General features: G+C 68.5%; 61 protein-coding genes and 1 tRNA gene (2 of these 62 running past the window's edge). 43 read left to right on the top strand and 19 right to left on the bottom strand.

What is annotated here, in order from left to right; translation table 11 throughout:
- From SJY11_RS05125 to SJY11_RS05045, 17 genes are all read left to right on the top strand, one after another.
- On the top strand, window positions 1-728 hold the 3' portion of the coding sequence (locus tag SJY11_RS05125; protein WP_376985353.1) for a glycosyltransferase family 4 protein. Its footprint begins 412 nt before the window's first position; only the last 728 of its 1,140 coding nucleotides appear in the window; its start codon lies off the left edge, out of view; it ends in the stop codon at window positions 726-728.
- Entirely contained in the window at window positions 725-1,495 is a 771-nt protein-coding gene (locus tag SJY11_RS05120) for a polysaccharide deacetylase family protein (protein ID WP_376985352.1), read from the top strand. Before SJY11_RS05125 ends, SJY11_RS05120 begins: the two co-directional genes overlap by 4 nt.
- 67 nt (window positions 1,496-1,562) lie before the next feature.
- Window positions 1,563-1,847: a hypothetical protein gene (locus SJY11_RS05115; RefSeq protein WP_326909963.1), complete on the top strand. Its 285-nt coding sequence runs from the start codon at window positions 1,563-1,565 to the stop codon at window positions 1,845-1,847.
- A 135-nt stretch (window positions 1,848-1,982) separates the two neighbouring features.
- Complete coding sequence (locus tag SJY11_RS05110) at window positions 1,983-3,266, top strand: glycosyltransferase family protein (RefSeq protein WP_376985351.1); 1,284 nt, start codon at window positions 1,983-1,985, stop codon at window positions 3,264-3,266.
- A 122-nt stretch (window positions 3,267-3,388) separates the two neighbouring features.
- Window positions 3,389-4,624 carry a metal-dependent hydrolase family protein gene (locus SJY11_RS05105; protein WP_376985349.1) on the top strand — a complete coding sequence of 412 codons (1,236 nt, stop codon included), beginning with the start codon at window positions 3,389-3,391 and terminating at the stop codon, window positions 4,622-4,624.
- Between the two features lie 76 nt (window positions 4,625-4,700).
- Window positions 4,701-5,519 (top strand): ABC transporter permease, encoded by an 819-nt coding sequence (locus SJY11_RS05100; protein ID WP_376985347.1) that lies wholly within the window; start codon window positions 4,701-4,703, stop codon window positions 5,517-5,519.
- Between the two features lie 4 nt (window positions 5,520-5,523).
- Window positions 5,524-6,582 (top strand): ABC transporter ATP-binding protein, encoded by a 1,059-nt coding sequence (locus SJY11_RS05095; RefSeq protein ID WP_376985345.1) that lies wholly within the window; start codon window positions 5,524-5,526, stop codon window positions 6,580-6,582.
- Window positions 6,583-6,623: 41 nt separating this feature from the next.
- Window positions 6,624-7,670 (top strand): ABC transporter substrate-binding protein, encoded by a 1,047-nt coding sequence (locus tag SJY11_RS05090; protein WP_376985344.1) that lies wholly within the window; start codon window positions 6,624-6,626, stop codon window positions 7,668-7,670.
- 133 nt (window positions 7,671-7,803) lie between these two features.
- Window positions 7,804-8,676, top strand: coding sequence for an ABC transporter permease (locus SJY11_RS05085; protein ID WP_376985342.1), 873 nt, complete (start codon window positions 7,804-7,806; stop codon window positions 8,674-8,676).
- 80 nt (window positions 8,677-8,756) lie between these two features.
- Window positions 8,757-8,945, top strand: a complete 189-nt coding sequence (locus SJY11_RS05080) for a twin transmembrane helix small protein (RefSeq protein WP_326909979.1) — start codon at window positions 8,757-8,759, stop codon at window positions 8,943-8,945.
- 175 nt (window positions 8,946-9,120) lie between these two features.
- Complete coding sequence (locus SJY11_RS05075; RefSeq protein ID WP_376985340.1) at window positions 9,121-9,714, top strand: acyloxyacyl hydrolase; 594 nt, start codon at window positions 9,121-9,123, stop codon at window positions 9,712-9,714.
- 75 nt (window positions 9,715-9,789) lie between these two features.
- Complete coding sequence (locus SJY11_RS05070) at window positions 9,790-10,371, top strand: cob(I)yrinic acid a,c-diamide adenosyltransferase (RefSeq protein ID WP_291826832.1); 582 nt, start codon at window positions 9,790-9,792, stop codon at window positions 10,369-10,371.
- An 8-nt stretch (window positions 10,372-10,379) separates the two neighbouring features.
- Window positions 10,380-11,075 carry a rhomboid family intramembrane serine protease gene (locus SJY11_RS05065; protein ID WP_376985338.1) on the top strand — a complete coding sequence of 232 codons (696 nt, stop codon included), beginning with the start codon at window positions 10,380-10,382 and terminating at the stop codon, window positions 11,073-11,075.
- 177 nt (window positions 11,076-11,252) lie between these two features.
- Window positions 11,253-12,002, top strand: coding sequence for an electron transfer flavoprotein subunit beta/FixA family protein (locus SJY11_RS05060; RefSeq protein WP_376985336.1), 750 nt, complete (start codon window positions 11,253-11,255; stop codon window positions 12,000-12,002).
- A 4-nt stretch (window positions 12,003-12,006) separates the two neighbouring features.
- A complete protein-coding gene (locus tag SJY11_RS05055; protein WP_376985334.1) occupies window positions 12,007-12,954 on the top strand; it encodes an electron transfer flavoprotein subunit alpha/FixB family protein in 948 nt (315 codons plus the stop codon).
- A gap of 127 nt (window positions 12,955-13,081) precedes the next feature.
- A complete protein-coding gene (locus SJY11_RS05050; protein WP_326909990.1) occupies window positions 13,082-13,978 on the top strand; it encodes a 3-hydroxybutyryl-CoA dehydrogenase in 897 nt (298 codons plus the stop codon).
- A gap of 207 nt (window positions 13,979-14,185) precedes the next feature.
- Window positions 14,186-14,743, top strand: a complete 558-nt coding sequence (locus tag SJY11_RS05045) for an HNH endonuclease (protein ID WP_305693467.1) — start codon at window positions 14,186-14,188, stop codon at window positions 14,741-14,743.
- Between the two features lie 9 nt (window positions 14,744-14,752).
- On the opposite strand, the gene SJY11_RS05040 is transcribed toward SJY11_RS05045, so the two are convergent.
- Window positions 14,753-15,274 carry a disulfide bond formation protein B gene (locus SJY11_RS05040; RefSeq protein ID WP_376985332.1) on the bottom strand — a complete coding sequence of 174 codons (522 nt, stop codon included), beginning with the start codon at window positions 15,272-15,274 and terminating at the stop codon, window positions 14,753-14,755.
- Between the two features lie 202 nt (window positions 15,275-15,476).
- Here SJY11_RS05040 and SJY11_RS05035 point away from each other — a divergent pair.
- A tRNA-Leu gene (locus SJY11_RS05035) sits at window positions 15,477-15,561 on the top strand.
- Window positions 15,562-15,619: 58 nt separating this feature from the next.
- Here SJY11_RS05035 and SJY11_RS05030 read toward each other — a convergent pair.
- Window positions 15,620-16,594, bottom strand: a complete 975-nt coding sequence (locus tag SJY11_RS05030; RefSeq protein ID WP_376985330.1) for a Bug family tripartite tricarboxylate transporter substrate binding protein — start codon at window positions 16,592-16,594, stop codon at window positions 15,620-15,622.
- Between the two features lie 96 nt (window positions 16,595-16,690).
- On the opposite strand from SJY11_RS05030, the gene SJY11_RS05025 reads away from it, so the two are divergent.
- Window positions 16,691-17,149 (top strand): MarR family winged helix-turn-helix transcriptional regulator, encoded by a 459-nt coding sequence (locus SJY11_RS05025; RefSeq protein WP_376985328.1) that lies wholly within the window; start codon window positions 16,691-16,693, stop codon window positions 17,147-17,149.
- Window positions 17,150-17,236: 87 nt separating this feature from the next.
- On the opposite strand, the gene SJY11_RS05020 is transcribed toward SJY11_RS05025, so the two are convergent.
- The 3 genes from SJY11_RS05020 to SJY11_RS05010 all read right to left on the bottom strand — a co-directional run bounded on the left by SJY11_RS05020 (window position 17,237) and on the right by SJY11_RS05010 (window position 18,754).
- On the bottom strand, window positions 17,237-17,419 hold the full coding sequence (locus SJY11_RS05020) for a hypothetical protein (RefSeq protein WP_376985326.1): 183 nt from the start codon (window positions 17,417-17,419) through the stop codon (window positions 17,237-17,239).
- Window positions 17,416-17,586, bottom strand: a complete 171-nt coding sequence (locus tag SJY11_RS05015) for a hypothetical protein (RefSeq protein ID WP_376985324.1) — start codon at window positions 17,584-17,586, stop codon at window positions 17,416-17,418. Before SJY11_RS05015 ends, SJY11_RS05020 begins: the two co-directional genes overlap by 4 nt.
- 67 nt (window positions 17,587-17,653) lie before the next feature.
- Window positions 17,654-18,754 carry an extracellular catalytic domain type 1 short-chain-length polyhydroxyalkanoate depolymerase gene (locus tag SJY11_RS05010; RefSeq protein ID WP_376985323.1) on the bottom strand — a complete coding sequence of 367 codons (1,101 nt, stop codon included), beginning with the start codon at window positions 18,752-18,754 and terminating at the stop codon, window positions 17,654-17,656.
- A 173-nt stretch (window positions 18,755-18,927) separates the two neighbouring features.
- On the opposite strand from SJY11_RS05010, the gene SJY11_RS05005 reads away from it, so the two are divergent.
- Window positions 18,928-19,689, top strand: a complete 762-nt coding sequence (locus SJY11_RS05005; protein WP_376985321.1) for an aspartate/glutamate racemase family protein — start codon at window positions 18,928-18,930, stop codon at window positions 19,687-19,689.
- A gap of 13 nt (window positions 19,690-19,702) precedes the next feature.
- On the opposite strand, the gene SJY11_RS05000 is transcribed toward SJY11_RS05005, so the two are convergent.
- Window positions 19,703-20,614 (bottom strand): NAD(P)-dependent oxidoreductase, encoded by a 912-nt coding sequence (locus tag SJY11_RS05000; RefSeq protein ID WP_376985319.1) that lies wholly within the window; start codon window positions 20,612-20,614, stop codon window positions 19,703-19,705.
- 103 nt (window positions 20,615-20,717) lie between these two features.
- Here SJY11_RS05000 and SJY11_RS04995 point away from each other — a divergent pair, with 103 nt between their 5' ends.
- The gene (locus SJY11_RS04995; RefSeq protein WP_376985318.1) at window positions 20,718-21,794 is read left to right on the top strand and encodes a LacI family DNA-binding transcriptional regulator; all 1,077 of its coding nucleotides are present in this window, start codon (window positions 20,718-20,720) and stop codon (window positions 21,792-21,794) included.
- 16 nt (window positions 21,795-21,810) lie between these two features.
- Here the strand turns inward: SJY11_RS04995 and SJY11_RS04990 are convergent, their stop codons facing one another.
- The 5 genes from SJY11_RS04990 to SJY11_RS04970 form a co-directional block, all read right to left on the bottom strand.
- Window positions 21,811-22,704, bottom strand: coding sequence for an NAD(P)-dependent oxidoreductase (locus tag SJY11_RS04990; protein WP_376985316.1), 894 nt, complete (start codon window positions 22,702-22,704; stop codon window positions 21,811-21,813).
- 176 nt (window positions 22,705-22,880) lie between these two features.
- Window positions 22,881-23,789, bottom strand: a complete 909-nt coding sequence (locus tag SJY11_RS04985) for a carbohydrate ABC transporter permease (protein WP_376985314.1) — start codon at window positions 23,787-23,789, stop codon at window positions 22,881-22,883.
- Window positions 23,782-24,729 (bottom strand): carbohydrate ABC transporter permease, encoded by a 948-nt coding sequence (locus SJY11_RS04980; protein WP_326910016.1) that lies wholly within the window; start codon window positions 24,727-24,729, stop codon window positions 23,782-23,784. The genes SJY11_RS04985 and SJY11_RS04980 overlap by 8 nt, the downstream gene beginning before the upstream one ends.
- Window positions 24,730-24,877: 148 nt before the next feature.
- Window positions 24,878-26,203 carry an ABC transporter substrate-binding protein gene (locus tag SJY11_RS04975; protein ID WP_376985312.1) on the bottom strand — a complete coding sequence of 442 codons (1,326 nt, stop codon included), beginning with the start codon at window positions 26,201-26,203 and terminating at the stop codon, window positions 24,878-24,880.
- A gap of 110 nt (window positions 26,204-26,313) precedes the next feature.
- Complete coding sequence (locus SJY11_RS04970) at window positions 26,314-27,372, bottom strand: ABC transporter ATP-binding protein (RefSeq protein WP_326910020.1); 1,059 nt, start codon at window positions 27,370-27,372, stop codon at window positions 26,314-26,316.
- A 236-nt stretch (window positions 27,373-27,608) separates the two neighbouring features.
- On the opposite strand from SJY11_RS04970, the gene SJY11_RS04965 reads away from it, so the two are divergent.
- From SJY11_RS04965 to SJY11_RS04935, 7 genes are all read left to right on the top strand, one after another.
- Window positions 27,609-28,370 (top strand): FadR/GntR family transcriptional regulator, encoded by a 762-nt coding sequence (locus tag SJY11_RS04965; RefSeq protein WP_376985311.1) that lies wholly within the window; start codon window positions 27,609-27,611, stop codon window positions 28,368-28,370.
- A gap of 182 nt (window positions 28,371-28,552) precedes the next feature.
- Window positions 28,553-29,524: a 2-hydroxyacid dehydrogenase gene (locus SJY11_RS04960; protein ID WP_376985309.1), complete on the top strand. Its 972-nt coding sequence runs from the start codon at window positions 28,553-28,555 to the stop codon at window positions 29,522-29,524.
- 5 nt (window positions 29,525-29,529) lie between these two features.
- Window positions 29,530-30,330: an AprI/Inh family metalloprotease inhibitor gene (locus SJY11_RS04955; RefSeq protein WP_376985307.1), complete on the top strand. Its 801-nt coding sequence runs from the start codon at window positions 29,530-29,532 to the stop codon at window positions 30,328-30,330.
- 149 nt (window positions 30,331-30,479) lie between these two features.
- Window positions 30,480-31,379: a tellurite resistance TerB family protein gene (locus SJY11_RS04950; RefSeq protein ID WP_376985305.1), complete on the top strand. Its 900-nt coding sequence runs from the start codon at window positions 30,480-30,482 to the stop codon at window positions 31,377-31,379.
- 289 nt (window positions 31,380-31,668) lie between these two features.
- Window positions 31,669-32,559, top strand: coding sequence for a UbiA family prenyltransferase (locus SJY11_RS04945; protein WP_376985302.1), 891 nt, complete (start codon window positions 31,669-31,671; stop codon window positions 32,557-32,559).
- Complete coding sequence (locus tag SJY11_RS04940; RefSeq protein WP_376985300.1) at window positions 32,556-33,869, top strand: FAD-binding oxidoreductase; 1,314 nt, start codon at window positions 32,556-32,558, stop codon at window positions 33,867-33,869. Before SJY11_RS04945 ends, SJY11_RS04940 begins: the two co-directional genes overlap by 4 nt.
- Window positions 33,870-33,990: 121 nt before the next feature.
- Window positions 33,991-34,287 carry a hypothetical protein gene (locus SJY11_RS04935; protein ID WP_305690734.1) on the top strand — a complete coding sequence of 99 codons (297 nt, stop codon included), beginning with the start codon at window positions 33,991-33,993 and terminating at the stop codon, window positions 34,285-34,287.
- Window positions 34,288-34,406: 119 nt separating this feature from the next.
- On the opposite strand, the gene SJY11_RS04930 is transcribed toward SJY11_RS04935, so the two are convergent.
- The gene (locus SJY11_RS04930) at window positions 34,407-35,012 is read right to left on the bottom strand and encodes an FMN-dependent NADH-azoreductase (RefSeq protein WP_376985298.1); all 606 of its coding nucleotides are present in this window, start codon (window positions 35,010-35,012) and stop codon (window positions 34,407-34,409) included.
- Window positions 35,013-35,126: 114 nt separating this feature from the next.
- Between SJY11_RS04930 and SJY11_RS04925 the strand changes: the two genes are divergently transcribed.
- From SJY11_RS04925 to SJY11_RS04915, 3 genes are all read left to right on the top strand, one after another.
- Window positions 35,127-36,110: a LysR family transcriptional regulator gene (locus SJY11_RS04925; RefSeq protein WP_376985296.1), complete on the top strand. Its 984-nt coding sequence runs from the start codon at window positions 35,127-35,129 to the stop codon at window positions 36,108-36,110.
- Between the two features lie 79 nt (window positions 36,111-36,189).
- Window positions 36,190-36,972 (top strand): glutathione S-transferase family protein, encoded by a 783-nt coding sequence (locus tag SJY11_RS04920; protein WP_376985294.1) that lies wholly within the window; start codon window positions 36,190-36,192, stop codon window positions 36,970-36,972.
- 4 nt (window positions 36,973-36,976) lie between these two features.
- Window positions 36,977-37,591, top strand: coding sequence for a GNAT family N-acetyltransferase (locus tag SJY11_RS04915; protein ID WP_376985293.1), 615 nt, complete (start codon window positions 36,977-36,979; stop codon window positions 37,589-37,591).
- A gap of 4 nt (window positions 37,592-37,595) precedes the next feature.
- On the opposite strand, the gene SJY11_RS04910 is transcribed toward SJY11_RS04915, so the two are convergent.
- Window positions 37,596-38,285: an AprI/Inh family metalloprotease inhibitor gene (locus SJY11_RS04910; protein ID WP_376985292.1), complete on the bottom strand. Its 690-nt coding sequence runs from the start codon at window positions 38,283-38,285 to the stop codon at window positions 37,596-37,598.
- A 209-nt stretch (window positions 38,286-38,494) separates the two neighbouring features.
- On the opposite strand from SJY11_RS04910, the gene SJY11_RS04905 reads away from it, so the two are divergent.
- On the top strand, window positions 38,495-38,914 hold the full coding sequence (locus SJY11_RS04905) for a RidA family protein (RefSeq protein ID WP_305694922.1): 420 nt from the start codon (window positions 38,495-38,497) through the stop codon (window positions 38,912-38,914).
- Between the two features lie 14 nt (window positions 38,915-38,928).
- Here the strand turns inward: SJY11_RS04905 and SJY11_RS04900 are convergent, their stop codons facing one another.
- Window positions 38,929-39,852, bottom strand: coding sequence for a DMT family transporter (locus tag SJY11_RS04900; protein ID WP_376985291.1), 924 nt, complete (start codon window positions 39,850-39,852; stop codon window positions 38,929-38,931).
- A gap of 208 nt (window positions 39,853-40,060) precedes the next feature.
- Here SJY11_RS04900 and SJY11_RS04895 point away from each other — a divergent pair, with 208 nt between their 5' ends.
- Together SJY11_RS04895 and obgE are read left to right on the top strand one after the other, a co-directional pair.
- Window positions 40,061-40,927: a LysR family transcriptional regulator gene (locus SJY11_RS04895; RefSeq protein ID WP_376985290.1), complete on the top strand. Its 867-nt coding sequence runs from the start codon at window positions 40,061-40,063 to the stop codon at window positions 40,925-40,927.
- Window positions 40,928-41,116: 189 nt separating this feature from the next.
- Complete coding sequence (gene obgE / locus SJY11_RS04890) at window positions 41,117-42,160, top strand: GTPase ObgE (protein WP_305690726.1); 1,044 nt, start codon at window positions 41,117-41,119, stop codon at window positions 42,158-42,160.
- Window positions 42,161-42,177: 17 nt separating this feature from the next.
- On the opposite strand, the gene SJY11_RS04885 is transcribed toward obgE, so the two are convergent.
- Window positions 42,178-42,387, bottom strand: a complete 210-nt coding sequence (locus SJY11_RS04885) for a hypothetical protein (protein ID WP_326910054.1) — start codon at window positions 42,385-42,387, stop codon at window positions 42,178-42,180.
- Window positions 42,388-42,682: 295 nt separating this feature from the next.
- On the opposite strand from SJY11_RS04885, the gene ykgO reads away from it, so the two are divergent.
- The 8 genes from ykgO (at window position 42,683) to SJY11_RS04845 (ending at window position 48,294) form a co-directional block, all read left to right on the top strand.
- Window positions 42,683-42,808: a type B 50S ribosomal protein L36 gene (gene ykgO, locus SJY11_RS04880; protein WP_038363015.1), complete on the top strand. Its 126-nt coding sequence runs from the start codon at window positions 42,683-42,685 to the stop codon at window positions 42,806-42,808.
- 139 nt (window positions 42,809-42,947) lie between these two features.
- Entirely contained in the window at window positions 42,948-43,598 is a 651-nt protein-coding gene (locus SJY11_RS04875) for a tetratricopeptide repeat protein (protein WP_376985289.1), read from the top strand.
- A 43-nt stretch (window positions 43,599-43,641) separates the two neighbouring features.
- Window positions 43,642-44,631: an alpha/beta fold hydrolase gene (locus SJY11_RS04870; RefSeq protein WP_376985288.1), complete on the top strand. Its 990-nt coding sequence runs from the start codon at window positions 43,642-43,644 to the stop codon at window positions 44,629-44,631.
- Window positions 44,632-44,783: 152 nt separating this feature from the next.
- Entirely contained in the window at window positions 44,784-45,044 is a 261-nt protein-coding gene (locus SJY11_RS04865) for a DUF4212 domain-containing protein (RefSeq protein WP_376985287.1), read from the top strand.
- Window positions 45,045-45,057: 13 nt separating this feature from the next.
- Window positions 45,058-47,013: a sodium:solute symporter family protein gene (locus SJY11_RS04860; protein WP_376985286.1), complete on the top strand. Its 1,956-nt coding sequence runs from the start codon at window positions 45,058-45,060 to the stop codon at window positions 47,011-47,013.
- 160 nt (window positions 47,014-47,173) lie between these two features.
- Entirely contained in the window at window positions 47,174-47,497 is a 324-nt protein-coding gene (locus SJY11_RS04855) for a hypothetical protein (RefSeq protein WP_376985285.1), read from the top strand.
- Entirely contained in the window at window positions 47,494-47,841 is a 348-nt protein-coding gene (locus tag SJY11_RS04850; protein WP_326910067.1) for a hypothetical protein, read from the top strand. Before SJY11_RS04855 ends, SJY11_RS04850 begins: the two co-directional genes overlap by 4 nt.
- Window positions 47,842-47,928: 87 nt before the next feature.
- The gene (locus tag SJY11_RS04845) at window positions 47,929-48,294 is read left to right on the top strand and encodes a hypothetical protein (protein WP_326910069.1); all 366 of its coding nucleotides are present in this window, start codon (window positions 47,929-47,931) and stop codon (window positions 48,292-48,294) included.
- On the opposite strand, the gene pyk is transcribed toward SJY11_RS04845, so the two are convergent.
- From pyk to SJY11_RS04830, 3 genes are read right to left on the bottom strand one after another with little or no spacing between them, the layout of a single operon-like run.
- Window positions 48,295-49,734, bottom strand: a complete 1,440-nt coding sequence (gene pyk, locus SJY11_RS04840) for a pyruvate kinase (protein WP_376985284.1) — start codon at window positions 49,732-49,734, stop codon at window positions 48,295-48,297.
- An 11-nt stretch (window positions 49,735-49,745) separates the two neighbouring features.
- Complete coding sequence (locus tag SJY11_RS04835) at window positions 49,746-50,189, bottom strand: DUF1036 domain-containing protein (protein ID WP_376985283.1); 444 nt, start codon at window positions 50,187-50,189, stop codon at window positions 49,746-49,748.
- Window position 50,190: 1 nt separating this feature from the next.
- Window positions 50,191-51,465 carry a glycerate kinase type-2 family protein gene (locus tag SJY11_RS04830; protein ID WP_376989255.1) on the bottom strand — a complete coding sequence of 425 codons (1,275 nt, stop codon included), beginning with the start codon at window positions 51,463-51,465 and terminating at the stop codon, window positions 50,191-50,193.
- Window positions 51,466-51,761: 296 nt separating this feature from the next.
- Here SJY11_RS04830 and SJY11_RS04825 point away from each other — a divergent pair, with 296 nt between their 5' ends.
- Entirely contained in the window at window positions 51,762-52,004 is a 243-nt protein-coding gene (locus SJY11_RS04825) for a DUF2312 domain-containing protein (protein WP_376985282.1), read from the top strand.
- 88 nt (window positions 52,005-52,092) lie between these two features.
- Here the strand turns inward: SJY11_RS04825 and SJY11_RS04820 are convergent, their stop codons facing one another.
- Window positions 52,093-53,432, bottom strand: partial view of an aspartate aminotransferase family protein gene (locus tag SJY11_RS04820; RefSeq protein ID WP_376985281.1) — the 3' portion only. It continues 106 nt past the right edge of the window; the window shows 1,340 of its 1,446 coding nt (coding positions 107-1,446); its start codon lies beyond the right edge, outside the window; it ends in the stop codon at window positions 52,093-52,095.

Here is a 53,432-nt window from a genome sequence, read left to right as displayed (position 1 = left end):
CCGCCGCCCTGCATCTCTATTTCACCGATCGCGACCGGCAGGGGCTCGAGCCCTGGCGCACGCCCCACACCGCGCTCGTCGAGCTGCCGCCCTTCATCGCCTTCGACCGCGAGCCGCCGCACCGGACGGGCAACGGCGCCGTGCCGCGGCTGGTCACGGTCGCGATGATGCGCGAAGGCACCAAGGAGAACAGCTACCGCCGGCTCGCCCGCGCGCTGCATCATCTGGGGAGCCGGCCCTGGAGCCTGACGATCATCGGCGACGGCCGAAAGCGCCCCGAGATCGAACAGGCCTTCTCGGCCCTGCCCGAGGGGCGCATCGCCTGGCATGGCGCCGTCGCGCATGACCGCGTGGTCGCCGAACTCGCGGGCCACGATCTCTTCATCTGGCCCGGCCTGCGCGAGGCCTATGGGCTGGTCTATCTGGAGGCGCAGGCGGTCGGCCTGCCGATCGTCGCCTTCGACAGCGGCGGCGTCTCGGCGACGGTGCGCGACGGCCAGACGGCCCTGCTCGTCCCCGAGGGCGACGAGGCCGCCCTGGCCGGGGCGCTGCAGAGCCTGATCGACGATCCCGACCGTCGCGCGACGATGGGCGCGGCCGCGCGTCGCTTCGCACTGACCGAACGGACCCCTGCGGCCGCCGCCGCCATCCTCGAGACGGCGCTGGCCACGGCGCTCGCCAACCATGCCGCCCGCCGGCGGGTGGGCGCCGAGGGCAGGGCGCCATGACGCTGGAGGCGACGGACGCACTCTGGCTCCCGCTCGCGGCGGAGCTCGACCGCTGGAGCGCTGCCGGCCGAGAGGTCGTGCTCTGGTGGCGGGACGACGACGCGATCTCCGCCAGCCCGGCCCTCGACCGCCTGTCGGCCCTGTCCCGGCGCCACGGGCTGCCCGTCCTGCTCGCGGTCGTCCCCATGCTGGCGGAGCCGTCGCTGGCGGCGGCGCTCCGGCAGATGCCGTCCCTGCTGCCCTGCCAGCACGGCAGTTGGCACCACAACCATGCGCCGCAGGGTGGCAAGAAGGCCGAGTTCGGGGCCGAGCGTGCCGCTGCCGAGATCCGTCGCGAGTTGGTCGAAGCCAGGACGCGTCTCTGCGATCTGCTCGGCCCAGCGCTCCTGCCGGTCTTCGTGCCGCCCTGGAACCGGATCGACCCCGCCCACGCCGCCCTGCTGCCGGAGCTCGGCTTTCACGGCCTCTCCTGCTTCCGCGGCTACCGGCTGGAGCCGGGTGGCGGCCCGCGCCTCGTCAACACGGCGCTCGACATCATGGACTGGCGTGCGCGCCTCGGACGCCAGCCGGCCGACCTGGTCGACGAAGCCTGCCGCCTGCTGACCGCGCTGCGTGGCGGGTCGGACGACCGGGCCTCCTTCGGCCTGCTGCTCCATCACCGCGACCATGACGAGACCGCCTGGGCATTTCTCGAAGGCTTCCTGGCACGCATGACCGCCCATCCCGCCGTCGCGAACGGCGACCCGCGCCGGCTGTTTGGGCTGTAACATTCCCTTACGGCCGCCCAGCGGTTAAACTCAGGGAACCGAATCGATCTCGGAGCGTTGGTCGCCCATGAAAAAGTCGATCGCCGTCCTCGCCCTCGCCACCAGCCTCGCAGCCTGCAGCAGCCCGCCCCGCCCCCCCGTTGGGGAAATGCCCCGGGCCACCCCGACCAAGCGCATCGCCATTGTCGGCTCCGAGGTCGTCCTGCCGGACGGCTCGCGCTCGACCATGGACGCCTCGGGCGGGTTTGTTTTGCCGAATGGCGAGCGTGTCAGGCGCGATGGCCGCGGCGCGCTGGTGCTGCCGAACGGCAATCGCTGCCTGCCCGACGGAACGGGCTACGTCTGCCCCTGACCGTCCGCATGATCGATCGGCACCGATGGGCTTGGAGCGGCGTGAGGCACGCGCTATAAAAGCCGCTCGTAATCTCAGGTGCGTTCGTCCTCGACACGAGGTCGTCTGACCTATCTGCGGGGGGGCGACGCGGATATGCCTTTCAACGTCGTCGACCTCACGGGCGCCGAGCGGACTCCACGCAGCCCACACGCGCCGCGGGTGCTGATCTATAGCCACGACACGTTCGGTCTCGGCCACATCCGACGCTGCCGCGCGATCGCCAATTCGCTCGTGGCGACCTATCCTCATATATCAGTGATCATCGTCTCGGGCTCGTCGGTGATCTCGAGCTTCCAGTTCGGCGACGGCGTCGACTATGTCCGCATCCCCGGCATCGAGAAGCAGAGCGACGGGCGCTACGGTCCCCATCACCTCAATCTCGATCTCAACGACACCATCCGCCTGCGCACCGACATCATCAAGCAGGTGGTCCTTTCCTTCGATCCGGACGTCGTCATCGTCGACAAGGAGCCGATCGGCCTGCGCGGCGAACTCGTGCCGGCGCTCGACATCCTGCGCCGCCGCGGCGCCCGCATCGTGCTCGGTCTGCGCGACGTGCTCGACGAGCCGGCCAAGCTCCATGAGGAGTGGCGCCAGAGCGGTGCGCTGGACGCGCTCGGCCAGATCTATGACGACATCTTCGTCTACGGGCTGGAGAGCATCTACCAGCCGCTGGCCGGCCTGCCGAACCAGCATCTCTTCGCCCACAAGGTCCGCTACACCGGCTATCTGAAGCGCGCCGTCCCGAGCCCGATGCCGCCGACCCGCTATCCGCGGATCACCAAGGGCCCGTTCATCCTGGTGACGCCCGGCGGTGGCGGCGACGGCGCCGGCGTGATCGACTGGGTGATCTCGGCCTATGAGGCCGATCCGACGATCGAGCTCCCCGCGTTGATCGTCTTCGGCCCCTTCATGTCGCGCGAGCGCCGCAAGGATTTCGCCGAGCGGATCGCGCGCATTCCCAAGCTGGAAAGCCTCGGCTTCGAGCCGCGCCTCGAACTGCTGATGAACCGGGCCCATTGCGTGGTCGCGATGGGCGGCTACAACACCTTCTGTGAGGTGCTCTCCTTCGACAAGCCGGCTCTCATTGTCCCGCGCGTCAAGCCGCGCCTCGAACAGGCGATTCGGGCGGACCGGGCCGACCATCTCAAACTGGTCGACGTCCTGCACGATCCTCAGGAGAACGGCGAAGGCGAGCGCGACCCTCTGGTGATGGCGCGTGCCCTGCACGGCCTGCCGCGCCGCCTGCCGCCCTCCCAGGCTTTCGTGCCCAGCCTGCTCGACGGCCTGCCGACGATCAGCCGCGCTTTGGCCGACGATCTTTCGCTGCCCGTCCGAAACCGCACGGGCGCTCCCAACGCGGCGGTTGGCAGCTGACCCCTTGCCGCCATGCGCCCTTTGCAGGGCGGTGATGGACAAGCGCGATCAAAGTTCGCAATATATCAGCATCCGGACAAAAGGCCTGCGGTGGCTGCGCCTTGCCGGGGGAGACGCCCGCCATGCCCATGCTGCTGTTTCGGAACTTTCGCCTGCTCGAACCCGCGTTCGGTGAGGTCCGGGCCGGCTACGAGCTTCTGGTCGAGGGCGACACCATCCGCGAACTCTCCGACAAGCCGATCAAGGCGGACGGGGCCGACGTGGTCGATTGCGGCGGCCGCACGCTGATGCCCGGGCTGATCGACAGCCATGTCCACGTCTTCCTCTCAGAGGTCGTCATCCGCTCGATGGAGAGCATGCCGCTGACGCTGATGACGGCGCGCGCCATCGGTCTGATGAAGGGCATGATCGACCGCGGCTTCACCACGGTGCGCGACACCGGCGGGGCCGACTGGGGCATCAAGGAGGCCGTCGACAAGGGCCATGTCGCGGCGCCGCGCCTCTTCATCGCCGGCCAGGCGATCGGCCCGACCGGCGGCCACAGCGACCCGCGCCGCCGCACCGATTTCGGAACGCGCTGCCAGTGCTGCAACGCCATGGCCCATACGATGAACGTCTCCGACGGCGTCTCGGCCGTCCGCAAGTCGGTTCGCGAGCAGATGCGGCTCGGGGCCGATCACATCAAGATCATGATGTCGGGCGGCGTCGCCTCCCCTTACGACCCGCTCGATTCGCTCCAGTTCAGCCTCGACGAGGTCCGCACCGCCGTCGAGGAAGCAGCCGCCTTCGGCCGCTATGTCTGCGCCCATGCCTATACGCCGGAAGCGATCACCCGCGCTGCGCAGTGCGGCGTGCGCGCCATCGAGCACGGCAACCTGATCGACGACGCCTCCGCCAAGCTGATGGCGGAGAAGGGCATGTTCCTCACCGCCAACCTCGTCGCCTACTACGCGATGAAGGAGCGTGCCGCGGAATTCGGCATGGATGGCGACATGCTCGCCAAGAACGACCTCGTCATCGACGGTGGGCTGCGCTCACTGGAAATCTGCAAGCGCGCCGGCGTGCCCGTTGCCTATGGCTCGGATCTGCTCGGCCAGCTCCAGGTCGACCAGTCCCGCGAGTTCCTGCTGCGCCGCGAAGTGCTGTCGCCGATCGAGATCATCCGCTCGGCCACGACCGTCGGCGCGCAGCTCCTGCGCATGGAGGGCAAGCTTGGCACGCTGCGTGCTGGGGCTTATGCGGATATGATCCTGGTCGACGGCAATCCGCTCGAGGATCTCGGCCTGTTGCAGGATCAGGGTGCGCGGCTGCCGGTCATCATGAAGGGCGGCGCGTTCCACAAGAACACGCTGCAGTGAGAGCAGATTAAATGCGTAGGGAAACACGCCGTCATCCTGGACAAGCTGCGAAGCCGCGCAGCGCCGGAGAAGGCGCATGAGCGTCGCCACCCGCCCGAGCCTCGGCCGCATCGCGCTCAACGCGGCGGCGGGCCTGTCGCTGCTCTACATCCTGCTGCCGCTGATCTTCGTCACCTGGCTCGCCTTCTTCCGGCAGGAGATCCCCTCCTTCCCGCCGGAAGGCTACTCGGTGAAGTGGTTCACGGCAGCAGCCAACAACCAGCCCTTCATCAACGGCTTCCTGCTCAGCCTCCAGGTCGGCGTCGCGGCGACGCTGCTCGGCCTGCTCGTCGGCGTGCCCGCGAGCCTGGCCCTGGTGCGCCACCGCATCGTGCTGGGCCCGCTCTTCAACACGCTGCTGCTGCTGCCGCTGGTGATGCCGGGCATTGTGCTGGGCACCGCGATCTATGTCTTCCAGATCGAGACCGAGATCGCCACCGGCCTGCCGGTGATGGGCTCGCAGGGCGGGCTGATCGCGGCCCATACGCTCGTCGTCATCCCCTGGGTGGTACGCCTCGTCACCGCGAGCCTCGTCGGCTTCGACCGCACCATCGAGGAAGCCGCGCAGAACCTCGGCGCCGGCCCCTTCACCACCTTCCGGCGGGTGACCCTGCCGAGCATCCGCCCCGGCATCGTCGCGGCGGGCCTCTTCGGCTTCGTCACCTCCTTCGGCAATCTGGAGATGAGCCTGTTCCTGGTCGGACCGGGCCGCACCACCCTGCCGATCGCCATCCTGCAATATCTCGAATGGAAGATCGATCCGACCGTGGCAGCCGCATCCCTGATCCAGATCGTCCTCATCGCCGTCGCGATGATCGTCACCGACCGCTACGTCAAACTGAGCCGGGTGGTCTGACGCGATGGCACGGCTTTCGATCGAACACCTGCGCAAGACCTATGGCGACCTGACGGTCGTCAACGACGTCAACATCGACATCGCCGATGGCGAGTTCCTCGTGCTGCTGGGGCCCTCCGGCTGCGGCAAGACGACGACGCTGCGCATGGTCGCGGGCTTCATCGCCCCCAGTGCCGGCGCCATCACCATCGGCGAGCGCAGCGTCACGGCGCTGCCGCCCTGGAAGCGCAATTGCGGCCTGGTCTTCCAGAGCTATGCGCTTTTTCCGCACATGACCGTGGCCGAGAACGTCGCCTTCGGCCTCGAGATGCGCAAGATTCCGCCCGCCGACCGGGCGCCGCGCGTCGCCGAGGCGCTGCGCCTCGTGCAGCTCGCCGGCTTCGACGAGCGCTACCCGCGCCAGCTCTCGGGCGGCCAGCAGCAGCGCGTCGCGCTCGCCCGCGCGCTCGCCATGGAGCCGGACGTGCTGCTCCTCGACGAGCCGCTCTCCAATCTCGACGCCAAGCTGCGCCAGGAGGTCAGGGTCGAGATCCGCGACCTGCAGCGCAAGCTCGGCCTGACCACCATCATGGTCACGCATGACCAGGAAGAGGCGCTGACCATGGCCGACCGTCTGGTCGTCATGGAGAAGGGCGAGGTCCGCCAGATCGGCACGCAGCGCGAGCTCTATGAGCGACCCGCCGACCGATTCGTCGCCGGCTTCATCGGCCGCAGCGCCTTCCTCGACGGCGACATCGCCGCGCCCGGTCGCTTCCGGACCAAGGGCGGAGTCGCGATCGGCTGCGCGGCGGCGACCGGCACCGGCGCCGCGACGCTCGCCCTGCGGCCGGAGCGCATCGCCGTCGGCGGCGATACGGAAGGGCTTCACAACCGCTTCGAGGCGCGCGTCGAGCACGCCTCCTATCTCGGCGCGATCCTCGAGGTCGACGTCAGCCTCTCGGCGCATGACCGCATGCTGCTGCAGATCCCGAACAAGGCCGGCGTCGCCGAACCGAAGCCGGGCGAGACCATCACCATAGGCTGGGCCGAAGACGCCGGGCTCGTTTATCCGCGCGAAGCCTGATTTCAACGCTTCGACGGGCGTCCAACAGGGGAGTTACCACCATGACGACATTCGACAGACGCGATCTTCTCAAGGGCGCCGGCGCCGCCGCGCTCGCCACCGGCCTCGGCAGCCCGGCTCTCGCCCAGGCCGCCGGCAAGGTCGTCATCGGCACCTGGGGCGGCGACTATGCCCGCCTGCTGACCAAGAACATCGAGGGGCCCTTCCTCAAGCCCAAGGGCATCGAGGTCGTGCAGGATCAGGCCAGCGATGCGCCGCGCCGCGCCAAGATGGTGGCGGAGAAGCGCCTGCCGCGCGGTTCGGCCGACATCCAGGGTCTGTCGGCCGCCAACATGTACGAGATGAACGAGGCCGGGGTTCTCGAGCAGATTGACTACTCGAAGATCCCGAACGCCAAGAACCTGCTCCCGTCGATGAAATACCCGTACGGGATCGGCCAGATCTATTCCGGCAAGGTCGTCGTCTACAGTCCGAAGCTGATCACACCGGCGCCGACGAGCTTCAAGGATGCCTTCGATCCCAAGTACGGAAATAAGATTGGCATTATCGACATCCAGTATATCTACGTCTTCGTCGCCGCCTCGCTCGCCGGCACCAACGGCGCCGAGATGAACAATCTCGACAAGGCCAAGGAGGTGCTCATGGCGGCCAAGAAGGCTGGCGCTCGCGTCTACCCGACCAATGAAGCCTTCGCCCAGGCGCTGAAGACCGAGGAGATCGGCATCGGCATCATGTGGAAGGCGCGCGCTGTTCAGTGGCAGAACGCCGGCATCGCCTGCGAGGCAGCCGCTCCGAGCGAGGGCATTCCGGCGTATGTCTCCGGCTTCGCCATCGCGAAAAATGCGCCCAACAAGGACAACGCCTACGCCTATATGAACGCGATGCTGGAGAAATCCGCTCAGGAGGCCTTCGCTGTCGACATGGGCTATAATGGCACTGTCACCGGTCTCGAGATTGCGCCCGATCTGCAGAAGCGCATCGGCTTCACTGCCGAGGAGCAGAAGCGTCTCAAGGATCTCGACTATGCCTTCCTCGCCAAGAACGACTCGGCGATGAAGGAGTGGTGGGACAAGGTCTTCAAGGCGTGATGAACAGGGCTGGCACGTCATTCTCGGGCGGCGCTCCGCGCCGACCCGAGAACCTCATCACGATGAAGGCGCGGTTATTCGCGTCCGCGTCCGGAGATGCTCGGGTCGAGCCCGAGCATGACGGAGCCACGCCATGAGCACCACCGCTCCAGAACCCGTCGCGGGCGCGCGCACCGGCCTCGCCGGCCTGCTCGTCGTGCCGGCGACACTCTTCGTCGCGATCGGGCTTCTCGGCCCGATCGCAATCCTGTTCCGCTATTCGCTGAACCAGTTCATTCCCGGCCAGTTCATGGTCGACGGGCTGACGATCGAGAACTACGTCAAGTTCTTCACCGACAGCTATTACCTCACCGTGCTCGCGCGCACTGTGAAGGTCGCAGTCTTCTGCACCGTCGTTTGCCTGGTCATGGGCTTCCCCCTGGCCTATGTGCTCGCCCGCACCCAGAGCCGCTTCAAGAACCTTCTGATCATCGCCGTGGTCTTGCCGCTCTTCGTCGGCAATGCCGTCCGCGCCGCCGGCTGGATGACCGCGTTCGGCAGTCGCGGCGCACTCAACGCCTCGCTGATGGGGATGGGCCTGATCGATCAGCCGCTCGAGATCATGTACACCGAAAACGCGGTCCTCATCGGCATCATCGCGGTCAACCTGCCCTTCATGGTGCTGACCCTGCAGAGCGTCATCGAGGGCATCCCGCGCAATGTCGAGGAGGCCGCCTTCAGCCTCGGCGCCGGCCCCGCGGCGATGTTTCGCCGCGTGCTCTGGCCGCTGGCGCTGCCCGGCATTCTGGCGGGAACGATCCTGACCTTCATCCTGGCGATGAACGCCTATGCCACGCCGGTCCTGCTCGGCGGCCCGAAGTTCCAGATGATGGGCCCGCTGGTCTACGGCCAGTTCGCCCAGCAGAACAACTGGCCCTTCGGCGGCGCCATCTCCTTCATCCTGATGACCGCGACCATCCTGCTGACGGTGGCCGCCCATCTGATCGTGCAGCGGCGTTATCGGTGACCTCGCACCGGCTGCGGCCCAGCGTCACTGGCCGGCGCCGCCGCTGGCCAAGCCGACGGGGCCGCGCTAAGGGCTGAGCCATGACATTCAGCGGTTCACTCGTTCCCGTCGCCGTCGGTGCCGTCGCCGTCGTCCTCGTTCTCGGGCTCGCCAACATGCTGCGCGGCGGCAGCGCAGGCACCTCCCAGAAGCTGATGCGCCTGCGCGTCATCCTTCAGTTCGTCGCGATCCTGGTCATCCTGTTCGTGCTGTGGTGGCGCAGCGGCTGACGCCACGGCCAGACCGGCGCGATCCCCAGCATTTTCGCAAGACATTGATTCGTCAGCGGTTTTATCTGCTTGCCACCGCAACCGATCGACGCTCGCCGCAATCCCGCCATAATCCGGTCACGAGTCTTTGCGCAACCTTAAGACTGTCCCCGCCGCCAAGAAGTTCAGATCGCCCATGGTTCGCGTCGCGTTGCTGCTCCTCTCCGGCGTCCTCGCCGCCTCGCCCGTTGCGGCGCAGGCTCAGGACCTCCCGGCCGGAACTTCCAGCTACGCACCCGCCGGCACCCTCGCCCCCGCCCTCTCCTGGGAAGCCCGCATCGGCGTCGGCGCGGCCAATCCCGGCGGCCGCGAGAGCGGCCTGGCGAATTTCAGCGGCGAGATCGCGACCCCCCGGCCCTTCACCCTGAGCGACCGTTTCGCCAACGCCTTGGTGCCGCGCTTCCATCTCGGCGCCAGCGCCAATTTCAACGGCACGCGTTTCGCCTATGCCGGCGCGACCTGGACCGTCGACATCACCAGCAGGGTTTTCGTCGAGGCCAGCCTCGGTGCGGCGCTCAATGACGGCAAGACCGGCGCGATCATTCCGCAGAACCGTCTCAACCTCGGCTGCAACGGCGGCACCCGCGAGGCTGCCGCTCTCGGCGTGCGCCTCGACGACCGCTGGAGCCTGGTCGCGACGCTGGAGCATTTCAGCACCACCGGCTGCGCCGACCGCGGCCAGGCCCGCGGCCCGGCCAATATCGGCGCCCGCCTCGGCTACAGCTTCTGAGCCGGGGCGTTTCGCCGCCGCAAAAGGGGGCGAAACGCCGCTTCCGTCGGCCGCGCGGCGCGCTATAAGGCGGCCATGGTCAAGCTCAATCGAATCTACACCCGCACCGGCGACGACGGCACCACCGGCCTCGCCACCGGCCCGCGCCGGCCGAAATACGATCTCCGCGTCGCCGCCTATGGCACGATCGACGAGACCAATGCCTGCATCGGGATCGCCCGGCTTCATGCCGCCGCGGAGGATCCGGAGGTCGACGCCATGCTCGGCCGCATCAGCAACGACCTCTTCGATCTCGGCGCCGACCTGTCGACGCCCGACACCGGCGAGCCGCCGGCCTATGAGCCGCTGCGCATCGTGCCGGCCCAGGTCGATCGCATCGAGGCCGATATCGACCGCCTCAACGAGACGCTGGCCCCGCTGCGCTCCTTCGTGCTGCCCGGCGGGACGCCGGCCGCCACCCATCTGCATCTCGCTCGCACGGTCAGCCGCCGCGCCGAACGGCTGATGACGGAGCTCGCCCAGACGCCCGGCGAGATCGTCGGCCAGCCGGCCCTGCAATACGTCAACCGCCTCTCCGACTTCCTCTTCGTCGCGTCGCGCTATCTCAACGCCAGGGCCGGGGGCGACGTGCTCTGGGTGCCCGGCCAGAACCGCTAGCGACCCCGGTGTTCATCCCCTTGCATGACGGCGTGCCGCTGCGCTTCATGCGCGCGCCCTTCGTCACCCACGCCCTGATCGCGCTGTGCACCGGGCTCTATCTGCTGATCACCCTGCGCCGGGACGAAACCGCGCAGATCGCCGTCGCCGCCGGCTTCGGCCTGATCCCCTCGGTGCTCTTCGGGACGGCGCAACTGCCCACCGAATTGCTGCAGGCCCCGCCCTGGCTGACACCGCTCAGCAATGTCGTCCTGCATCTCGGCCTCGCCCATCTCATGGGCAACATGCTGTTCCTCTTCGTCTTCGGCGACAATGTCGAGGATGCGATGGGGCATGCCCGGTTCCTGCTGTTCTTCTGCCTCTGCGGCCTCGGCGGCTCCCTCACCCATGCGATGATGAACCCCGCCTCGGAGCAGCCGCTGATCGGCGCCTCGGGCGCGATATCCGGCGTCATCGCCGCCTATCTGATGCTCTATCCGCGCGTCCGCATCTGGGGTCTCGCCTTCAACTGGATCCCGCTGCGGATCACCGCCCTCTACGCGATCGTCGCCTGGATCCTGTTCCAGTTCCTTCAGGCGCTGATCGATCCGGACGGCCATGTCGGCTGGTGGGCGCATCTGGGCGGGCTCGGCACCGGCGCCGCGCTCACGCCGCTCCTGATCCATCGCCGCATGGCCCTGTTCGGCCGCGCGGCGCGCGGCTGAGGGACGCGGTTTGGGCATCGGGGATGGGCCATCCGCGGCGTTGACAAGCGCAAACGGCCGTCGTTACGGTCCCTCCGCATTCGAGCCGAGAGCCGCGATGCCGCCATCCTTCCGCCCTCTGCGGCACGGTCCGGGGTGCGGCGGGACCAGCCTCTTTTCTGAACGGTGATGACGACGATGAAGATCCTTGTGCCCGTGAAGCGGGTTGTCGACTACAACGTGAAGATCCGGGTGAAGGCCGACGGCTCGGGCGTCGAACTCGCCAACGTCAAGATGTCGATGAACCCCTTCGACGAGATCGCCGTCGAAGAGGCGCTGCGGCTCAAGGAAGCCGGCAAGGCGACCGAGGTCGTCGTGGTCTCGATCGGGCCGGCGCAGGCCGCCGAGACGATCCGCACCGGGCTGGCCATGGGCGCCGACCGCGGCATCCTCGTGAAGGTCGAGGGCACGGTCGAGCCGCTCGCCGTTGCCAAGCTCCTCAAGAAGGTCGTGGAGCAGGAGAGCCCCGGCCTTGTCATCCTCGGCAAGCAGGCGATCGACGACGACTGCAACCAGACCGGCCAGATGCTGGCGGCGCTGCTCGGCTGGCCGCAGGGCACCTTCGCTTCCAAGGTCGCGCTGGAGGCCGAGTCGGTCGACGTCACCCGCGAGGTCGATGGCGGCCTGCAGACCGTCTCGCTCAAGCTGCCGGCGATCGTCACCACCGATCTGCGCCTGAACGAGCCGCGCTACGCCTCGCTGCCCAACATCATGAAGGCCAAGAAGAAGCCGCTCGACGAGACCTCGGCCGAGACGCTCGGCGTCGACGTCGCACCCCGCCTGAAGGTGCTGAAGACCGTCGAGCCCGCCGGCCGCTCCGCCGGCATCAAGGTCGGCTCGGTCGCCGAACTCGTCTCCAAGCTCAAGAACGAAGCCGGAGTGCTTTGACATCATGACGACGCTGCTGCTCGCCGAGCACGACAACAAGAGCCTCAACGAGGCCACCCGCAAGGCCCTGACCGCCGCCAGGGCGCTCGGTGCGCCCGTCCATGTCCTCGTCGCCGGCCAGGGTGCCCAGGCGGTGGCCGACGCCGCCGCGAAGCTCGACGGCGTCGAGAAGGTGCTGCTGGCGGACGATGCCGCCTTCGGCCATCATCTCGCCGAGCCCTTGGCCGCGCTGATCGTCTCGCTCGCGGGCGGCTATGACGCCATCGTCGCGGCCGGCACCACCACCGGCAAGAACGTCACGCCCCGCGTCGCCGCCCTGCTCGACGTGATGCAGGTCTCGGAGATCACCAAGGTCGTCTCGCCCGACACCTTCGAGCGGCCGATCTATGCCGGCAACGCCATCCAGACGGTGCAGTCGGGCGACGCCAAGAAGGTCATCACCGTCCGCGGCGCCTCCTTCGCGGCCGCCGCGGACGGCGCCGCCACCGCCCCGGTCGAGGCCGTCGCCGCCGCAGCCCAGGACGGCTCCTCCCAGTTCAAGGGCGAGGAGGTCGCCAAGTCCGACCGGCCGGAACTGGCCTCGGCCAAGATCATCATCTCCGGCGGCCGCGCGCTCGGCTCGTCGGAGGCCTTCGGCAAGGTCATCGAGCCGATCGCTGACAGGCTCGGCGCGGCGATGGGCGCCTCGCGCGCCGCGGTCGACGCCGGCTACGCGCCCAATGACTGGCAGGTCGGCCAGACCGGCAAGGTCGTGGCGCCCGATCTCTACATCGCGGTCGGCATCTCCGGCGCGATCCAGCATCTCGCCGGCATGAAGGATAGCAAGGTCATCGTCGCCATCAACAAGGACGAGGAGGCACCGATCTTCCAGGTCGCCGATTACGGCCTCGTCGGGGATCTCTTCACCCTGCTGCCGGAGCTCGACGCCGAACTCGCCAAGATCGGCAAATAGGCCCGAACCAGCGGGGCGCGGCGGGCGGCCAATCGGACGCTGCGCTGCGCCCGCGATTGATATATGAAGAGGCAGCCGCGCGCGGCGGCCCGCATCGGCTTCCGGCATGGAGGCGGTGATATCGGAGATGGAACAGACCATGTCGGCTCAGGCGATCAGGACGATCGGCATCATCGGCGCGGGCCAGATGGGCAACGGCATCGCCCATGTGGCGGCCGTGGCGGGGTTCGAGGTGAGGCTGCACGACGTCGCCGAGGAGCGCATCAACGCGGCGCTGGCGACGATCGACGGCAACATGGCCCGCCAGGTCGCCAAGGGCGCCATCGGTGACGAGATCCGCCGCGACGCGATGGCCAAGATCACCGCCGCCCCGAAGCTCGAGGGCCTCGCCGATTGTGACCTCGTCATCGAGGCCGCGACCGAGAGCGAGGAAACCAAGCGCAAGATCTTCACCGCCGTCTGCCAGCACATCAAGCCGGAGACGATGCTGGCCTCCAACACCTCCTCGATCTCGATCACGCGGCTGGCCGCCGCGACCGACCGGCCCGAGCGCTTCATCGGCATCCATTTCATGAACCCCGTGCCGCTGATGCAGCTCGTCGAGCTGATCCGCGGCATCGCCACCGACGACCAGACCTTCGAGCTCGCCAAGGAGTTCGTCGGCAAGCTCCACAAGACGGTCTCGGTCTCCGAGGATTTCCCCGCCTTCATCGTCAACCGCATCCTGCTGCCGATGATCAACGAGGCCGTCTACACGCTCTATGAGGGCGTCGGTTCGGTCGAGGCGATCGACACCGCGATGAAGCTCGGCGCCAACCACCCGATGGGGCCGCTGCAGCTGGCCGACTTCATCGGCCTCGACACCTGCCTTTCGGTCATGCAGGTGCTTCATGACGGCCTGGCGGATTCCAAGTATCGCCCCTGCCCGCTGCTGGTGAAATACGTCGAGGCCGGCTGGCTCGGCCGCAAGACCAAGCGCGGTTTCTACGATTACCGCGGCGAGAAGCCGGTTCCGACGCGCTGAAGTCGGGCTCAAGCCCGGGTTTGACCCGGGCATTGCCTCCCATCACATCCTGCATCAGAGGGTCGGGTCGTCCCCGATCCCGACGCTCGCGGCGGCCCAATCGCCGCACCCCTTCACATTCCTGTCGTGCCGCGCTTACATTGATGCCCATGCGGGATTCGTCTTGCATGTGAAAGCGGAGGTGCGGCGGGTTTGACGGCGCATGTGATGCATCCGATGGCCTCGCCGGATGGTTGTCCGGCGCTGGTTCTCAATGCCGATTTTCGGCCCCTGAGCTATTATCCGCTCTCCCTCTGGAGCTGGCAGGACGCGATCAAGGCGGTCTTCATGGACCGCGTGAACATCGTCTCCGAGTACGACACCGTCGTCCGCAGCCCGAGCTTCGACATGCGGCTGCCCTCGGTCGTCTCGCTCAAGACCTATATCAAGCCCTCGCGCACGCCGGCCTTCACGCGCTTCAACGTCTTCCTGCGCGACCGGTTCGCCTGCCAGTATTGCAGCGCCCGCGACGAATTGACCTTCGACCACGTCATCCCGCGCTCGAAGGGCGGGCTCACCACCTGGGAGAACGTGGTCGCGGCCTGCTCGCCCTGCAATCTGCGCAAGGGCGACAAGATGCCGGCCGCGGTCGACATGTTCCCGATGCAGAAGGCCTATGCGCCGACGATCAACGACCTGCACCGCAACGGCAAGCTCTTCCCGCCGAACTATCTCCACGAGAGCTGGCTCGACTATCTCTACTGGGATTCCGAACTGGAGCCGTGAGGCGATGGCTCAGGCGCGCAGGCGCCCGAGCACGCCGATCACCGCCGCCGCGAACAGGGCGAGCGAGGCCAGCACGTTCCAGCCCGCCAGAGACAGGCCCAGGAACCGCCACGCCGCCTCCGTGCAGCTGACGACCCGTGTCGTCTGGAGCTGCTTCATGAAGTCCTGTACGCCGGCCGCGGCCGGCGCAGCCGCCCCGCCGCAATCGTTCGGGCCGGCGAACCAGCCCCATTCGACGCCGGCATGATAGACGCCGAGCCCGGTGCTCCAGGTCATCAGGCCGGCGAGCCCCAGCAGAGCCAGCCACTGAAGCCGGGGCGACCGCGCCAGCACCAGCCCGGCCGCCGCGAGGCCCATCGCGGTATAGTGCGGCAGGCGCTGCTCGAGGCAGAGCTTGCAGGGCTTCAGGCCCACCACGATCTCGAAGAACCAGGCCCCGGCGATCAGGGCGAGGCAGGCAAGGCCGATGAGCGCGATCAGGCGCCGCGGCGTCGCTCCGGTGCGTTGCGTGACGGAGGCGGAGAGGGTCATCGGCAGGCTCGGCGGGCGCGGTCGGAGGACGAAGGAGGCGGGCGCACCCTGCGGCCCGCCTGCGGCCGAAATACAGCAGGAACGCCGCAACGGCAGCCCTTTCGCCGATCACATTTCAGGCGCGACGACCCTTCGCTCTGCAAGCACGGACGCCGATTGACCGGCCGCAGTCGATCGCTATAGTCCGCCCCGCCCGCAAGGGGCCCCTGTGGCGGAATTGGTAGACGCGCTCGACTCAAAATCGAGTTCCGCAAGGAGTGCTGGTTCGATTCCGGCCAGGGGCACCATCATCAGCCGAGGCGTTCATGCCTGGCGGCCACCGGCCAATGCCCCCGACACAGGTCGCTATTCGGGTTTGATACCAGCCGCCCGCGCGATGGACTTCATGGCCGCGATCTCCGCGGTGATCTCGCCCGGCCAGTCGGCATAGGGCCGGTAGACCGGCTCGAACCCTGATTTCGTCATCGCGGCCAGCGCCGCCGGATCGCGCATCACGGCGGCCAGTGCGTCGCCGAGCCTGGCCCTGGCCTCGGCGGGGATACCCTTCGCGGTGACCAGCGCGACCCAGGAGGAGAGGTCGATGCCTGGAAAGCCGAGCTCCTGCAGCGTGGGCACCTCCGGCAGCATGGCCGAGCGCTTCGCCGAGGTGACCGCCAGCGGGCGGATCTTGCCCGCCTCGATCTGCGGTTTGGCCGCCACGATCGTGTCGATCAGGAACGGCACATGCTTGCCGACGAGATCGTTCATCGCAGGGCCGCTGCCCCGGTAGGGGACATGCGCCATCTTGATCCCGGCCACCGATTTGAACCATTCGCCGGCGAAGTGCGAGACGGTGGCCGTTCCAAACGACGCCAGGGTCAGATTGTCGGGCTCGGCCCTGGCTGCCGCCACAAGCGCCGCCACATCCCGCGCCGCATGGTCGGCATGGGTCACCAGCACGAGATTGGCGGTGGCGACCTGCGCCAGGGGCTCGAAATCCTGGGCGGCGTCGTAAGGCAGGCTCGGCATCACCGCCGGGTTGAGCGTGAAGGTGGAGTTCGAGCTGATGAACAGGGTGTATCCGTCCCGGGGCGCCTGCAGCAGCGCCTGGGCCCCGATCACCGTCCCCGCGCCCGGCCGGTTCTGCACGATCACCGGCTGCCCGAGCCGGCTCTCCAACTCCTTGGCGAGGAAGCGGCTCAGGACATCGGCGGCCCCGCCCGCCGCGTAGGGCGCGATGATCTGCAGCGGCCGGTTCGGAAACGCCGCCTGGCCCAGCGCAGCCAGCGGCAACAGGGTCCCCAGCCCGACGAGCACGGCCCGCGCGAATTTCCTGATCATGTCACCCTCCCCTCGGGCCTGTCGCCGGCCCGCTCGGTCGATCAATTGACCGATCAATGATTGCAACGTCAAGCGCACTGCCACCAAGATGGCCTCATGACGCAAGACGCGAGTCCCCAGCAGCCGGCGGATCTGGAAGCGCTCCTGACCTTCCGGCTGGTCCGCTTCAACGCGGCCCTGAACCGCCAGAGCGTCCGGCTGTTGCGCGAGGCCGGCGGGCTGAACATTCCCCAGTGGCGCATCATCGCGTTCCTGGCCGCCCATGGCGCGATGACGGGGCGTCAGCTCGCCGAGGTCGCGGGCCTCGATCCCGGCCTGACGAGCCGCTGCCTGCAGGAACTCACCCAGCGTGGCCTCGCCTCCTGTGAACGGCGGCCGGGGGATCGCCGCGCCGTCTGGGCGCAGCTGACCGACGAGGGCCGCGCCCTCGAAGCGCGGGTGCGGCCGGTCATGCGGGCGCGCCACGAACGCCTTCTCGCGGCCCTGGACGAGACCGAGCGGCAGCAGGTCTTCGTGATCATCGAGAAGCTCAGGGAGGCGGTCCTGCGCGGCTGAGCCGCCCTGATGAGGCAGGGACGCGATGGGCCGTGCCGCCAGTCTCGTGCACACCAGGAGAAGGGATCGGCGCTCGGACGCCCGTCGCTAGCCCCAGCCCTCCGAATCGTCCTCGTGCCGGGCTTCCCATTTCTCGATCGCCTCGACGAGGCCGATGAGTTCGGCCTCGTCCGCGGTGCCCGGCGCCGGGTGCCCGAGTTCAGCCACCCGCTCGAGCGCCCGCTCGTAATCGTCCGCGCAGCGGACGATCGCCTTCTTCTCCGCGATCATGTCCCGTCTCCCTGAGCGAGGGCCGGATGGTTGCGCGTCTCATAGGCGACCATCGCAGCACTGATGGCGAGAAACTCGTCATGCGCCTGCCCATCGGCCGGAGTGTCACCCAGCGCAGCGAGCCTGGCGAGGGCGGCGTCGTAATCCTCGCTGGTCTCGATCGTCATGGCCACCGCCTCTGTTTGTCCTCAGCCTGAAAAACCGGGGACGGCGCGGATCGTTCCCCGGGACAGCCTAGCGCATCAGTCCCGCTGCCCGCAGCGCATCGGCGATGACCTGGCCCGGCCCGGAGGCTGCCGGCTGCGGCGGCAGGGGCCGGGCCGTCTCGGCCGGCCGGCTTCGGGCTGCGGACGCATCCGCGCCCGGCGCCGTGGCAACCGCCGCGACGGCATCCGTGAGCTGCCAGAACGCCGCGATGTGCCGGGACGAGGAGATTCCGGCCTGCAGCATGTGCGGCCCCGGAACGCCGATTCCGTCGCCGCCATCGATCGGCGTGCCATGCCCGAGGCCGGCCACCGTGAAGGCCTCGATGCGCGCCGTGCCGGCGCCGTCGCGCCAGACGCGGCGGCGATGGGGGCCGAGCGACAAGGTCTCGGACGGGCTTTCGGCCAGGCCATGGAGCTGCCGCCACTGCGCCAGCACGGCCTCGCCATTGGCCGGCGCGACCGTGTGGTCGCGCGACCCGTGCCAGACCGAGAGCGTGGGCCAGGGTCCGCTATGGCGCGAAGCCGCCCGCACCGCGCGCAGCAGCGCGGCCTCCCCCGGCAGGCCCTGCCCGCGCATGCGCTCCAGCGCCTCGGGAACGCCCGAGGCGCTGCCATAGGGCAGGCCGGCGATGATCGCCCCGCCCGCGAAGAGTTCCGGATAGGTCGCGAGCATCGCGGCGGCCATCGCCCCGCCCGCGGACAGGCCGGTGACGAAGACGCGGCGGCGGTCGAGCCCGTAGCCGGTGATCGTCCCCTCGATCATCTGGGCGATCGAGAGCGCCTCGCCCGCCTCGCGGGCGATGTCGCCGGGCGCGAACCAGTTGAAGCAGAGATTGGCGTTGTTGGCGCGCTGTTGCTCCGGAAACAGCAGGGCGAAGCCATGCCGGTCGGCGAGGCGGGACCATCCCGAGCCGAGGTCGTAGGCCGCCGCGCTCTGGGTGCAGCCATGCAGCACCACGACGAGCGGCGCTCCGGGTTCCAGCCCCTCGGGACGATAGCGATGGGCCCGCAGGGCGCCGGGATTGGAGCCGAAGCCGGCCCATTCGGTCAGCCGGGACGGGACGGCGGCCCCGGATCCCTGGCCGCGGGCGGCGGCGAGACGGGCGATGGTATCCGACAGTCGGGGCATGGTGCGCTCCTGCGCCGGCCGCGACGGCATGACGACGGCCTTTCGATCCTCAACGCGATCATAACCGTTTATGTTGCAACGCAACATCACCGATGCGGCACCGGGCCTGCGGGATTGCCCGGCACGGCTTGATCGCGGAGAGTGGCGCCCCCTCCCCTGGACGACGTCTTCCCGTGCGCATCCTGCTGATCAATCCCAACACGACGGCCGAAGTGACCGCCCTGATGGCGCGGGTGCTGGCGCCGATGCTGCCGCAGGGCGTCACGCTGAAGCCCGTCACGGGCCGCTTCGGCGCACGCTACATCGCCAGCCGCAGCGCCGCCGCCATCGCCGGCCATGCCACGCTCGACGCCTTCGCCGAGCATGGCGGCGATTGCGACGCGGTCTATCTCGCCTGCTTCGGGGACCCCGGGCTGCTCGCGCTGAAGGAGCTCGCCGCCGTGCCCGTGATCGGCATGGCCGAGGCGAGCTGCATCGCGGCGGCCCGATGCGCCGAACGCTTCGCCATCGTCACCGGAGGGGAGCGCTGGGGGCCGATGCTGCGGGAATTCGTCGGCACGCTCGGGCTGGGAGACCGGCTCGCCGGGATCGAGACCGTCGCCCCGACCGGGGCCGAGATCGCGCGCGACCCCGACGGCGCCATCGCCCTGCTGACGCAGGCCTGCCGGGACGCCGCGGCGCGTAACGGCGCCGGTGCCGTCATTCTCGGCGGCGCGGGGCTCGCCGGCCTCGCGGCGCGCATCGCGCCCCATCTCGACCTGCCCGTCATCTGCTCGGTCGAGGCCGGTCTCGCCGCCGTCCTGGCGGCCCTGCGCGACCCGGCCGACAAGCCGCGGCACGGAGATCTCGCCTTTCCCGCGGGGATCGCCAGCATCGGCCTGGGCGAACGCCTCGCGGCCCGTCTCGCCGACCCGGCCGGAACCGGGTCGGCGTAGGAAACGGGCGGTCTCAGCCCTTGCGGGCGAGAGACAGGCCGTTCTCGGCGGCGATGAAGTCCGACAGCATCGGCACGTAATCGTCGCTCTTCCCGGCAGCGACGGCGCGGGCGAAGCTGTTCTTCACGGCGTTGCCGATCGGGTTGGGCACGCCGGCCGCATTCGCCACGCTCTCCAGATAGCGCACGTCCTTCAGTGCGTTGACCAGCGTGAACTTGTGGGCGTCGCGGTCCCTCTCAAGCACATACTGCATGAAGGTCTGGTAGAAGCCGCAATCCATCCGGCTGCCGCGCAGCACGCTGTCGAAGGTCTGCGGCGTGATGTCGATCTTCGCGGCCAGGGTCAGCGCCTCGGCATAGATCGCCGCATAGCCCATCGAGAGGAAGTTGTTCAGAAGCTTCATCTTGTGGCCGTCGCCGACCGGGCCGAGATGCACGACCTTCTGCGCCCAGGCCTCGATCGCCGGCTTGATCCGCGCGAACACCTCCGGCGTCGTCCCGACCATCGCCGAGAGCTGGCCGAGCGCAGCCTGGGCCGGCGTGCCGCCGAGCGGCGCATCGGCCAGATGCAGGCCCTTGGCCTCCAGCTCGCCGGCGATCCGCACCGTCACCGTCGGGTCCGAGGTCGAGCAGTCGATGATCACGGTGCCGGGCTTGGCGCCGGCCGCGATGCCGTCGGGCCCGTTCACCACGGCCTCGACCTGGGCCGAGCCGGTCACGCACAGGAAGATGATGCTGGCGTTCTGCGCGAGCTCCCGGGGCGTCTTGGCCTCCTTCGCGCCGCCGGCGACGAGGGTCTCGACCGGCTTGCGGTTGCGATGCCCCATGACGGTGAGGGGGAAGCCCTTGTTGAGCAGGCTCTGGGCCATGCCCTGCCCCATCAGACCGACGCCGATGAAGCCCACTGATTCTTTGGTTGCAGTCATCTTCAATTTCTCCTGTTTATATGAGAATGACGGATCGACGTGATGGAACGCCCGACCAAGAACCGGTCGCAGGGTCGCGTTTCCGACGCCGGAGAAGAGCGTCATGACCAGCAGCGGCCCCGTCAGTGCCGGTTCCCCCGTCAAGCCAACGGCTGCGCAGTCGGTCGCGCGCGGTCGCGTCACGCTTCAGATCATCGCCGATCGGCTCGCGGTCTCGACCGCGACGGTGTCGCTCGCGCTCCGCGGCTCGCCGCTGGTGGCGGAATCGACGCGGGCCCGCGTCCAGCAGATGGCCCGCGAGATGGGCTACAGCTACAACCGCAGCGCCGCCTCGCTGCGGACTGACCGCACCAATATCCTCGGCGTCGGCTTCCACGACATCACGAACCCCTATTTCGCCGAATTGCTGTCGGCGATCGAGGAGACGACCACGGCCCATGGCCGCTCGATCCTGCTCGGCACCTATGGCGAGGACCTCGAACGGCAGGACCGCGTCCTCAACACGCTCAAGGAGTACCGCCCCGACGGGATGATCCTCTGCGCCGCCGGCGGCTCGACGCCGGAAACCTTCGCCCATCTGATCGCGGCCGGCGTTCCGATCGTCCAGCTCTCGCGCGAGATTACGCCCGATCTCGACTTCGTCGGCTCCGATGACCGCCACGGCACCATCCTGGCGATGGAGCATCTGATCGGACTCGGCCACCGGCGCATCGCCTTCATCTGCCAGAACGAGCGGATCTCGACGGGCGCGAACCGCTATCGCGGCTATTGCGAGGTCCTGGCGCGCAACGGCATCCCGATCGACCCGGCGCTGGTCTATCCCGGGCATGGCACGCGCGAGAACGGCTCCAAGGGCATCCAGGCGGTTCTCGATGCGCCCGATCCCCCGACGGCGGCCGTGTGCATGAACGATCTCGCCGCCTTCGGGGCGATGCTCGGGCTGCGCCATCGCGGCCGCGAGGCAGGCTCCGATTTCTCGATCATCGGCTGCGACGACGTGCAGGAAGCGGCGCAATGGTATCCGGCGCTGACGACCATCCGCAATTTCCAGGACGAGATGGGCCGCACCTCGGCCGAATTCCTGATCAGCCGCATCGCCGATCCCGCCGCCCCGCCGCGCAGGCTGCTGCTGACGCCCGCCCTCGTCATCCGCGGCACGACGGCCCCGGCCCGCTGCTGAGCCCTGGGCGGGCGGCTCACGCATCGTTGGCGGGCTTGGCGTTGAGCGCGCGATAGGCCCGCACCACCTGCGAATCGTCGCGGCCGCCATGGCCCATCCCCGACGCCGCGAGGAACATCTGGTGCGCGGCGGCCGCCAGCGGCAGCGCCGTGCGCGCCGCCCGGCCGGCATCCAGCACGATCGACAGGTCCTTGACGAAGATGTCGACGGCGCTGGTCACCGCCGGGTCGGCCTCGTGCATGCGCGGTCCGCGGTCCTTCAGCATCCACGAGGAAGCGGCCGAGCCGCCCATGATCTCGAACAGCAGCCGCCCGTCGATCCCGGCCTTCTCCGCGAGCGAGAGCGCCTCCGCCGCGACCGCGATGTGCACGCCGCAGAGCAACTGGTTGACCGTCTTGACCGTTGCGCCCTGTCCGGGCGCCTGGCCGACATGGAAGACCTTGTCGCCCAGCGCCTCCAGCATTGGCCGCGCCAGCGCCATGGTCTCGTCGGGCGCCCCGACCATGATCGAGAGCGTCGCGGCGCGCGCGCCGACCACACCGCCCGACACCGGGGCATCGACGAAGCGCCGTCCGCTGGCGATGACCTGCGCCGCGATCGCCTCGACCTCGCCCGGCGGGCAGGTCGCCATCAGGATCACCACCGCGCCGGGCGCCAGCGCCGCGAGCGCCCCGGCCTCGAACAGCACGGCGCGCGCCTGCGCCGCGTTGACGACCATCAGAACCATCGCCTCGGCACCCGAAGCCGCGGCCGCGGCGCTCTCCGACGCGTGGCCGCCGGCGGCGACCAGCGCCTCGCGCGCACTCTCGCGCATGTCGAAACCGGTGACGCGGAACTGGCGCTTGACGAGGTTCTCGGCCATCGGCGCGCCCATGGCGCCGAGCCCGATGAAGGCGATGGAGGTCGGCATCTTCTGGTCAGGTCCTCTGTTGACGTCCCCCCGGCGACGTCAGGCGCCGGCCCGGGATCGGGTCGCGAGACTGGCCGATCGACGCTCGCGGCGCGAGCCCCGATCGGCGCGGTCCCGCCGTCGCGCACCGCATGACGGCGCAGGGGGCACGGGCGGCCCGCCTGCGCCGCAGGACCTCACTCCTTCACCGCTCCCGTCATCGCCGACACGTAATGCTCGACGAAGAAGGCGTAGAGGATCACCAGCGGCAGCGAGCCGATCAGCGCGCCCGCCATCAGCGAGCCCCAGCGGAAGATGTCGCCGTCGACGAAGTTGGAGATGATCGCCACCGGCACCGTCTTGTTGTGGTCCGAGGAGATGAAGGTCAGCGCGTAGATGAACTCGTTCCAGCACAGGGTGAAGGCGAAGATGAAGGCCGAGATCAGCCCGGGGATCGCCAGTGGCAGCACGATCTTGACCAGGATCTGCCAGCGGCTCGCCCCGTCCATCAGCGCGCATTCCTCGAGCTCGTAGGGAATGGTCTTGAAGTATCCCATCAAGAGCCAGGTGCAGAACGGGATCAGGATGGTCGGATAGGTCAGGATCAGCGCGAAGGGCGTATCGAACAGGCCATAGGCGTGGATCACGGCCGAGAGCGGGATGAACAGGATCGACGGTGGCACGAGATAGGCGAGGAAGATCAGCCCGCCGACCGTCGCCGCGCCCTTGTAGCGGATGCGGGTGATGGCATAGGCCGACAGCACGCTGGCGAAGATCGAGAGGAAGGTCGCCGCGGTGGCGACCATCATCGTGGTCATCAGCCAGCGCGGATAGGCGCTCTCGAACAGCAGCTTGTAGATGTGCTGGAAGGTCGGCTGGCTGACCCAGAGCGGGTTGCTGTTGTCGAGGTTGAGCAGCTGCGCATCCGGTTTGATCGAGGTGATCACCATCCAGTAGAACGGGAACAGCAGCACCACGAGGATGATGGCCAGCGGCATGTAGACGACCACCAGCTTGCGCGGCAGCGTCTCCAGATAGGCCATGCCCTCGCGATGGTCGGACAGCGTGCCCGGGGCTGCGTTGGATTTCAGGGCGGCGTCAGTCATTGCTCTCTCCCTGCTGCCACTTGCGGCGCTGAAGGCCGAACCAGCTGATCATGATGGCGGCCAGGAGGAAGGGCACCATGGCGGTGGCGATCGCGGCGCCCTCGCCCAGCCGCCCGCCCAGGATGCCGCGCTGATAGGACAGCGTCGCCATCAGCTGCGTCGCATTGACCGGGCCGCCACGGGTCATGGCCCAGATCAGCTGGAAATCGGTGAAGGTGAACAGAACCGAGAACGTCATCACCACGGCGATGATCGGGGTCAGCAGCGGATAGGTCACGAAGCGGAAGCGCTGCCAGCCCGAGGCGCCGTCGAGCGTCGCGGCCTCGTAGAGCGAGGGCGAGACGGTCTGTAGCCCGGCCAGCAGCGTGATCGCGATGAAGGGGATGCCGCGCCAGATATTGGCGAAGATGACGCTGCACTGCGCCAGGAACGGGTCGCCGAGCCAGTTGATGTACTGGCCCTTGTCGAGAAAACCCCATTTCTGCAGGAGCCAGGTGAAGATCGAGAACTGCGTGTCGAAGATCCACCAGAACGCCACCGCCGACAGCACGGTCGGCACGATGAACGGGATCAGCACGATGGCGCGGATGAACGCCTTGAACGGCATGTGATTGTTCAGGAGGATCGCGAGATAGAGCCCGATGGCGAATTTGAACACCGAAGCGACCGCCGTGTAGACGAGCGTGAAGGCGGTCGCGTTCAGGAAGTCGCTGTCGTCGAGCAGGTACTGGTAGTTTTCCAGCCCGATGAACACGCCGCCGCGGCCGATGCGCATGTCGGTCATGCTCATCCACATGCCCAGGATCAGCGGCCAGGCCAGGAAGAACAGCAGGAAGATCATGGTCGGAACCATGAACCAGAAGCCGAGCCAGTTCCGGTTGACCATCAGCCTTGTCCAGGCGGTGGTCTCCGGTGGGGCGGCGAACGAGCCTGAAGCCATCGCGAGCGCTTCCTCGATAAAAGGGTGTCTTCCTCCCGGCGCGCGCAAAGGCGCCGGGAGGAAGACCCGTAGACAGGGATGAAAGGCCCTTCCCTCGGCGCCGGTCAGGCGCTCCGGCCGGCGCTACCGCCGGCCGGAAAGGGTTCGGTCAGCGGTAGATCCGCTGCAGCTGCCGCTCGGCGAGCCGCATCGCACCATCGGCCGATTCGCGACCGGTGCAGAAGCTGGCGAACATGTCGACGACGATGAAGTCCGCCATGGCGGTCGCCGCCTTCTCGTCGAGCTTGCCGCGATGACCCGCGACAAGGCTGCGCTTGGAGGCGTCGCGGAACACCGTGTTCTTCGGGTCCTTGGTCCAGACCGGATTGTTGTCGAAGGCGTTCAGCGTATGCGTGAGGTAGCCGGCGGCCGCCTCCAGCCACGGGTTGAACTGCTCGGCTTCCAGCACGTAGGCCATGAACGCTTTGCAGGCGTTCGGGAACTTCGTGTAGGTCATCGCCATCATCGGGAAGCAGAGCTGGATCTCGGTCGGCTTGCCCGCCGGGCCGATCGGCCAGTAGGCATGATCCATATCCGCCGCGATTGCCTTCTGCTTCGGGTCGTTGGAGGCGTTCGCCGCGGCATAGATCGAGATGCCGTTGGCGGTCAGCCCGAGTTCGCCCGACAGGAACAGACGGTTGTTGGAGGCGTCGTTCCAGGCCGCCGTGCCCTGGATGAAGGTGTCGTACAGCGCCTTGGAATAGTTCAGCGCCGCTTCCGTCTCGGGCGAGCGGATGATCACCTTGCTGTTCTCGTCGACCTGCGCGGCGTTGTGGGACCACAGCAGCCAGTAGGCGTAGGAGTTGCCGTCGCCCGAGGCGCGCCCGAGCGGGAAGCCGGCCGGCGTGTTCTTGGCTTTCAGAGCCTTGCAGAGTTCCAGGAATCCGGCCGTCGTCTTCGGCACCTCGTTGAAGCCGGCCGCCTTGATCTGCGAGATGCGGTAGTTGATGTAGCCGCCGTTGATCGCGGCGGGGATCGCGATCCACTTGTTGCCGAGCTTGCCATAAGCCTCGGCCACCGGCACCCAGCCCCCATACTTCTTGCCGAGATAGTCCGCGACGTCGGTGACGTCGACGCAGCGGTTCGGGAACAGGTGCGGCGTCGAGTAGAGCGACCAGAACAGGTCCGGGCCCGTGCCGGTGTTGGCGGCGACGGATGCCTTCGGCTGCATGTCGTCGAAGGATTCCGACGTCACCGTGACGCGCACGCCCGTGGCCGCGGTGAAGGCCGCGACGATCTTGTTGAACTGCTCGTCCTCGGCGACGACGAAGCGGCGCCAGCGCATCAGGTTGAGGGTCGCGCCCGCCTCGGGCTTGAAGGGCGAGGCCTGCGCCCAGGCCTTGGCCCATTCGGTCATGCCGGAGCCGACGAGGGCGCCAGCGCCCGCCACGCCGGCGAGGCCCTTCAATGCGGAACGTCGTGTCGGTTTGGTCATCAGCGTCCTCCCATGGACTCGGTTGCTCGGCCCGGGGTCTGGAGCGCCCCATTGGCCTTGTGCTTCATCGCGCCCCGGGAGTTGGCCCCCCGTGGGCGCGGATGATCAGGTCATGCCGCCAGGCTTTTCCCCGTGCCGGCGTCGAAGAGATGCGTCACATTGGTGTCGGGCGTGATCCCGATCAGCTCGCCCGGCTTGGCGGTGATGCGCTCGCGGAACACGCAGGTCAGGCTCTGCCCGCCGCAGCGGACCACGACCTGCGTCTCCGAGCCCATCGGCTCGACCACGACGACCTCCGCCTTGAGGCCGTTCTCGTCGAGCTGGATATGCTCGGGCCGGATGCCGAGCACGGCGGCCTTGCCGTTGGAATCGGCCGGATGCGTCCCGATCGGCCAGACCACCCCACCTGCGGTCTCGAAGCCGGCGGGCGTGATCGTGCCGTTCAGCAGGTTCATCGAGGGCGAGCCGATGAAGGCAGCGACGAAAAGATTGGCGGGGCGGTCGTAGAGATCGAGCGGCGCGCCCATCTGCTCGACGATGCCGTCATGCATCACCACGATCTTGTCGGCCATGGTCATCGCTTCGATCTGGTCGTGCGTGACATACACCGTGGTGGTCTTCAGGCGCTGGTGCAGTTCCTTGATCTCGGTGCGCATCTGCACGCGCAGCTTGGCGTCGAGATTGGAAAGCGGCTCGTCGAACAGGAACACCTGCGGGTCGCGCACGATCGCGCGGCCCATCGCGACGCGCTGGCGCTGGCCGCCGGAAAGCTGGCGCGGATAGCGGTCGAGCAGCTTCTCGAGGCCGAGGATGGCCGCCGCCTTGCCGACGCGATCGGCGATCTCCTCCTTGGGAGCCTTCCGCAGCTTCATCGAGAACGCCATGTTGTCGGCGACGGTCATATGCGGATAAAGCGCATAGTTCTGGAACACCATCGCGATGTCGCGCTCTTTCGGCGGCACGTCGTTGACGACGCGCGGGCCGATCCGGATCTCGCCACCCGAGATGTTCTCGAGCCCGGCGATCATCCGCAGCAGCGTGGACTTGCCGCAGCCGGACGGGCCGACCAGAATCACGAACTCGCCGTCTTCGATGTCGATATCGACGCCGTGAATGACCTGGGTCGAGCCATACGCCTTGCGTACGTCGGCAATCTGCACTGAGGCCATCGGGCCTGTCTCCTCAACGTCGTTTCCCCGTGGACCCGGTGATCCGCCACAACGGGCGAAGTCCGGGCCGCATCGTCTATCGGCCTGTTGCGACCGATCGATGAAGGTTGCCGTCGGCTAAGGACCGTCCCGCTCCGGAGAACGGCGGTCCCTTGCACCGGCCTTCATCTGCGATAAAGTCATACCATACATGCAGGCGTGTCAAGCGCCGGACGGGGAGGGGGAGGAGCCAGACGATGCGCATCCGCGACTATTCGCGGCCGACCACGCTCAACCCCGACCGCCTCTTCGGCCAGGTCGCGCAGAAGCTCGCCGTCGCCATCATCACCGGGGCCGTCAAGGCCGGCGAGGTGCTGCCTGACGAGGACGATCTGAGGAGCGACATCTCGGTCTCGCGCACGGCCTATCGCGAAGCGGTCAAGGTGCTCACCGCCAAGGGCCTGGTCGAGGCGAGGCCCAAGAGCGGCACCCGCGCCGCGCCGCGCGACAGCTGGAATCTGCTCGATCCCGATGTTCTCGCCTGGCATTTCGAAGCGGATCCGAATGAGAAATTCATCCGCGATCTCTTCGAGTTGCGCCGTTTCGCCGAGCCGGCGGCGGCCCGGCTGGCGGCCCAGCGACGCACCGCCGCCGACATCGCCCGCATCGAGGCCGCCTTTCGCGGCATGGTCGACAACGAGCCCTATGACGACGTCACCATCCGCGCCGACCTCGCCTTCCACGAATCGGTCTTCGCCGCCTCCCACAACGCCACGCTGATGTGCCTGGCGAGCGCCGTGGCGGCGACGGTGCAATGGTCGCTGCTGCTCAAATCGGTCGATGACCGCGACTTCTTCGTCGCCTCGCTGGTCGACCACGAACGTGTCCTCGACGCCATCGTCCAGCGCGACGGAGACCTCGCGGCCGCGCGCATGAAGGCGCTGGTGATCGACAGCCTGAACACGACTCTGGCGATGCTGACCCCGCTTTCGGCGACGATCATCCAGAAAACCGCGTGATTAAGTCATATTATATATGCACCGGCGGTGCTTCCGCGGAGGTCCGCACTATGGTGGGATGGACGCTGGCCGAGCACCCTGTGCCGATGGCTTTCCAAGCGCCGGCCGCTGCCGCATTTAATCGATTCACCTCGGCCTGATCAAGCGCCGCCCTCCACCCAGAAGCCTGACGGAAACGCACCATGACACGGCCCAACGCCACCGAGATTCTGATGACGGGCCCGCTGATGGCCTATGCGGCCGACCAGCTGAAGGCTCGCTTCACCGTGCACGAACTGTGGAAGGCGGAGGACAAGGCGGCCTTCCTGCGCGAGATCTCGGACCGGGTCCGCGGCATCGCCGGCGGCGGCCATGTCCGCATCGACGGGGCCCTGTTCGACGCGCTGCCGAAGGTCGAGATGATCGCCAATTTCGGCGTCGGCTACGACAATGTCGACGCCGCCGAGGCCGGCCGCCGCGGGCTCGTGGTCTCCAACACCCCCGACGTGCTGACCGACGAGGTCGCCGATCTCGCCATCGGCCTGCTGATCGCCACCGTCCGCCAGCTGCCGCAGGTCGACCGCTATCTGCGCGAGGGCAAGTGGCTGAAGGCCCCCTATCCGCTGACGACGTCACTGCGCAAGCGCAAGGTCGGCATCGTCGGCCTGGGGCGCATCGGCAAGGCCGTGGCGCAGCGCATCGAGGCCTTCGGCCTGCCGATCGTCTATCACGGCCGCTCGCGCCAGGCCGACGTCGCCTATCGCTACTATCCCTCGCTGGTCGAGATGGCTCAGGACGTCGACACGCTGATCTCGGTCGCGCCCGGCGGCACCTCGACCCATCACATCATCAACGCCGAGGTGCTGAAGGCGCTCGGTCCCAACGGCATCGTCGTCAATGTCGGCCGCGGCACGGTCGTCGACGAGCAGGCGCTGATCGAGGCCCTGCGCAGCAAGACCATCCTCTCCGCCGGCCTCGACGTCTTCGAGGACGAGCCGCGCGTTCCCGCCGAGCTGATCGCCATCGACCATGTCGTGCTGCTGCCCCATGTCGGCTCGGCCTCGGTCCACACCCGCGAGCAGATGGGCCAGCTCCTCGTCGACAACCTGTTCTCATGGTTCGACGGCAAGGGCCCGCTGACGCCCGTCGCCGAAACGCCCTGGACGAAGGCCTGAGGGCGATGCCCGGCGCGCTGCGATGCGCGCTGGCCGCGGGCGGCCTGGTTCTCTCGGGCCTCGCCGCCGCGGCGCAGACGGCCCCGCCGCCACGCGGGGCCGACCGGGCGCCGCCGGCCGTCGCGCAGCTGCTGGGCGCCTGGGACCTCGAGCAGACGGGCGCGCCGCGCCGCTGCACGGTGACCCTGGGCGTCGAGGAGACCGCGGGAGGACGACAGCTGCGTTTCCCGGCAACCTGCCGCCGCGCCCTGCCGCTGCTCGCAGACGTCACCTCCTGGAGCCTAGGGCCCGATGGCGCACCTCGGCTGAACGGCGCGGACGGCAAGGCGGTCCTCGCCTTCGGCCAGCAGGTCCCCACCGGGTTCAGCGGCCGGGCCCGGGACGGCAGGGACTATGCCCTGAACCGCGGCACGCATCCGCGGGTGGCGCGCCGGCCCGCGCCGTCACCGGCGGAAGTCGCCGCCACCGCCGCCCAGCGCCCGACTCAGATCGACCCCAGCCGCGCCCCGGCTGCCGCAACCCTGCCGGGGCTCTATGCCCTGATGCGGCAGCAGGGCCGCGAAGCCTGCCGCCTGCGCCTGGTCGCGCCGACCGCGGAAGGGGAGGCGGCCGACGCCCGGCTCGAGCGTCCCTGCCCGGACACCGGCATCACCATCTTCGATCCCACGACCTGGCGCTATGCCGGCGGCCGGCTGACCCTGATCGCGCGCAAGGGCCACAGCATCGATCTCGTCTTCGAGGCCGGCGTCTGGCGCAAGGACCCCGCGGTCGGGGCGACGCTGCTGCTGCGCCGGCTGCAGCCCTGAGGCAAAATGCGCCGACCCCGGCGGGCCGGATCTTCCCGAACGGCAGCATTTCGACCGGTGCACCCTCTCCGTCTCTGGCGGTCGGCCTTCATCGTTCCTAGATGGGCTGTCGGCGCCCGACCCTTCGGCGCAGACAGGAGGATCGCCCGATGTTCAACGCCAAGTCGCTTCTCGATGCCCTCGTCAGCGCCGGCACCCAGGCCGGCCAGCCCGGCGGGCAGGGCCGGACCGGCTCGCTCGGCCAGATTCTCGGCGGGCTGGCGACAAAGGTTCAGCAGGGCGGCGGCCTCGGCGGTCTCGCCGGCATGGCCGGGCAGATCCTGACCCAGGCCTCGCAGGGCGTCGGCGACGCGGCGCGCCAGACCGGCGTCCAGCAGAAGGCCGGCGACGTCATGGGGCAGGTCACGGGCGGGCGCTCGGCGCAGGACGTGCTGGCCCAGGCCAAGGCGATGTTCGACAAGAATCCGGCGATGGCGACCGCCGTGCTCGGCGGCCTCGGCGCGCTCGTCTTCGGGTCCTCAACCGGCCGCGCCGTCGTCGGCTCCGCGGCCAGGCTCGGCGGCATGGCCCTGATCGGCGGCCTCGCCTACAAGGCCTATCAGAACCACCAGGCCGGCAAGCCGCTCCTCGACGTATCGACGCCCGAACTCCTTCCGCCGCCGCGCGGCACTGGCTTCGAGGCCGAAGCCGCGACCGAGGCGACCGCGCTGCTCTTCATCCGTGCGATGATCGCCGCCGCCGCGGCCGACGGCGCCATCGACGCCGAGGAGCGCACCGCCATTCTGGGCGGCCTGCGCGAGGCCGGCTTCGACCAGGAGGCGAATGAATGGCTGGAGCAGGAGATGGCCAGCCCCGCTTCGATCGAGACGCTGGTGGCCGGCGCGGAAAGCCCCGAACTCGCCGCGCAAATCTACACCGCCGCCCGCATCGCCATCAATCCGGACACGCCCGGCGAGAAGGACTTCCTGGCAGGCCTCTCCGCCTCGCTCGGACTCGATGCCGAACTCGTGGCCAATATCGACGCGGCCGCGAGCGCCGCCAAGGTCTGACAGTCCCGGCATGGCCGTTCGCGAGCGCCGCCACCGTCCCGCGGGGCGGCTCTTGCGCCAGAAGCCTGCCCTTTTCTTGCCGGCAAGCCGCGCAATCGCGCCGCGGCGTCAGCGTCGCATTAATCATCGCGGCCGAATGACCGCCTGACACGACCCTCATCCACCGAGGTTTAGGATTTATCGGCGAGGAAGGCAGGCGCCAGAACGGTGCAATGCCGCCCGATGCTCGCCCGGTCCTGTTGACGGCTCCCGGACGCGGCGACGGCGCAGGGGGGAGAGAGACAGGCCCATGGCTTTGATGGCGATGATCAGGGCGATGCGACCGCATCACTGGCTCAAGAACGGGCTGGTGTTCGTCCCCATCCTGCTCAACCACGACATCTTCGATCTCGACGCGCTGAGCGACGGCTTCGTCGCCTTCGTCGCCTTCAGCCTGCTGGCCTCGGCGATCTACCTGCTCAACGACATCGTCGACGTCGAGGCCGATCGCCGCCATCCGACGAAATGCAAGCGCCCGCTCGCGGCCGGTGAGATCACCGAGCGCCAGGCCTATGCGATGATCCCGCTGCTGATGGTGACCGCCTTCGCGCTCGCTTGGCTGCTGCCGCAGCCGCGGCTCTTTCTCATGGCGCTGGGCGCCTATCTCGTGCTGGCGCTGGCCTATCTCTTCGTGCTCAAGCGCAAGCTCCTGGTCGATGTGCTGGGCCTGGCGGCCCTCCACACCCTGCGCATCCTGGCCGGCAACGCCGCCGGCTCGATCCCGCTGTCGTCCTGGCTGCTGGCCTTCTCGATGTTCCTGTTCCTCAGCCTCGCCCTGGTGAAGCGCTATGCGGAACTGCGCATCACTCAGGACCAGTCGGGCCTGAAGAAGGCGGGTCGCGGTTACCATGCCGAGGATATCGAGGCGCTCTCGCAGCTCGGCATGGCCTCGGGCTGCACCTGCGCGCTGATCATGGCGCTCTATGTCGACAGCGATGCCGTCAAGGAACGCTACGCCCATCCCGAGCTGATCTGGCTGCTCTGCCCGATCATCCTCTACCAGATGTCGCGAATCTGGTTCCTCGCGCGGCGGGGACAGATGCCGGACGATCCGCTCGTCTTCATGATCCGCGACTGGCGCAGCCAGGTGACGGGCGCGGCCGTGGTCGCGATCCTCGTCGCGGCGACCCTGATTCCGTGACCGGCCCGGCGCCCCGCATCGCATCCTGGGGAGGCCTGACGCCGCGCGCGACGACGACGCTGGCGCCGGACCTCTGGCTGGCCGAGCCCGCGCCCGAGGTGGGCCCGGTGCTCGCCTATGGCAATGGCCGCTCCTATGGCGATTCCTGCCTGAACGATGGCGGGCGCCTGATCCTGGCACGCCGCCTCGACCGCGTTCTGGCCTTCGACCGCGAGAGCGGCCTCGTCACCTGCGAGGCCGGCGTCCTGCTCGATGATCTCCTGAACCTCGTCGTGCCCGCCGGCTGGTTCCCGCCCGTGACGCCCGGCACCTGCTACGTCACCATCGGCGGCGCGCTCGCCAACGACGTCCACGGCAAGAACCATCATCGCGCCGGCACCTTGGGCCGCCATGTCCGCGCCTTGGAACTCGTCCGCTCCGACGGGCGGCGCCTGACCTGCGCGCCCGACATGAACGGCGCGCTCTTCGCCGCCACCATCGGCGGCATGGGCCTCACCGGTCTCATCACGCAGGTGACGCTGCAGCTGATGCCGGTCGCTTCCGCCGAGATGCTGCAGGAGGCCGTTCATTTCGGCGGGCTCGACGACTTCTTCGCGCTCGCAGCCGGCTCGGACGCCAGCCATGACTACACCGTCGCCTGGATCGACGCGCTCGCCGGCGGCGCCGGCTTCGGCCGCGGCGTCTTCTTCCGGGCCAATCATGCCCCGGCCAGCGACGAGCCTCCGGCACAGCCCGGCCGCATCCTGCCCTTCCCGCTGAAGCCGCCCTTCCCGCTGATCAACCGGCTGACGCTGAGGGCCTTCAACACGCTCTACCGCGCCGCCCAGCCGCGCTCGCCCGAGCCGCGCCGCATCGCCTATCGCCCGTTCTTCTACCCGCTCGATCGCGTCTCCGACTGGAACCGCGCCTATGGCCCGGGCGGACTGCGCCAGTTCCAGTGCGCGATACCGACGGCGCACGCCCGGCCCGCCGTGGAGGAAATGCTGCGTCGGACGCTGGCGGCGGGCGAGGCCTCCTTCCTGACCGTGCTGAAGCTCTTCGGCGACGTGCCCTCTCCAGGGATGATGTCCTTCCCCGTCGCGGGCGCGACGCTGACGCTCGACTTCCCCAACCGCGGGGCACGCACCGAGCGCCTGCTGGCGGAGCTCGACGCCGTGACGCTCGCCGCCGGCGGCCGCGTCAACCCCTACAAGGACGCGCGCATGTCACCGGCGACCTTCGAGGCTTCCTTCCCGCACTGGCGCGACTTCGCCGCCCATGTCGATCCCGGCTTTTCGTCGAGCTTCTGGCGCCGCGTCACCGCCGGCTGAGCGCTGCCTCCCGCCCGTCCGAAAAAATCTGACATCGGCTTGAACCCACCGGACACGGCCCGCGACCAACGGTCATGGAGGGCGAATGGTTCGCTCCCGAAGCCTCAGGGAGACCCTGACGATGACCCGCTTCAAGACAATCGCCGCCGGCACCCTCGCCGCTCTGACCCTCGCCACCACCCTCGCCGCCACCTCCGCCGAAGCCCGCCCGCGTCATTGGGGCTATGGCCGTGGCCCGGCCATCGGCGCCGGCATCGTCGGTGCTCTCGCCGCGGGCGCTCTCGTCGCCGCCGCCACCCGCCCCGCCTATGCCCACGGCTATTACGGCTATGCCCCGGTGCGCCAGTGCGACATGATCGAGCGCGTCAACCGTTATGGCGAGGTCGTCGGCTACCGCCGCGTCTGCGGCTACTACTGAGCGGCTTTCCGGGGCCAGGAACCCCGGCGCGCCTCCTCCCCGCCTTTCGAGACCTCCCGATACGACTTGGGCTCCCCGGTTTCCCCGGAGAGCCCTTTTTCGTGCGTTCGGAGATCGCCTCAGGCGACGCGGGCGAGTTCCGCCTTGGCGTCGTTGATCGCCTGCTCGCGCGCCTCGGGGCCGTAGCCCAGCTTCTCGGCCCGGACGAAGGTGACGTCGCTGATGCCGATGAAGCCCAGCATCGTGCGCAGATGCGGCTCCTGCGAATCCAGCGACTGCGTCGGGCCAGAGCTGTAGATTCCGCCGCGGCTCTCGACGACGATGGCGCGCTTGCCTTCCAGCAGGCCGACCGGGCCGGTCTCGCCATATTTGAAGGTCACGCCGGCCCGCAGGACATGGTCGAACCAGGACTTGAGCGTCGAGGGAATGCCGAAATTATACATCGGGGCGCCGATGATCACGGTGTCGGCCGCCTTCAGCTCGGCGACGAGCGCGTCCGACAGGGCCTTCGCCGCGCGCTGCGCGTCGTTGGCGGGTTCGGCGCCACGGATCGCCGCGGTGGAATCGGTGGTCAGATGCGGCACCGGATTGGCGCCGAGATCGCGCTCGACCACGACGAGCGAGGGCTTGGCGGCGCGCAGGCGGGCGACCGTCTCGTCGATGAGCTGCTTCGAGACCGAAGCGACACCGGCGGCGCTGCTGTTGATGACGAGAAGATGGGACATGGTGCTTGATCCTGAAACCGGGAACGGGTTCGATGCCGCTGATGTAGCGGCGCACGTCCAGCAACGGAATGCGCAGGCGAAGCACCAAGCTGTTGCACCCATGGGAACACCGTCATGTCCGAGCTGGACGACATCCGCAGCTTCGTTGCCGTGGTCGAGAGCGGCGGCTTTGGGCGTGCCGGGCAGCGGCTCGGCCTGTCCAAGTCGATCATCAGCCGCCGCGTCGCCCGGCTCGAGGCCGAACTCGGCACGCGCCTGCTGAGTCGAACGACGCGCGGCGTCGCCGCCACCGAGGCCGGCCTCGAATTCAAGGCGCGCGGCGAGCGCATCCTGGCCGATCTGGCCGAAGCGCGCGACGCCGTGGCGCAGCAGGCGGGCGGCGTGGTCGGACGGCTGCGCCTGTCGATGCCGCTGACCTTCGGCAACCGCCATGTCGCCCCCATCCTCGGCGAACTCGCCAGACGCCATCCCGGCCTCGAACTCGATGTCGAGGCTAGCGACCGCTATGTCGACCTGATCGGCGAGCGCTTCGACGCCGCCATCCGCATCGGCACGCTGAAGGATTCAAGCCTGATCGCCCGCCGGATCGCGCCGATCCACGGCGTCATCCTGGCGAGCCCGGCCTATCTCGCGGCGCGGGGGCGGCCTGCGACCCCGGCCGATCTCGCCGGCCATGACTGCCTGCTCTACACCGGCACCAGCGTCCCCGACTGGGCCTTCCGGGTCGGCCGGCGGCGCGTCTCGGTTCGCCCGGCCGGGCGCCTGCGCTCCGACAGCGGCGAGACGCTGCTGGACTGGGCCAAGGCCGGGCTCGGCATCGTGCAGTTGCCGACCTTCATCGCTAGCAACTCCATCCGCGACGGCGGGCTCGAGCCGCTGCTCTGGGAGTTCCCGCTGCAGGAACACGCTCTCTTCGTCGTGAGGCCACCGGGAGCCTATGTGCCGGGCAAGGTCCGCGTGCTGATCGACCTGCTGGTCGAGCGTTTCGGCGGCGCGCCCTATTGGGACCCCTGCCAGGCGGCGGCGCGCGAGCGCGGCGTCACGCTGGGGTTCAAGCCGGGCTTCGAGACCGAGACGGAGGCCCATCAACCCGCGTGATCGCGCTCATCACCCGATTTCGCGTGGCTTTGCCGATCGCCCCCGGCACTGTGCCGGCCTCAACCGAGGGAGACCGCCGATGCTGCTCGTGGGAATGCTCGATAGCCCCTATGTCCGCCGGGCCGCCGTGACCGGCACCCTGCTGGGGCTGGAATTCGAACACCGCTCCGTCTCGGTCTTCCGCCACATGGACGAATTCCGGGCGGTCAACCCGCTGATCAAGGCGCCGAGCCTCGTGACCGACGACGGTACGGTCATCAGTGAATCGCTGCTCATCATCCAGCATTTCGAGGATCTCGCCGGACGCTCGCTGCGCCCCGTCGAGGCGAGCGCTCGGATGCGGGATCTCTCGCTGACCGGCATCGGCATCGTCGCGGCCGACAAGGCTGTGGCGATCGAATATGAGCGCAAGCGTCCGGAGGCGCAGCGCTACGCGCCCTGGCAGGAACGGATCGTGGCACAGCTTCACACGGCACTCGACCTGCTCGACGGCGCGGCTGGGCGAGGTGAACTCACGGCCGGCCCGGAATTGCTGCCCAGCGACATCGCCGCCGCGATTGCCTGGGGGTTCTGCCGGTTCGTCATCCCCGACTTCGCGCCGGTTCGAGCGCTGGCCGGCCCTTGCGGAACAGGCGCGCGCTTGCGAGGCGCTCGACGTCTTCAAGCAATGGCCGATCGACCGGGAATAGAGGCTGAGATACCGAAATCCGGCGGTTTCGCGTTCACCATGCCGAAAATTGCCGCAGCCGCGGCACCCGGCCCCTCTTGCAATCCGGCGGGCCGGGCGCATCTTCCGGAGCGAGTTAGGGAAGAATCGCCTCCTGGTCGGTCCCGCGCATCCAGCGCTGACAGCAGGAGATGACAGAGTGACTCGTTCCAGAAAGGCCGGCACGACGACCGGCCAAGGCGAAGTCCGCCGGCTCTGGCCCGCGGAACGCGACCTCTTCAAGGCCCATCTGCTGAGGCTCGACGAGGTCACCCGCCGCGAACGCTTCGGCACCGCGGTGAATGACGACTTTCTCGAGAACTACGCGGTCACCACCTTCGGTGTCGGCGGGCTCGTCTATGCCTATATCGAGGACGGAGCGGTGCGGGGCGCAGCCGAACTGCGCGGGCTCGAGGACATCATGGCCCAGACCGGCGAGGCCGCCTTCAGCGTCGAGCGCGACTGGCGCCAGCGCGGCATCGGCGGCACGCTCTTCGGCCGGCTGATCACCGCCGCGCGCAACCGCGGCATCCGCACGCTCTATATGACCTGCCTGCCCGAGTACGCGGCCATGCGCCGCCTCGCCCGCAAGTTCGAGGCTGATCTCGCCGGCGGCTATGCCGATGTCGAGGGCGTGATCGCCACCGGCCGACCGACGCCCTTCACCATCCTCGACGAGGCACTCGACACCGCCCGCGGCTTCGCCGCGATGGCGCTGTCGCTTCAGCGGCGCCTCTGGCGGCCGGCCCTGTTCGGCCGCTCGCCGGGCGCCTGACCGCTCAGCGGCTCAGCGAGAGCGCCGCGCCCGACTTGGTGACGGCCCCGTCCATCGCGCCGCCGCCGCTGGTGCGCAGCCGCGCCACGACCGTGCCGCCCTGCTGGTAGAGATAGACCTCGCCGTCTCGATAATCCCAGGCCGTGACCTTCTGCAGGTCGCGGTTCGAACAGCCCGAGGCATTGGCCCGGTAGAGATCCAGCGCCGGCGCGCTCGAGAGCTGGACGCGGCAGGACCCGCCGGTCGCCTCGCGGGCGGTCCAGTTGCCGATCACGCCGTCGCGCGAGGTCACGGCGGGTCGGGCGGTATTGCTGCCGGCGCCGAGCGTCGCGATCTGCCCGCCGCCGCCGCGCAGTGTCGGCACGTCACTCGTCTGCGGCGCGGCCGGGGGCGGCGTCTCCTGCGGCATGCCCGGAGCGGAGGGGTTGTAATAGGGGTCCTGCGGCGGCGGCAGTGCGCCTGGCTGCCCGGCCGGCGGCGCGGACGCGACCGGGTAACCACCGGGCGGCGGCAGCGGCTCCGAGACGACCGGTGCGGAACTGATCGCCGGCGCCGGCGGCAGGCTGGGCTGGCCATAGGCCTGCGGCGCGGGGCCGACGAAGCGCTGCGAGCCGGCACAGGCGGTCAGGGCCAGCAGCGGCAGCAGGCTGGCGGCTTTGAGGGTCATGGCCATGGTCTTGGTCTTCTTGGTCATGAGGCGTCGGTTCCGATCGATCGTGCGGTGCGGACAGGCGAACCCGTCGCAGGAAACGGTTGAATCCTAGACCATTCCCGTGAACGTGACATGAGCATGATCGTGCCGGGCGTCCATAGCCGAGCCCGTCTCGTTTGCGAACCCACGGCAGGCGCTCCGGTTCCCGTTCGTCATCCGATCGGATACCGTGGCCACAGGAGAGAGACCGGATGACGTCACCAACCTCCCCGGCGCCGGGCGCGGCCCTCCAGCCCCTGCTGCCGGCCACGATCGCGCCGCCCTTCGCGCGCTACAGCCATGGCATCGCTGTGCCGGCCGGCCATCGGCTCGTCGCCTGCTCGGGCCAGCTCGGCATGGCGCGGGACGGCTCGATCCCCGAGGATGTCCGGGCGCAGGCGGATCTCTGCTTTTCCAACATCGCCGCCATCCTGGCCGAGGCCGGCATGACGCTGGCCGACATCGTGCGCCTCAACGCCTATGTCACCGACCGCGCCCATATGAAGGGCTACATGGAGTCGCGCGACGCCCATGTCGGCACGCCCCCGCCGGCCTCGACGCTGATGATCGTCTCGGGCTTCACCCTGCCGGCCTTCAAGGTCGAGATCGAGGTCCTGGCGGCAGCCCTCTAGCCGCCTTCGGACGCTCAGCCCTTGCGGACCATCAGAACCGCCGCGAGGATCGCGATGCCGCCGAAGGCCTGCCCCGGCGAGGGCTGTTCACCGAAAATGGCCCAGGCAGAGAGCACCGCGACCAGCGCCGGCCAGACCATGACGAGCGAGGCGGCGCTGGCGCCATACTGGCCGAGCGACAGCGTGATCAGGCCCTGGCCCAGCGCATGGGAGACGAGGCCGAGCGCGATCACCGCGAGCCAGCCCTGCAGGCTCGACGGCAGGATCGCCTCGCCCAGCGCCAGCGCGGCGACGAGGCAGAAGACCGCGCAAATCGCGCTGGAGATCAGTCCGATCCGCCCCGCATCGGCCCCATTCCGGGCGCGGCGGACGGCCATGATATAGGCGGCATAGGACAGGGCGGCTCCCACCGCCAGGCTGTCGCCGAACAGGCTGCCGGGGATGCCCGACGACGCGCCGGCGAGTTTCGGCAGGACCAGCATCAGCGCGCCGCCAATCGCGAGCGCCAGCGCGCCGAGGATGCGTCGGCTCGGCCTCTCCGAGAACAGAAGCCAGCCACCCAGCACCACCGCGACCGGCGAGAGATTGCCGAGCAGCGAGGCGTTCGCGATCGTCGTGAAGCCGAGCGACGCGTTGTAGAGGACGACGTCGACACCGAAGGCGAGGCCGGCGAGCACGATCGGCAGCAAGGCGCCGCCGGACGCGGCGGGCCGGCCTGAACGACGCCGCTCCAGCCCCATCCAGAGCGCGAGCACCGGCAACGCGAAGATCATCCGCCAGAATCCGGCTGCGGCCGGCCCGACATCGGCGAAGCGCACGAACACGCCCGAGAAGCCGATGCAGGTCGCGCCCGTGAGGAGCGCGACGAACATGGCGAGCGCAGGCGCGGTCGGGGCTGGCAGGGCGGGCGCGGGGGCGGACATGGGGGAGTCGCTCATGATCTTTGTTTTGCGAATTTGTTCTCGACGAACACGTCCGTCATTGCGAGCGCAGCGAAGCAATCCAGGGGGACGTCGAGCGCGCCGCTCTGGATTGCTTCGCTGCGCTCGCAATGACGATGAGCCTGCACTACCCCTCTTCTATCCATCGGAAAAACGGATTATTCTGATTTAACCATTCTTAAAACCGATCGACAGAGGCGGCGCCATGTCCACGCATTTCGATCTGGCGGCGCTCGACATGCTGGTGGCGGTGGTCGAGAGCGGCGGCTTCACCGCGGCCGGGGCGCGGCTCGGGCGCACGCAATCGGCGATTTCGGTGCGCATCCAGGATCTCGAGGCCCAGCTCGGCCACCGGCTGCTCGAACGCTCGCGCCGCGGCGTGGTCCCGACGCCGGCCGGCGAGCGGCTGCTCGCCCATGCGCGGCGCCTGCTGGCGATCCAGCGCGAGGCGCTCGACGATCTCGGCGGCAGCAGCGCCTCGGGACGGCTGCGGATCGGCATTCCCGACGACTATGTCGACGCCTTCCTGCGCCCGCTGATCGCGCGCTTCGCCGCCGAGCACCCCAGGGTCGAGCTGGAACTCCATTGCGACCTCTCGAAGCGGATCGAGCCCGCCGTCGCGGCCGGCGAATTCGATCTCGCGGTGGTGACGCAGGACCCGCGACGCCCCGTCGGCGAGGTCGTCAGGCGCGAGCCGGTCGTCTGGATCGCCGCCCGCGGCCACCGGCCCGAAATGCAGGTGCCGCTGCCGCTGGCGCTGTTCTCGGAGGGCTGCCGGGTCAGGCCGCGCCTGCTGGCGGCGCTGGCGGAGGCCGGGACGGATCATCGCCTCGTCTTTTCCTGCTCCCACACCTCGGGCATGCTGTCGGCGGTCGAGGCGGGCTTCTGCGTCACCGCCGTCACCGAGAGCGCCGTGCCGGCGACCGCGCGACGGCTCGGCCCGGCGGAGGGTCTGCCGGCGCTGTTCGAGCTTTCGGTCGGGCTGATCATGGGCCCGCAGCCGGGGCTGGCCGCGCGCCGCTTCGCCGATGCGCTGCGCGAGGAGATGGCGGCACCAAGGCTGGCCGCGTGAGGCATTCTTCTCCTTCCCCCCGCTTGCGGTGGGGAAGGCCGGGATGGGGGGCGGGAAAGCCGGAGCGTCACCTTGCAACGTTTCGCCGAGCAGCGCTGCCCCCCCACCCAACCCTCCCCACCGCAAGCGGGGGGAGGGCTAGCGTCGCTCCTCATTGCCCTTTCCCCCCGCGAACACTACTGAGAGCCCATGAAATTCCTCGACCAGGCCAAGATCTATGTGAAGGCGGGAGATGGCGGCGCCGGCTGCGTCTCCTTCCGTCGCGAAAAATTCATCGAGTTCGGCGGGCCCAATGGCGGTGACGGCGGACGCGGCGGCGACATCGTCATCGAATGCGTGCAGGGCCTGAACACCCTGATCGATTTCCGCTTCCAGCAGCATTTCAAGGCGAAGATCGGCGGCCACGGCATGGGCGCCGACCGCCATGGCGCCAATGGCGAGACCAAGGTGCTCAAGGTCCCGCCCGGCACCCAGGTCTTCGACGAGGATGGCGAGACGCTGATCGCCGACCTGACCGAGCCGGGCCAGCGCTTCGTGCTGTGCAAAGGCGGCAATGGCGGCTTCGGCAACGCCTATTTCAAGACCTCGACCAACCAGGCGCCGCGCCATGCCAATCCGGGTCTCGTCGGCGAGGAACGCTGGGTCTGGCTGCGGCTGAAGCTGATCGCCGATGCCGGGCTGATCGGCCTGCCCAATGCCGGCAAGTCGACCTTCCTGGCGACCGTGACCGCCGCCAAGCCCAAGATCGCCGACTATCCCTTCACGACGCTCCATCCGGGGCTGGGCGTGGTGCGGGTCGACGGGCGCGAGATGGTGCTGGCCGATATTCCCGGCCTGATCGAGGGCGCCCATGAGGGCCATGGCCTCGGCGACCGCTTCCTCGGCCATGTCGAGCGCTGCCGCGTGCTGCTGCACCTCGTCGAGGGCACCAGCGAGCACGCCGGCAAGGCCTACAAGACCGTGCGCAACGAGCTCAGCCTCTATGGCGAAGGGCTCGACGAGAAGCCGGAGATCGTGGCGCTGTCGAAGGCTGACGCGCTTTCGCCGGAACTGCTGAAGGAGCAGGTGGCGCGGCTGAAGCGCGCCGCCAAGCGCATGCCGATCGTGCTGTCATCCGCCTCTGGCGAGGGCGTCGAGGCCGCTCTGCGCGCGCTCTTCGTCCATGTCGAGGAGGCCCGCCGCGAAGAGGACAGGCAGAACGCCCCCGTCGAGGACACCGGCTGGCATCCCTGAGGACACCGGCCCTGGACTCAGCGGGTCGCGCGGCGCGTTTCGCGCACGACGGTCGGCGCCGTGATGGCACCGGCCGCCCCGCCCACGACGGCACCGACCGGGCCCGCGACGAGGGCGCCCGTCCCGGCTCCGGCCGCCGCGCCGCCGATCCGCTGTTCGGTGGTGTTGCCGCAGGCGGCGAGCAGCACGGCTGCGGCTGCGACGAAGCCCAAGGTCGAAATCTTCATGGCGGTGAGTTCCCCAGCGTGACGATGCGGCTGGAACGTTCCGCACGGAACTAAAGTTCCGTCCCCTGTTGCACGGCGACGGGTCCGTGACGCCCCCCTGCGCTTTTCCTCGGGCCGAGGTAGCCAGCGGCCTTGCGATCTCCGCAAAAATCCGTATACAGCCGGCATCGCATCAGTCGCACCATTCGCGTGGTCGATGAGGGCCCGGTTCGGCCCACGTCGCTGATCTCGTTTTGGCAGGTTCCGTTTTGACCGGTTCGCCCCTTTAAGAGAGCGGATCGATGGAGTTGAGATTATGAAGATTCGCAATTCGCTGAAGTCGCTGCGCGCCCGTCACCGCGACAACCAGCTCGTGCGCCGCAAGGGCCGCGTCTACATCATCAACAAGGTCCAGAAGCGCTTCAAGGCGCGCCAGGGCTGAGCCTGCGGCGGGCTCGCGCCCGTCCGGCTGCCCGGAGGACGATGACCAAGCGGGGCGCTCCCGGGCGCACCCGCCTTTTTGCGGTCGCGGTCGCCGCTCCGTGAATTGACCCGCCGCCGCCGGCCGCTAGACTGGCGCCATGATCACCTTGCGAACCCTGTCGGCTGTCGCCCTTCTCGTTTCGCTCGCGGCAGTCCCCTCGATCGCCGCCGCCCAGGCGCAACCCTCGCCGCCCCAGCGCCCCGGTGCGGTCGCGCCGGCGGACAAGGACGACAACCCCGCCGCGACGACGGCCCCCTCGCGCGGGCCAGCTGCGACGCTGGAGCGCCTCTTCGAGCGGCTCGCCGCGGCCAAGTCGCCGGAAGAGGCCAAGGGCATCGCCAATCTGATCCAGCGTCGCTGGGCCCGTTCGGGCTCGGCCACGGCCGATCTCCTGATGACGCGCGCGCAGACCGCGATGAAGCAGAAGCGCCTCGAACTCGCGATCGAGCTGCTCGACCGCGTCGTCAGCCTGGATCCGGACTGGGCGGAGGGCTGGAACCAGCGGGCGAATGCGCTGTTCCTGGCCGGCGACCCGATCCGCTCCATGCTCGACATCGGCGAGACGCTGAAGCGCGAGCCGCGCCATTACGGCGCGATGATGGGGCTGGGAACGATCCTGCGGCAGCAGGGCGACGACAAGCGCGCCATGGTCGCGTATCGCCGGGCTCTGGAGATCTACCCGCAGCTCGAGGCCGTCAAGAGCGCGGTCGATGCGCTGAAGACCGAGGTCGACGGTCGCGACGCCTGAGCCCGCCATAGAACCGGAACCGGCCTCGCCGCGTATCCGCATCATGCTGATCCGCTCGCTCCTCATTCTCGCCGCCCTCGCCGTCGCGGGGCTCTGGCTGTGGTCCGAATGGCTGGGCGCCCAGGCCGCCCGGCGCCATCCGCCCGCCGGCAGCTTCGTGTCCCTCGACGAGGGCCGGCTCCACTACCGGGAGCGCCGTGCGGAGGGCGAGGCGAGAGGCACCGTCGTCCTGATCCACGGCGCCTCGTCCAGCCATGCCGACATGCTGGCGACGCTCGGCCCCGAGCTCGCCCGCTATCGCATCATTGCCTTCGACCGCCCGGGCCATGGCTGGAGCGACCGCCTCGAGGGCGACGCGATGGCCGATCCCGCACGCCAGGCCGCGGCGCTGATGCGCGGCATCGACGCCGTCGTTCCCGAGCGCTTCATCCTCGTCGCCCACTCGCTGGGCGGCGCCTCGGCGACCCGCATCGCGCTGGATCGGCCGGAGCGCCTGCGCGGTCTGGTGCTGCTCGGGGCCGTGACGCATCCCTGGCCCGGCGGCATCGCCTGGTATCACCATGCCACGACCTGGCCTCTGGTCGGCCCGCTCTTCACCCGGCTCGTCGGCGTCCCCGCCGCGAGCACCCTGCTGGACTCGGGCGCCGAGAGCGTCTTCGCCCCACGGCCGGTGACGCCGGGCTATCTCGCCGCCGCGCAGATCGAACTGCTGCTGCGCCCCGAGACCTTCCGCGCGAACTCGCAGGACATTGCCGCGACGCTGGACTTCGTCACGGCCCAGGCGCCGCTCTACGGCGAGCTGAAAGTGCCGGTCATCGCCATCACCGGCGACAGCGACGCCATCGTCTCCCCCGTCATCCACTCGGCGACGATCGCCCGGCAGGCACCGCTGGGCCGCTTCGTCCTGCTGCCCGGCGTCGGCCACATGCCGCATCACGCCGCACCTGAAATCGTTGCCGCCGCGATCGACGAATTGTCGGGCCGCCGCTCGAATCTGGCGAGCCTCGCGGACGCGGCCGCCCGCCGCGACTAAAGGTATAAGACTTTTGTCGCGCTTTCCGAGGGTGCGCTATTCCGCCACGTTACCCCGCGCTTTAGTTCAAAACTGACGTAACGACGCCAGCCCTTCGCCCATCGCGGCGCGGGGCCAGAGACGTATTGACACGTCGCAACGGGGGAACGTCCATGCCACCAGATGACAAGGTCAAGGCCCATTGGGCCGAGACCCAGCGCCTCACCTATATCATGCTCGGCGTCTGGGCCTTTTTCGGATTCTTCATTCACATGTTCGCGCCCGCGCTCAACGGCGTGAAGATCGCCGGCTTCCCGCTGGGTTTCTACATGGCCGCCCAGGGCGCCCTGATCGTATTCGTTGCCCAGCTGTTCTGGTTCGCCAAGGCCCAGGACAAGGTGGACCGCAAATACGGCATGGCCGAAGACGAGTGAGGGGAACAGATCCATGTCCGCAGGAGCTCAGAAGGGCGACTTCACCTCGAATCTAGGCCGGATCTACGGCGTCTATACGGGTGGCTTCGTCGCTTTCGTCGTTTTCATCGGGGTTCTGGAGCGCGCCGGCGTTCCCAACCACATTCTCGGCTATCTCTTCGTCGCCTTCACCATCGGCGTCTATGCCGCGATCGGCATCATGTCGCGCACCATGCAGGTCGACGAATACTACGTCGCCGGCCGCAAGGTGCCGTCCTTCTACAACGGCATGGCCACGGCGGCCGACTGGATGTCGGCGGCCTCCTTCATCGGCATGGCCGGCACGCTCTATCTGCTCGGCTATGACGGCCTCGCCTTCATCCTCGGCTGGACCGGCGGCTACGTGCTGGTGGCGACGCTGATCGCGCCCTATCTGCGCAAGTTCGGCTGCTACACCGTGCCGGACTTCCTCGCCTTCCGCTTCGGCGGCAATGGCGCGCGCATCGCCGGCATCGTCGTGCTGATGAGCTGCTCCTTCACCTATGTGGTGGCGCAGATCGTCGGTACCGGCCTGATCGGCGCCCGTCTGCTCGGGATGAGCTTCGAAGTCGCCGTCTTCGTCGGCCTCGTCGGCATTCTCGTCTGCTCCATGCTCGGCGGCATGCGCGCGGTCACCTGGACGCAGGTCGCACAGTATATCGTGCTGATCGTCGCCTATCTCATCCCGGTGATCATCCTCTCGACCCAGAAGTTCGGCATCCCGATCCCGCAGCTCACCTACGGCTCGGTTCTCTCCGAGATCCAGGTCCGGGAAGCGGCGCTGGGTGTCTCGGCGGCGGCCTCGCACACCATGCCGTTCGCCCGCTACGACCCCGTGAACTTCTTCGCCCTCGTGCTCTGCCTGATGGTCGGCACCGCTTCGCTCCCCCACGTCCTGATGCGCTACTTCACCACGCCCTCCGTGCGTGAGGCCCGCAATTCGGTGGCGTGGACACTGCTGTTCATCTTCATCCTCTACTTCACGGCGCCGGCCTATGCCGCCTTCGCGAAACTCGAGGTCTTCTCCAACGTCATCGGCAAGCCGCTGGGCGAACTGCCGGGCTGGCTCTACAGCTACGGCCGGATCGGCCTGATTCAGGTCTGCGGCACCAATGCCGTCGATCTGGCGACCATCACCGCCGCCTGCGGCAAGATCGCCGGCCATACCGGCATCCTGCAGCTCGCCAACTTCACCATCCAGGCGGACGCGATCGTCATCGCGACGCCCGAGATCGCGGGCCTGCCCTATGTCGTCTCCGGCCTCGTCGCCGCCGGCGGCCTCGCGGCGGCGCTCTCGACCGCCGACGGCCTGCTGCTGGCGATCGCGAACGCGCTCTCGCATGACGTCTATGCGAGGATGATCAACAAGAACGCGCCGGTGGCGCGGAAGCTCGTCATCGCCCGCGTCATCCTGATCGTGGTCGCGCTGTTCGCGGCCTGGGTGGCCTCGCACCGCCCGGCCGACATCGTCGCGATGGTCGCCTGGGCCTTCTCCCTGGCGGCAGCGGGGTTGTTCCCGGCGCTGGTCATGGGCATCTGGTCGAAGAAGACCACCGCGACCGCGGCCGTGGTGGGCATCTGGGTCGGCTTCCTGACGACGCTGGTCTATCTCGTCGTGAGCCGCTACTTCCCCGGCTTCGGCGTGAACGTGCTCGGCATGTATTCGAACGTGCACCCCATCACCGGGGCCGCGCTCGTCGACATCGCCAAGCTCAAGGCCGAGCAGCCGCAGATCTTCCAGCAGGGCTGGGTGGCGATCAATCACCCGCTCGCTTCGAAGGTCGGCTACTTCAACATCGCCAACATCTCGGCCGGCCTGTTCGGCATGCCGATCGGCTTCCTGACGATGTACATCGTCTCGAAGTTCACCACGGCGCCCAACAAGGAGTTGCAGGATTTCATCGACGAGATCCGTCAGCCGCGCGGCGCGCCGGTGATGATCGAGAAGTGAGCCCGAGGTCGCGGGCGCTTGCCGCCCGCGACACCTCCTCTTCGGGGGGCGGACCACGGTCCGCCCCCTTTTTCATGAATGCGCGAATCGCACGCTTGCCTGCCCTGCCGATGTCGGGCAGAGGCAAAGTCGATCTCGACACAGCAAGGATCGATCCTGAATGACCGATGTCGACAGCCAGGGCCTGTTCTGGCTCTATCAGGCTCCCAATCTCGCTCTGGCGGCGCTGATGTACACCCTGCTGGGGCGCTTCCTGCTGTCGATCGTCTTTCCGCCCGACAGTGAGAAGGTCATCTGGAAGACCTTCCGGCAGATCACCCAGCCTGCCATCGAGGCCGTGCGGATCGTGACGCCGCTGGCGGTCCATGAGCGCATCCTCGTCCTGCTCGCCTTTGTTTGGCTGCTCTTCATCCGCATGCTGCTCTTCGTTGGCTTCGCAGCCGCGGGCTGGCTTCCGACCATCGTGGGAGCGCCCAAGCCATGACCGACGATCGCGAGGACATTCTCCGCCGGGACGGCATCACCATCGGCATTGCCGGAATGTCGCTGCTCAACGGCATGCATTTCTCGGCCTATTTCGATCCTGTCTTCATTCTGATGAAGCAGTTCGCTCCGGGCTTCTTCATTTCGTCGCCGCTGCTGATCTTCTACTTCACCTCGCTCTTCATCTCGGCCCTGACGCTGGCCATCGGCGGCATCCCGGCCGCGATCTATGAGCGGGGGAAGAACCTCGAGACCAGCAACGCCACCTCGATGTGGATCTGGCTCGGCGGAATCCTGCTGCTGACGATCCCGACTTTGCTGCAGATGACGGCGCGCCCGGCCTGAGGGCGGGGCGCGCCGCGCTCACACGATCTTGTGATGCCCGCACGGGCCCGTCCGCTTTAGCCTTTTCCCAAACGGAAGGGCCCAGGCATGGATCCGGCGCGCGTGCGCGAACTGGCATTGTTGTCCGTCTCGCGCGGCTGCGGTTTCGCCGGCCTCGCCATCATCTGCTTCATGATCGGGCTGGCCGGCTATCCCGATGTCGCGATGCAGACGGGCGCCATCCTGATGATGGGGACGGCCGCCTTCCTCGTCGTCAAGGCCGATGTCTCGGTCCGCAGGCCCTACAAGCGCACCGAACTCTGGGTGCTGCTGCCGCCCTCCGAGCGGCCTCGGGCGGAATTCGCGCAACAGCTCATCGGCGGCACGCTGCGGGAGATCTACCGGCGCTTCGCGGTGTATTTCGGCGTCGGCGGCACGCTCTGCTTCCTCGCATCCTTCGTGCTGCCCGCCTGATCAGGCCTTCTCGACATGCTCCTTCGCCACGAAGGCGATGCGCACCATGTTCGTGGCACCCGGCGTCCCGAACGGCACGCCGGCGACGACGATGATGCGGTCGCCCAGCTTGGCGAACTTCTCGCGCACGGCGAATTTGCAGGCGCGCGAGGCCATGTCGTCGATGTCGCTGGCATCCTTCGTCACCACCGAATGCACGCCCCAGACGAGGGTGAGCTGCCGCGCCGTGGCGCGGTTGGGGGTCAGCGCGATGACGGTGGAATTCGGCCGCTCGCGCGCCAGGCGAAAGGCGGTCGAGCCCGACGAGGTCCAGGCGGCGATGACCTTGAGGTTCAGCGTGTCGGCGATCTCGTGCGAGGCCTTGGCGATGGCGTCCGCCCCCGTCGCTTCCGGCTCGGCGCGCTGCGCCTCGAGGATCGAGCGATAGACCGATTCGCTCTCCACCTCCTCGGCGATGCGGTTCATCATCGACACTGCCTCGATCGGGAACTGGCCCGCCGCGCTCTCGGCCGAGAGCATCACCGCATCGGCGCCTTCGAACACGGCCGTGGCGACGTCCGACACCTCGGCGCGCGTCGGCACCGGGCTTGTGATCATGCTCTCCAGCATCTGGGTCGCGACGACGACCGGCTTGCCCATGCGGCGGCACATCCGCGTGATGCGCTTCTGCGTGCCAGGCACCTTCTCCAGCGGCATCTCGACGCCGAGATCGCCGCGCGCGACCATGATCGCATCCGACGCGTCGATGATCTCCTGCAGCCGCAGCAGCGCCTGCGGCTTCTCGATCTTGGCGAGCGCCAGCGCCCGCCCGCGCACGATCTTGCGCAGATCGGCCATGTCCTCCGGCCGCTGCACGAAGGACAAAGCGATCCAGTCGACGCCCGCCTCGGCTGCCGCCTCCGCGTCGGATCGGTCCTTGTCGGTCATCGCGGAGACGGCGATGGTGGTGTCGGGCAGGCTCACGCCCTTGCGCGAGGACAGCCGCCCGCCGACGACGACGCGCGTCACCGCCTGCTTCTCGCTCGCCTTCTCAACCGTCAGGCGCAGCTTGCCGTCGTCGAGGATCAGGGTGTGGCCGGGCTCGAGCGCGCTCAGGATTTCGGGATGGGGCAGATGCACGCGCTTGACCGTGCCCGGCGCCGGGTCGGAATCGAGCGTGAAGCGCGCACCGTTCTCCAGCGTCACCCCGCCATCGCCGCCGAAGGCGCCGACGCGCAGCTTCGGGCCCTGGAGATCGGCGAGGATGCCGACCGGACGGCGGAACTGTGATTCGAGCGCGCGCAGCATCGCCACCTTCTCTGGCAAGGTCTCGCGCTGGGTGTGGCTCATATTGATGCGGAAGACGTCGACCCCGGCCTGGAACAGCTTCGCGCACATCTCCGGCGTCGACGACGCCGGCCCCAGCGTGGCGATGATCTTGATTCGGCGCTCGCGCTTCATGAGTGGTTTCCTCAGGGCCGGGCGGGCGCGCCGCCGGTGGTGTCGGTCAGCTGGATCGTCCAGCTCTTCTGTTCGCCGGTGTCGACCTCGAAGAAGCCGGCGCGCTCATAGCCGCGCGCCAGACAGTCTTCTATGCCGCGAATGGTGAATTCCTTGTTGCGGGTGCACATCACCGACTTGCCGGTCCACTCGCCCCCGCGGTCGTAATCGACCGCATGGACATAGTAGAAGCGCGCCGCCAGCGTGCCGCGCAGCAGCGTCTCGCAGGCCCGCGGCGCGATGTTCCACCAGCCTTCCGTGGTCCAGCCCTGCGCATCGCGATAGCCGATCGCGACGCCGACGCGGCTGCCCGTGGTGTTGCACATGCGCAGATCCGCGAGCGCCGGCGCCGAGCCGGCGAGCAGGGCGCCCACGACGAGCAGGAGGCGCAGGGTCGGTGTCGAGGTCGGGTTCATCTCAGGGTTCGATCAGGATGACGCGGCAGTCATTGACGTTGGTGAGGGTCGGCCCGGTGCGCAGCAGATCGCCCAGCGGCTCGAAGAAGCCGGTGGAATCGTTCTCGGCGAGGGATCGGGCGGGATCAAGGCCAAGCGCGACGGCGCGCGCGAGCGTCGTCGCGTCGATCACGGCGCCGGCCGGGTCGCTCGCCTCGCCGCCGCCGCCATCGGTTCCATCCGTATCGCCGGAGAGGCCCACGATACCGGGCGCCCCGGCGAGCGCGATCGCCAGTGCGAGCGCATATTCCTGGTTCGGCCCGCCGCGGCCCTGTCCGCGCAGCGTCACCGTCAGCTCTCCGCCGGAAAGGATGGCGGCGCGTTTTCCGGCGCGCTGCAGCGAGACCGCAAGTTCGGCATGGCGCGCGGCGACATCCCGCGCCTCGCCCTCCAGATCGGCGCCGAGATCATGGACCTCGTAACCGCCCGCCGCAGCCACCGCATGAGCGGCCGCGATGGCCTCCGTCGGGCGGGCGATGATGCGGAATTCGCTGCGGGCGAAGGCGGGGTGGCCGGGCTTGGGCGTCTCGCTGGTGTCGTCTTCGAGCAGCGCCTTCGCCGCCGCAGGCAGGTCGAGGCCGTAGCGCGCGACGATCGCCCGCGCCTGCGCCATCGTCGTCGGGTCGGGCACCGTCGGCCCCGAGGCGATCGCCGTCGGCTCATCGTTGGGAACGTCGGAGATCGCGAGCGTCAGGAGCCGCGCCGGTGCGGCCGCCAGCGCCAGCCGCCCGCCCTTGATCCGCGACAGGCGCTTGCGGACGATGTTCATCTCGCCGATCGGCGCGCCCGAGCGCAGCAGCGCCTTGTTGACCGCCTGCTTCTCCGCCAGCGTCAGGGCACCCGCCGGCGCGACCCAGTTCGCCGAGCCGCCGCCCGAAAGCAGTACCAGCACCAAATCGTCGGCCGTGGCGGAGGATGCCAGGTCCAGCGCGCGGGCGGCGCTGTCGATGCTGCCCTGGTCGGGAACGGGGTGGCCGGCGGCGACCATCGGGACATGGCGGGTCGCGGTCTCGTAGCCGTGTCGCGCGACGGCATGGCCGAGCAGGCGCTCGGGCGGAACGCCGCCGTCGAGGTAGTGCGCCTCGGCCAGTGCGGTCATGCTGCCGGCCGCCTTGCCGGCCGCGAGCAGGATCAGCTGACCCGTCGCGGGCATGGGCGGCAGATGCGCCGGCAGGCAGCCCGAAGGATGCGCCCGCGCCACCGCCGCGTCGAAGACCGCCCGCGCCGTCGCGCGCATCCGCTCCCGTTGGTCGCCGGCTTGCTGCAAGGCCCTCTCGTCTCCCCCCATTCGGGCGCGCCGTGAATCGCCGCCCGGCGTCGTTGCCGAATCTTTTAAGTGCGGGCCGGGCCCTCGTCATCAGGGTTTTCCCGCAATAATCATACTTATCGATAGGGATTGGAGCTTGCGTGACGCCCGCGCGGCCACGGGCCTGTTGAGAGCGGCCCGCCATAGAGTGCAGCCGGCTTGACGCCGGGGGGCGCGTGGTGCGAACCCTCCGGCCAAATCTCCCCATCACCGAGAAGGACATTCAGATGGACGATCCGATCGCGGGCGACCAGCTCAAGAGCATCGTGGAGCGCATCGAGCGTCTCGAGGAAGAGAAAAAGACGATCGCCGACGACATCAAGGAGGTCTATGCCGAGGCCAAGGGCAACGGCTACGACGTCAAGGTGCTCAGGAAGGTCATCGCCATCCGCAAGCGCGACGCCAATGAGCGCGCCGAGGAGGAGGCGATCCTCAACCTCTACCTCCAGGCCGTCGGCGAGAGCGCCTGAGCGCGCCCCATTGGTGAGAATCAAAACGCCCGCCCCGGGAGACCGGAGCGGGCGTTTCGCGTTTGGGGCGGGTGGGCCGCCGTAGGCGTCAGCCCTTCGAAACCGCGACCTTGCGCAGATAATCGGTCACGATGCGGGTGATGCCGCGCGAGAGCAGGTCGTCCAGCGCATTGATGAAGGTGTCGCAATCCTCGCGCGTCGCGATCAGCGGCGGCTCGAGGCGGATGACGTTGCGGTTGTACTCGGTGAAGGCGACGAGCACGTCGTAATCCTTCAGCAGGAGCGCGCCGATGAAGCCGCAGAGCGAGCCCTTGAGCTTGTCGTCGAGCAGCGCGACCATGTGCTTGAGCCCGAAGGGCATGGTCTCGCTGATGTCCTGGAATTCGACGCCGATCATCAGGCCGCGCCCGCGGATTTCCTTGAGCAGGCTCGGATATTTGACCCGCAGGCCGTTGAGCCGCTCGAGCAGGTAGTCGCCCTGGCGCTGCGCATTGCCCATGAGGTCTTCCTCATAGAGCACGTTCAGCCCCTCGATCGCCGAGATGCAGGCCTCGCCCATGCCGCCGAACGTGGCCTGGGCATGGATCAGCGCGGTCTTGGGCTTGCCATAGGCCTTCATGTAGAGCTCGCGACGGGCGATCATCGCCCCCATCGCAGCCTTGGAGCCGCCCAGCGCCTTGGCGAGCGCGGTGACGTCCGGCACCACCCCGTCGCGCTCGAAGGCGAAGAACTGGCCGGTGCGGCCGAGACCGCACTGGACCTCGTCGGCGACCCAGAGCACGCCATGCTTGTCGCAGAGCGCGCGGAGTTCCCGCCAGAAACCCAGCGGCGCCTCGACGATGCCGCCGCCGCCCTGGATCGTCTCCATCACGACGATGCCGATCGACGGGTCGCTCTCAAGCGCCTGGCGCACCGCCTCGATGTCGCCGAAGGGCACCTTGACCCGGTTCTCGACCAGCTTGAACTGCGACTGGTAGAGGCTCGAATCCGTGACCGAGAGCACGCCTTTGGTCTTGCCGTGGAAGGAGTTCGCAGCGTGCAGGATCTTGGACTTGGCCGGTCCCTGCGCCTGCTCGGCGACCTTCAGTGCGGCCTCCATGGCTTCCGAGCCGGTCGAGCCGAGGAAGACCATGTCGAGATCGCCGGGCGAGATCGCGGCGAGATTGGCCGCGAGCGCCGAGGCGTATTGCGACATGAACGCCATGCAGATCTCATGGCGGTTCTCGTCCTGGAACTTCTTCCGCGCCGCCACGATGCGCGGATGGTTGTGGCCGAAGGCGACCGAGCAGAACCCCCCGAAGAAATCGAGGATCTTGCGGCCGTCCTTGGTGATGTAGTGCATGCCCTCGGCGCGATCGACGAGGATCTTGTCGAAGCCGAGCAGCTTCAGGAAATGCACCTGGCCCGGGTTGATATGGCTGGTGAAGA

It is taken from the genome of Allobosea sp. R86505 (genome assembly GCF_042466375.1).
Classification (GTDB): Bacteria; Pseudomonadota; Alphaproteobacteria; order Rhizobiales; family Beijerinckiaceae; genus Allobosea.
Note: the sequence above shows the minus strand (reverse complement) of the source record. Positions and strands in the feature narration are given on the sequence as shown.

Excerpts from the sequence above, each read along its gene's own strand:
- SJY11_RS05120 (WP_376985352.1), top strand. The coding sequence starts at position 725 with ATGACGCTGGAGGCGACGGACGCACTCTGGCTCCCGCTCGCGGCGGAG.
- SJY11_RS05115 (WP_326909963.1), top strand. The coding sequence starts at position 1,563 with ATGAAAAAGTCGATCGCCGTCCTCGCCCTCGCCACCAGCCTCGCAGCC.
- SJY11_RS05110 (WP_376985351.1), top strand. The coding sequence starts at position 1,983 with ATGCCTTTCAACGTCGTCGACCTCACGGGCGCCGAGCGGACTCCACGC.
- SJY11_RS05105 (WP_376985349.1), top strand. The coding sequence starts at position 3,389 with ATGCCCATGCTGCTGTTTCGGAACTTTCGCCTGCTCGAACCCGCGTTC.
- SJY11_RS05100 (WP_376985347.1), top strand. The coding sequence starts at position 4,701 with ATGAGCGTCGCCACCCGCCCGAGCCTCGGCCGCATCGCGCTCAACGCG.
- SJY11_RS05095 (WP_376985345.1), top strand. The coding sequence starts at position 5,524 with ATGGCACGGCTTTCGATCGAACACCTGCGCAAGACCTATGGCGACCTG.
- SJY11_RS05090 (WP_376985344.1), top strand. The coding sequence starts at position 6,624 with ATGACGACATTCGACAGACGCGATCTTCTCAAGGGCGCCGGCGCCGCC.
- SJY11_RS05085 (WP_376985342.1), top strand. The coding sequence starts at position 7,804 with ATGAGCACCACCGCTCCAGAACCCGTCGCGGGCGCGCGCACCGGCCTC.
- SJY11_RS05080 (WP_326909979.1), top strand. The coding sequence starts at position 8,757 with ATGACATTCAGCGGTTCACTCGTTCCCGTCGCCGTCGGTGCCGTCGCC.
- SJY11_RS05075 (WP_376985340.1), top strand. The coding sequence starts at position 9,121 with ATGGTTCGCGTCGCGTTGCTGCTCCTCTCCGGCGTCCTCGCCGCCTCG.
- SJY11_RS05070 (WP_291826832.1), top strand. The coding sequence starts at position 9,790 with ATGGTCAAGCTCAATCGAATCTACACCCGCACCGGCGACGACGGCACC.
- SJY11_RS05060 (WP_376985336.1), top strand. The coding sequence starts at position 11,253 with ATGAAGATCCTTGTGCCCGTGAAGCGGGTTGTCGACTACAACGTGAAG.
- SJY11_RS05055 (WP_376985334.1), top strand. The coding sequence starts at position 12,007 with ATGACGACGCTGCTGCTCGCCGAGCACGACAACAAGAGCCTCAACGAG.
- SJY11_RS05050 (WP_326909990.1), top strand. The coding sequence starts at position 13,082 with ATGGAACAGACCATGTCGGCTCAGGCGATCAGGACGATCGGCATCATC.
- SJY11_RS05045 (WP_305693467.1), top strand. The coding sequence starts at position 14,186 with ATGCATCCGATGGCCTCGCCGGATGGTTGTCCGGCGCTGGTTCTCAAT.
- SJY11_RS05040 (WP_376985332.1), bottom strand. The coding sequence starts at position 15,274 with ATGACCCTCTCCGCCTCCGTCACGCAACGCACCGGAGCGACGCCGCGG.
- SJY11_RS05030 (WP_376985330.1), bottom strand. The coding sequence starts at position 16,594 with ATGATCAGGAAATTCGCGCGGGCCGTGCTCGTCGGGCTGGGGACCCTG.
- SJY11_RS05025 (WP_376985328.1), top strand. The coding sequence starts at position 16,691 with ATGACGCAAGACGCGAGTCCCCAGCAGCCGGCGGATCTGGAAGCGCTC.
- SJY11_RS05020 (WP_376985326.1), bottom strand. The coding sequence starts at position 17,419 with ATGATCGCGGAGAAGAAGGCGATCGTCCGCTGCGCGGACGATTACGAG.
- SJY11_RS05015 (WP_376985324.1), bottom strand. The coding sequence starts at position 17,586 with ATGACGATCGAGACCAGCGAGGATTACGACGCCGCCCTCGCCAGGCTC.
- SJY11_RS05010 (WP_376985323.1), bottom strand. The coding sequence starts at position 18,754 with ATGCCCCGACTGTCGGATACCATCGCCCGTCTCGCCGCCGCCCGCGGC.
- SJY11_RS05000 (WP_376985319.1), bottom strand. The coding sequence starts at position 20,614 with ATGACTGCAACCAAAGAATCAGTGGGCTTCATCGGCGTCGGTCTGATG.
- SJY11_RS04995 (WP_376985318.1), top strand. The coding sequence starts at position 20,718 with ATGACCAGCAGCGGCCCCGTCAGTGCCGGTTCCCCCGTCAAGCCAACG.
- SJY11_RS04990 (WP_376985316.1), bottom strand. The coding sequence starts at position 22,704 with ATGCCGACCTCCATCGCCTTCATCGGGCTCGGCGCCATGGGCGCGCCG.
- SJY11_RS04985 (WP_376985314.1), bottom strand. The coding sequence starts at position 23,789 with ATGACTGACGCCGCCCTGAAATCCAACGCAGCCCCGGGCACGCTGTCC.
- SJY11_RS04980 (WP_326910016.1), bottom strand. The coding sequence starts at position 24,729 with ATGGCTTCAGGCTCGTTCGCCGCCCCACCGGAGACCACCGCCTGGACA.
- SJY11_RS04975 (WP_376985312.1), bottom strand. The coding sequence starts at position 26,203 with ATGACCAAACCGACACGACGTTCCGCATTGAAGGGCCTCGCCGGCGTG.
- SJY11_RS04970 (WP_326910020.1), bottom strand. The coding sequence starts at position 27,372 with ATGGCCTCAGTGCAGATTGCCGACGTACGCAAGGCGTATGGCTCGACC.
- SJY11_RS04965 (WP_376985311.1), top strand. The coding sequence starts at position 27,609 with ATGCGCATCCGCGACTATTCGCGGCCGACCACGCTCAACCCCGACCGC.
- SJY11_RS04960 (WP_376985309.1), top strand. The coding sequence starts at position 28,553 with ATGACACGGCCCAACGCCACCGAGATTCTGATGACGGGCCCGCTGATG.
- SJY11_RS04955 (WP_376985307.1), top strand. The coding sequence starts at position 29,530 with ATGCCCGGCGCGCTGCGATGCGCGCTGGCCGCGGGCGGCCTGGTTCTC.
- SJY11_RS04950 (WP_376985305.1), top strand. The coding sequence starts at position 30,480 with ATGTTCAACGCCAAGTCGCTTCTCGATGCCCTCGTCAGCGCCGGCACC.
- SJY11_RS04945 (WP_376985302.1), top strand. The coding sequence starts at position 31,669 with ATGGCTTTGATGGCGATGATCAGGGCGATGCGACCGCATCACTGGCTC.
- SJY11_RS04935 (WP_305690734.1), top strand. The coding sequence starts at position 33,991 with ATGACCCGCTTCAAGACAATCGCCGCCGGCACCCTCGCCGCTCTGACC.
- SJY11_RS04930 (WP_376985298.1), bottom strand. The coding sequence starts at position 35,012 with ATGTCCCATCTTCTCGTCATCAACAGCAGCGCCGCCGGTGTCGCTTCG.
- SJY11_RS04925 (WP_376985296.1), top strand. The coding sequence starts at position 35,127 with ATGTCCGAGCTGGACGACATCCGCAGCTTCGTTGCCGTGGTCGAGAGC.
- SJY11_RS04920 (WP_376985294.1), top strand. The coding sequence starts at position 36,190 with ATGCTGCTCGTGGGAATGCTCGATAGCCCCTATGTCCGCCGGGCCGCC.
- SJY11_RS04910 (WP_376985292.1), bottom strand. The coding sequence starts at position 38,285 with ATGACCAAGAAGACCAAGACCATGGCCATGACCCTCAAAGCCGCCAGC.
- SJY11_RS04905 (WP_305694922.1), top strand. The coding sequence starts at position 38,495 with ATGACGTCACCAACCTCCCCGGCGCCGGGCGCGGCCCTCCAGCCCCTG.
- SJY11_RS04900 (WP_376985291.1), bottom strand. The coding sequence starts at position 39,852 with ATGAGCGACTCCCCCATGTCCGCCCCCGCGCCCGCCCTGCCAGCCCCG.
- SJY11_RS04895 (WP_376985290.1), top strand. The coding sequence starts at position 40,061 with ATGTCCACGCATTTCGATCTGGCGGCGCTCGACATGCTGGTGGCGGTG.
- obgE (WP_305690726.1), top strand. The coding sequence starts at position 41,117 with ATGAAATTCCTCGACCAGGCCAAGATCTATGTGAAGGCGGGAGATGGC.
- SJY11_RS04885 (WP_326910054.1), bottom strand. The coding sequence starts at position 42,387 with ATGAAGATTTCGACCTTGGGCTTCGTCGCAGCCGCAGCCGTGCTGCTC.
- ykgO (WP_038363015.1), top strand. The coding sequence starts at position 42,683 with ATGAAGATTCGCAATTCGCTGAAGTCGCTGCGCGCCCGTCACCGCGAC.
- SJY11_RS04875 (WP_376985289.1), top strand. The coding sequence starts at position 42,948 with ATGATCACCTTGCGAACCCTGTCGGCTGTCGCCCTTCTCGTTTCGCTC.
- SJY11_RS04870 (WP_376985288.1), top strand. The coding sequence starts at position 43,642 with ATGCTGATCCGCTCGCTCCTCATTCTCGCCGCCCTCGCCGTCGCGGGG.
- SJY11_RS04865 (WP_376985287.1), top strand. The coding sequence starts at position 44,784 with ATGCCACCAGATGACAAGGTCAAGGCCCATTGGGCCGAGACCCAGCGC.
- SJY11_RS04860 (WP_376985286.1), top strand. The coding sequence starts at position 45,058 with ATGTCCGCAGGAGCTCAGAAGGGCGACTTCACCTCGAATCTAGGCCGG.
- SJY11_RS04855 (WP_376985285.1), top strand. The coding sequence starts at position 47,174 with ATGACCGATGTCGACAGCCAGGGCCTGTTCTGGCTCTATCAGGCTCCC.
- SJY11_RS04850 (WP_326910067.1), top strand. The coding sequence starts at position 47,494 with ATGACCGACGATCGCGAGGACATTCTCCGCCGGGACGGCATCACCATC.
- SJY11_RS04845 (WP_326910069.1), top strand. The coding sequence starts at position 47,929 with ATGGATCCGGCGCGCGTGCGCGAACTGGCATTGTTGTCCGTCTCGCGC.
- pyk (WP_376985284.1), bottom strand. The coding sequence starts at position 49,734 with ATGAAGCGCGAGCGCCGAATCAAGATCATCGCCACGCTGGGGCCGGCG.
- SJY11_RS04835 (WP_376985283.1), bottom strand. The coding sequence starts at position 50,189 with ATGAACCCGACCTCGACACCGACCCTGCGCCTCCTGCTCGTCGTGGGC.
- SJY11_RS04830 (WP_376989255.1), bottom strand. The coding sequence starts at position 51,465 with ATGCGCGCGACGGCGCGGGCGGTCTTCGACGCGGCGGTGGCGCGGGCG.
- SJY11_RS04825 (WP_376985282.1), top strand. The coding sequence starts at position 51,762 with ATGGACGATCCGATCGCGGGCGACCAGCTCAAGAGCATCGTGGAGCGC.